This window comes from Yoonia maritima (assembly GCF_043641945.1).
Lineage (GTDB): Bacteria > Pseudomonadota > Alphaproteobacteria > Rhodobacterales > Rhodobacteraceae > Yoonia > Yoonia maritima_B.
In genome coordinates this window covers 221,491-279,161 of the sequence record NZ_JBHZRX010000004.1, presented here as the reverse complement: position 1 = coordinate 279,161, position 57,671 = coordinate 221,491, and the positions used below count along the sequence as shown (strand labels likewise).

Sequence of the window (57,671 nt, the reverse complement as noted above, 5' to 3'; positions counted from 1 at the left end):
CTCGCGTATTTGTGCAAGCTGCCTCGTTCTTTCAGTTATGGCTTGCGGCGAAACCAGTGGCGATGACAGCGAGCCCGAAGCAACGACCTTTGCCGAACTGAATGCGGAGGCAACTGCAATGTCATCCCAATATTTGGATGATGAAGGTGGGGTCGCGCCTGGCGCTTCCCCAACAACGAGTGACCTTCCCGATTCCGGTAGTTCCGCATATGTTGGCTTTCTTCATGGGGACCTCGGCACAGGTGGGATCGTCTCCGAAGTTACTATGAATGTGAGTTTTGGAACTGACGAAGTAACCGGTACGGCATCAAATTTCATACATGAAACAGATGGCGCAATGGACGGTCAATTGACCGGGACTGGTAATATAGATCATTCAGGTTCGCCCACCTTTTCACCCTTGACCCTGACGCTGTCAGGACAGCTGACGCACGCGGGTACGGTAGTCGATAGCGACATTGCACTGGACGGTGACTTCTTTGCCCATAACGGTGACGATGTAGGCGCTATCGCAGGAATGGCAGAAGGAAATATTGGTGACACCGCCATTGAAAATGGCGTCTTTGCGGTGGAAAAATAACGGGATCGGTGCCACCAAGTCGCGGGTTCGTGCCATTTTAACCCGCTGGAAACCGGGTATTTACGGCGCACCATGATGCCCCGGCTGAAATCAAGGCGGTCACAGCGAAGCAGGAGATAAGTCTATCACTACTGTGTTTGTAATCGCATTTACTCAAGTTGGGGTGAACGAGTATGTCGTTCTAGTGCTTGTTCCGTACCCATCGGCTTGAGATCCTTCGTTTTGCCAGCATCAGAATAGGTTTGGACTACCTTGTAGCCGCGTTCTTCGGCATATCGCTGGATCGGCTCTGCTTGGTTTTCGGTTGAGTACCGCTGGTGCTCGGTCGACATACGAACGTATTGGGCTGCGTTCCGGCGTGTTTCTTCGTCCGATTTGTTTATTGGCCAACTCAATGACGTGGCCCTCCATATTCAAATTCGTAATTTTGCGCAGCTGTTCTGCGATTCCTTTCACGAACCTATCGGAAGGGAGACGGAAACATGTTTCATAAAAAGGGCAACAACTTTCATGGACGCAGCCAGGATCTGGTTTCGGCTGTAGAATATCGAGAGGTAGTTAGGTCTGCGCTAACCTATGAACTGGGTGGCGCGGGGCGGGCGGCGAAAGCAACGATAAAGTGGACAGGAGTAAGTGAAAGGACCGCAAAGAACTGGATAGCGGGTTCATACGGCCCAAGTGGTGAGCATTTGATCGGTTTGATGAAGCACTCGGATAGTGTGATGGACGTGGTTCTGGAATTAGCTGGACGCCATGAGACTTTGGCAATGCAGCGCGTAGAGATCGTGAGACGGGAACTCAGAGAGGTATTGAAGGTATTGGACCTGATCTGTGCTGCTGACGATGCTTCAAGTGAAACCTAGCGACAAACAAAGCATATTTCGGTTTGTATGCCCTGTATCAAGAAACCGAGTTTTCTCATTGATCGATTGAAAGGATTTGGGTTCTTCGAGCAGTCAGTGTTGGGCAAGGCCGAGAGGAATTTTCGGGCGCGAAGACGTATCATTTGGTTGAGATCTATTGAGAGTTGCCGTGGGTTGGGGGTTGCAGCACTTACTTGTTCGATGAGTTGCAGGTTATATGTCGGGAAATGGCAAGTTAGATGTCGTCGCTATCAGGAAGCCCCACAAAACAAGGGGGGGGCAGCAGCAAAAAGTGTCACCTTATGTGTCGTTCCAGAACTGTTGTCTTTGCGGGCATAGTTATGCCAAAACCCCCAGTTTTGTTTGCCACGAAACGGGATTAGTTTTGCCATAGGCATCTAATGTACTGAATTATAAAGGTTTTGGCCGAATGTGAAATTTTGGCCAAAACAGACCAGAAAGCGTGAACTGGCGGCGCAAAAGACATAAGGCATCAAGAAGATTGCCGTGTCACTGCATCGCACACCGAGGCTACTGGGGTAAAGAGCTGCAAATTTTGTGGCGTCGATACACTATATAACCCCATCGGCTGGCTTCCCACCTGATTTCCAGATCTTGCGCGAGCCCTCTTTTGAGGCCGCGAAGATCCGGAAACTCTGGTGAGGCCAAACCAAACTCAACAAATGCCAGACCGATAGACAATGCTGCTGCTACAGCGTGTCTGGCAAGATTGCCTTTTGAAAGGAGGGAATGGGCTTCTTGAGCTGCCGACTGGCGCAGCACTTTTCGGGATGACACCGATGACTTTCTATAGAGCTTTCTATTCCAAACAACCTTGTCGTAAACTGGTGCACGTCCGCCGATTTCTCCGGAATCATGGGACCGCTTTGGCTCTGGCTGCGCACAGGCTTGGTGGCCCGGCGGCCAGTGCCCGCGTGTTCCTACTCTGTGAAGCTGTACGGCACACGCGGCGGTTAACACGGGCTCAAAGCAGCCAACTTGTGGACTTTCACAAGTTGCTGACGCTGGAGCACGTCAGCTATCCGGATCGTATTGAGTACGGCCTCTTTGCTCAGATAAATCCCGCCTCAAGTTTTGTTGATGAGTGCTGCTTGCTGTCCGAGAAATTAGACTCGTTGCTTCGGAAAATCGCTGAAACCGATCCGGCGGGGGACGGCATTACCTCAGCCTTCCAGAAAATCTCGCAAGCTGCGTGATCCTCTAGGGCCGGCCCATGCAGGGTCGGCTGTCTTGAAGGGGCGGCCATCCCGGGTGCCCCAATGAACGACAATTAACTCAAGGGGTATCACGACGATGCACGTGCTTTACAACAAACAGAACATGGATGATCTGGCAGCCGAGGCCGTAGGCTTGGGCAGGCAGGTCGCCGAGCGGGCCAAGGCGCTTCACCTTGGCGACACCGCAAAGGATGTTGCTTTCGTGTCGCGCTGCTTTGCGCGCCTGAAAGATCGCCAACCCTTCGATGAAGGGGATGAAGGTGGTTTCGACGCCGTCATGGATATTTTGGAGCGCAGTATTGCTTCGGAATTCCTGGGCAGTGAAGAGCAGTATGAGGAAGCCGGCTACGATGACTTCGGCCCTCGCGGTGAAACCCGTGATACACCAGTCTATTCCGACCGCGGAAATGAACTTATCGAGCTGCAATACCTGTTTCAGGATTTTCTCAACTGCCGCGACGGTGTACTCGACCATGTCGCCGCACACCGCTGTTTGCTTGATATCATGGGCAGCTAAATGAAAGAAGAACACCCCGAGCAGAGACGGATGAACGATTGATGGTGCGGCTCTTATCATTTGCGCTCAATGCCCATGAACATCTGGAATTGATCAAAGGCCTTTCGACGGATGATGAGCCGGATATCTGGCAAAAAAGCCTGAGCGGAGAGCTTGATGTCTGGGTGGCTCTGGGGCTGCCGAGCGAGAAGGTGATGCGACAATCCTGTGGTAAGGCCGACAAGGTGATCGTCTATCCCTATGGCGGCCGGACGGCCGAGGTATGGTGGGACAAGGTCAAGAACAGCACCACTCGGTTTGATAATCTTCAGGTGGTGAGATTTCCCGAGGCAGACACAGCTGCATTGGCCAAGCTGGCAAGCCGCGCGATGAAAATTCAGGTCAATGTCTAGGATGGCGAAGTGATGGTCAGCGCTGAAGAGGGAATTGTCTACGTGACCCCGACAGAATGGAAGGGTGCCGTGTAACCTTTGGTGCCTGTCTCAAAGACGGTTCAAAGGAACACAGGTACGCCGCCGCGCCTTCAGCCCGTCGGTGATAAAATCTTTCGATGAGGTGTAATGATGCCTGCCAAAAGGCGCAGCGATCGCTGTGCGCGGCAGTTCACCTCAAATTGGTTTTGGGCAGCGGTCGGGAACCCTGAGATATTCCAGGCCCCGACATCTGCATAACATAACAGGATGGTTTGGTTTATAGGCTGTCCTCCTTTGGGGGTGGCTTGGGTTTCGGAAGCTGCCATGGTCAGCTTTCTGGGACGGATGTGAGCGCGTGTAGAGGGTCTCGGAGCTCAAATTCAGGCGGCTTGCGCCTGTCGATCATCGCGTGTGAGATTGATCAAATCTCGCAGCGCGCTGCTTTTCAGCGATGATCTTTGAATGTCTTGCATTGCTCAGCCGATGTGGCCGATGGAACCTAATACCTCCTTTCTGCATGCAAGAGGTTTTCCCCGCGACGGCTGCGAAATGCTGCACATCTATCTTGATCAACAGATGAATACGTTCGCCGCAGGACGGAAACCGGTTTTTCAAAGTCGGGTGATTGTGAGCGACAAGGGGGCCTGGGCAGATGAGACGGGTGCACTCTCGCCATGGTCGATGGCAGTTAAGCCGGAGAGCTTGGTAACGGACAACGGTCCGGCTTTCAAATCGGAAGCGTTTACAAATTGCTGCCTCGACCTGCGCATCCAGGCATTGCGGACACATGCGGGTGTTCCCGGAATGCGCGGCACAGGGGAGCGGATTTTCGGCACTTTGAGTACTGACTTGATGCCCCGCCTGGTCGGACGCACATTCTCCAACTCAATCGAACGCGGCGACTATAAGTCGGAAGGCAGGGCTTGCCTGGATGCCGAGGATGTTGCTTTTGTTTTGGTTCGCTGGGTTGTCGATATCTACCATAATTCACCACACAGCAGTCTTGGTGGCCGCACGCCATTGGAGCAGTGGACCGAGGACATGGAAGACGGCAACTTCCCACTGAGCGCTTTGCCGGATCGCAACGCCAAACGACTGGCCTTTGGCAAGCGTTTTGAGCGCAAGGTTTCGCAAGAAGGTGTTGTGCTCATGGGGGGCCGTTACCAGAGCCCCGAGCTTGCGATGTACTTCATGGGAGTGCAGCCGAAGCTGGTGAACATCCGCTGGGACCCGGAAGATATTGGCGCAATCAGCGTCTATCTTGATGGGGCATGGCATGTCGTGCCGTCAGCACATGACCGCTTCGAGGGGATGCATTTTCATGATTGGGTGAAAGTCCGCCGGGCGCTGCGTGCCAAGTCCGCGTCGCGCAAAGCATGGAACCAGGAAGTTGTGTTCAACGCAGTTGATCAGATTGAAGGCTTGGTCAAGGATCGTGCACTGGCGTTCAAGGTCATTGATACGACGATCAGCGACAAGCAGTTTGAGAAGATTGAGGCAGACCTCTTTTCGTCGTTCCGCATGGATGACACGCAGCGGCTGGTCGACGAAGGTGAAGGGCCTGGGCACGTGATTACGCCGCGTGCGCCGGACGCAGATATGGCTCCCAAGGGGGGGGAATGCACCTGTGAAATCCGCCGTGGTGAAATCCTCGCCTGATGTGGTGCAAGATGTGGATAAGGCAGGCACCTCCGACACGATGCGCAAGCCTGGGCCTGCTGTGGCGAAGTTCGGTCTGCCGCCCAAACGCCAGGGTTGATGTCCGCTGATTACTTTCGAGAAGGCCCCCATTGTCCCAGACAATGGGGGCCTTTTTTGTAGCGCCGAATGCCGCGGTTCAACAATGCGAAAAATGATCCTTCACGAAGTCCGAGGTCTGGCTGTTTGTAAAAATTTTACGTTAAAGGCGCACACGATTTCACCCGTAGAGAGGGCGGGGAGCAGTCATTTGCTGCACCCGCACAATGAAGTGTATAACGTCGGGATTCCGGACGCCCGCCAAAGGTCTTAAAAAGCGCTGCGGAATCTACTAAGGGAGCAATGCGCTTTCGGAAACGCCATCTCAATCTCGGAAAAGCACGCGGAAGGAAGAATTACTTCGCCGATTGCTTGGAGACCGTCGATTTGCTCGCGAAAGGACGCTTAGTCGAATCTTCGATAGTAACGTTGATCAGGCGCGCGCGGTTCGCAGCCAGTCGGCACTATCCTTCAACTGCTTCTCGATGATCGCACGGAAACCTTCCCCTTTGTCGGTTGAAAACGGATTGGGTCCCGGCGCGCTTGTTTCCAGAATGACTGGGCCCTCATAGCCGATATCGCTGAGAGCAGCGATCTGGGCCAAGAAATCCGTATGGCCGCGCCCAATACCTTCGCGATTGCTGTCGGCTGCATGATAGAGGCCCAGCTTGTCGCCCGCACGGCGGAGGGCCGCTGCGGGGTCACGTTCTTCAATGTTCATGTGATAGGCGTCGGGGAGCAGTTTCAGATTGTCGGCACCGACCTCAGCGAGAAAGGCGAGCCCTTCGGCCACCGTGCGGATCTGGTGAGTCTCGTAGCGGTTCAAAATCTCGAACACGACATTCTGGCCCTGCGCTGCGGCCAATTCACAGATCGCGCGGGTCGATGTGATGAGATGGGCATCCTCTTCGGCCTGAGTGGATATCGGAGCGATGCGGGTCACCTGCCCATGACATGAGATCAGCGGCCCTCCCAACGCAGCGGCGAAATCGACAAGCCTGCGATAGTAGTCGTGCGCCTTATCCCGAACGGCAGCGTCGGGATGCGAGATATCCGCATCCCCCGGGGTGAGCGAGAAGACTTCGAGCCCATGATCTCCCAGCACCGCCAGCACCTCTTGCGGGTCGAGCGATATATCGCCGAAAAGTTCGACCCCGTCGAGGTCCGCACGTTTGATCCGCGCCGCCGTATCCGCAAGAGGTTCGCCGCCAAAGATCCAAGTGCAGCAGCCGATTTTCATGCTGCAGTTCCCGTCATGTCTGCGGTGAGCGCCACAGTGCGACCCGCTTTGAGTGAGAGATTGGCTGCTTCGGCAAGGGCCAGAGCGTTTACGCCGTCCTGGACTGTGGCGGGCATGGCCGTGCCGTTGGTCAGTGCGTCAAGGAAAGCGGCCCATTCGGTTTCATAGGCGCGCATGTAGCGTTCAAGAAAAAACAGCTGCGGTTTGGCAAAACTTACTCCGGCAATGGTCGATTTGCTCACCGTCGTCTCAAGCTGGTTGCCGACCGAAAGCATCCCGTCAGAACCAAGCAGTTCAAGCCGTTGATCGTAGCCAAAGACGGCGCGGCGCGAATTGCGGATCGTGGCGATGCGTCCGTCTGCATAGTGCAGGATGACGACTGCGGTGTCGACGTCGCCCGCCTCTCCGATTGCGGGGTCGACGAGGCAGGAGCCGGTGGCAGTGACCTTTTCCGGCAGGCCGAACAGCCAGCAACACATGTCGAAGTCGTGGATCATCATGTCGCGGAACAGACCGCCCGACACCTTGATGTAGCTGACAGGCGGCGGCGCCGGATCGTAAGATGTCACGGCCAGCAGCTCGCCCTTGCCGATTTCACCGGCAACGAACGCCGCCTTGAGCGCGGCAAAGTTGGGATCGAACCGGCGGTTGAAGCCCATCATCACCGGCTTGCCCGAGGCTGCGACACCGGCGCGAACCTTGAGCGCACGTTGCAGATCCAGATCAATAGGCTTTTCGCAGAATACAGCCTTGCCTGCCGCGACACCACGTTCGATGAGGTCCGCATGGGTATTGGTGGAAGAGGCGATAAGGATGGCGTCGATACTTGCGTCAGCCAGAATTTCGTCCGCGGTTAGCACCTTGATGCCATGTTCTGCGGCAAGCGCATGCGCGGCATCCTCCATCACATCGGTGACGGCGACAAGTTGCGCCCGCGGGTCGGATTTGATCGAGGCGGCGTGGACCTTGCCGATGCGGCCAGCGCCAAAGAGAGCGACGTTAAGGGTCATGTTAGTCCTTTCGGGATGAGAGTTCACAGCGTGACGCGCTGGCCGCTGATGGCAGCGGCGTTGATGGCATGAATGACGGCCTCAAATGGTAGGGCGTCGGTAAAGGTGGGGGCGCTCTGCGGGCCGCCATTGATCCAGCGCAAAAACGCAGCGACTTCAATTGTTTTTACGTCGCCAAAGCCAAGCTGATGCCCCGCCGCCGGACAGAATGCGCCATAGGGTGTATGATCGGGACCGGTCAGGATTGTCCGGAACCCCTGTGTGGAAGGGGGCCCCACGGCCTGATAAAGTTGCAATTCATTCAGCCGCTCTTGCTGATAGGTAATCATGCCTTTTGTGCCGTGGACCTCCCAATCGAGGCGGTTCTTCCGTCCCCAAGCCGAGCGTGATGTGCAAAGTGTGCCTTGGGCACCGCTGGAAAAGCGCACGATAGCAGAAGCCGTGTCCTCGTTTTCGACCGCGGCGTGGCCGCTCCCGTCGGGCAGAGGGCGTGTTTTGTGGATGATCTGCGTATCAGCAACAAGGCTTTCCACCGGGCCCATAAGGTTATAGGCGAGCGAGACAAGATGACAGCCAAGGTCACCCAGAGCGCCAAGACCGGCCTTTGCATGCGTACAACGCCAACTCCAAGGCAGATCCGGATCGGCTTGATAATCCTCGTCTACCCAGCCACGGAAATGCACCGGGGTGCCGATTGCACCTTCTTCAATGAGACGCTGTGCATGGCGGAAGGCGGGGTTCTGGGTGTAGTTATAGCCGACCATCGTCTTGGTATCATGCGCGCGGGCTGCGGCTTCCATCTGTCGGGCCTGATCAAGGGTGATCGACATCGGCTTTTCGCAATGCACATGCTTTCCAGCCTCAATCGCGGCAAGGGCCATGTCAAAATGCAGGGCATTTGGGCTGGTGATTGCGACAATATCAACCTCGGGTGCGGTAACCAATGCGTGCCAATCTGTGGTCCCCGTGCGAAAGCCAAACTGCGCGGCCATGCTGCCCGCAACGTCCGCGTTTTGATCGCACAGAACGGCGAGATCCACTTTCGGCAGGTCCCCAAAAACAGCAGGAGCGGCGCGATAGGCCAGCGCATGCGCCTTGCCCATATAGCCAGTGCCTATTAGGCCTAACCCCAACGTATTCATTGCTGCCCCCTGATCTGGAATAGAAAACAGAAAATATATTCCATTATGTTCATCACTCGTCTAACATGCTCTGTCAAGAGGGAGTTCAATCTTGGAAGACCATATGCAAGCTGCGGAAGGGCCGCCGGAGAATATCTCGGAATTGCTGGCCCGGCTCGACCGGATGTCGGCAGCCATGCCGAAGCGACTGCGCCAATGCGCGGAATATCTGCGCGCCAACATTAACTTGGTTGCTGTTACGACGGTGGCGGATATGTCGTCAGCGGCGGGTGTCGCGCCATCGGCATTCATGAGATTTTGTCAGGCGCTTGGCTTTTCAGGGTATTCGGAGATGCAGGCCCTTTTCCGGTCGGAATACGCGCTGTCACGTCCTGACTATGCGGAACGGCTAAGCCACCTGCGTGCGCGTGGCGGGAATGGGAGTGCGCGCCTGCTTGCTGACTTTGTTGAGGCGGGTCATAAATCGCTGGTTTCATTGTTGAATATGACAGATATGGAAGTTTTGGCGCAGATGGTTGATCGTCTGGCTCAGGCGCGCACCGTACATCTTGTGGGGATGCGCAGGGCCTATGCTGTGGTCAGTTACATGGGGTATATGCTGCAAAAAATGGATATTCCCTGTGTCGTTCATAGCGGTGCGGCCGGCATCGAATTTACCGCATCCATGCAGCCGGGTGACCTTGTCTTTGCTGTTACCTTTGCTCCTTTCGCGCAAGAGACGCGCGGTATTGCCGAGGTTGCGCACCGGGCCGGCGTCCCTTTGCTTCTTCTGACCGACTCCGCGGATTGCCCGCTTGGCAAGATTGCCGAGGCGCAATTGATCACCCGTGAGGTCGATGTTGGTGCGTTCCGGGTCCCTACCGCTTCCATTACACTTGTCACTACAATCGCGATCGCCCTTGGTGGGGCGCGAGGTGACGCAGGGTAAAAAAATGTTGCCTTCCGGATAAAATGGAATATAAATTCCATTATCGGCACCGGGCGAATCGCCTTGTGCTGTGGAGGAGGCGCGGATCGGCTTGCCGTGATGCGGCAGCACCGGATTTTCCGGTGTCGGGCGAAGAGGATCGCCCATACGGTCAAGGGAGGACATATGACCAATTTCGTAAAAATAGCTGCTACGGCAGTCGCACTCGCGGTGGGAACACCGGCATTAGCTCAGGACATCATCGTAGTATCACACGGTCAGGCCAACGATCCGTTTTGGTCAGTCGTGAAAAACGGCGTTGACAAGGCGGCCGAGGACTCCGGCGCGACCGTTGATTATCGCGCGCCTGAAACGTTCGACATGGTCGCGATGAGCCAACTGATCGATGCCGCCGTGAACCAGGAGCCCGACGGTCTCGTGGTCTCCATCCCCGATGCTGACGCGCTTGGGCCATCAATTGAACGCGCCGTCGCTGCTGGCATTGCTGTGATCTCTATGAATTCCGGGTCCGATGTATCCAAAAGCCTTGGTGCGTTGTTGCACGTCGGTCAGGATGAATTCGATGCAGGCAAGGCTGCCGGGGAAAAGCTGGCCTCCATGGGCGGTACTGTTGGCATCTGTGTGAACCAGGAAGTCGGCAACGTTTCTCTCGATCAACGCTGTGAGGGCTTTTCTGAAGGGTTCGGCGGCTCGGTTAATGTGATCCCAACCCAGAACGACCCAGCCGAAGTTGAAGCCAAGGTTAAAGCGGCGCTGGAATCCAATCCGGACATCGACACGATCATGGGTCTTGGTGCCTCACTTGTAGGTGAACCTTCCATTGCTGCAGTAGAGGCAGTGGGCCGGACCGGCGACGTCAATGTTGCCACCTTCGATCTGTCCGCTGGTTTTCTTGAGGCCGTTGACGAGGGGCGCGCCGCGTTCGGCATTGACCAGCAGCAATTTCTGCAGGGCTATTTGCCCGTTATCTTCTTGGCGCTGAACGCCAACTACGGGCTGGTGCCGGGCGGCAATGTGCCATCGGGCCCCAACCTGATCACGCAGGAAAAGGCCGCTCAGGTTGTTGAGCTGTCTGCTCAGGGCATTCGCTAAGCGCGTCTGCCACCGGCAGTAAAACAGGCCGCGGTGCACTCCGCGTCGCGGCCCAAAAACATCAAAAATCCAGATAGCGGGAGGGGACCGGCCATGGCCAAAACAGCCCAGATCGACACTGACGAACGGCTTAAAAAAGAGTCTTTTGGCGCACGGCTCATGAAGCGCCCGGAGTTGGGCGCGATTGCCGGCGTGGTTCTTGTTACGATTTTCTTTTTGATTACCGCCGACAGCGCCATGTTCACGCTCTCAGGTATTATGAATTTCATGACACCTGCAGCCCAGCTTGGCATTCTGGCCATTGGCGCGGCGATGCTGATGATTGGCGGGGAGTTTGACCTCTCCATTGGATCGATGGTCGCCTTTGCCGGGTTTATTTTTGGCGCCTGTGTTGTTACTTTCGGGCTGCCTCTGCTCTTCGCGATCCCGATCACGTTTCTCTTTGCGGCCCTCGTCGGCGCGGTGAACGGCTCCATCGTGCTCAAGACCGGACTACCGTCGTTTATTGTGACGCTGGCGTTCCTGTTCATTCTGCGGGGCGTATCGCTTGTCGGACTGAAAATTGCCACCGGTGGTTCGACCCAACTGCGCGGCGTGCGCGACGCGGTTGAGAACGATTTACTGATGCCGTTGTTCTCGGGGGATGCCTTTACGGTGCTGTTTGCCTGGTTGGCCAAAATCGGCCTTGTCGAGACTTTTAAGAACGGAGCTCCCAAGGTGCCAGGCATACCGGTCGAGATTCTCTGGTTCATCGCTCTGGCTCTGGTAGCGACCTACATCCTGCTGCGCACGCCCTACGGCAACTGGATCTTCGCTGCTGGTGGAGATCGCGATGCTGCGTCGAATTCGGGTGTGCCTGTACGCCGCGTTAAAATCTCGCTCTTCATGCTTACCGCCTGCTGTGCCGCCCTTGTAGCCATTATCACCGTGATGGACTCGGGGTCCACTGACGCCCGCCGCGGCTTCATGAAGGAATTCGAGGCGATCATCGCAGCCGTCATCGGCGGATGCCTTCTGACCGGCGGATACGGATCGGCCATCGGCGCCTTCTTCGGGGCTATCATCTTTGGCATGGTTGTCATCGGCCTCAGCTACACCAACTTCGACCAGGACTGGTTCCAGGTCTTCCTGGGCGGCATGCTTCTGATCGCGGTACTGTTCAACAACTACATCCGCAAGCGCGTGACGGGGGAGCGTTGATATGACCAAACCTATCATCCACATGGAAAACATCGAAAAGCATTTCGGCAATATCATCGCACTGGCCGGCGTAAGCTTTGACGTGGTACCCGGCGAATGCCACTGCCTTCTGGGCGACAACGGCGCAGGCAAGTCGACCTTCATCAAGACGATGTCGGGCGTGCACAAGCCCACCAAGGGCTCAATCACGCTGGACGGCAAGCCGATGAACTTCGACAGCCCGCGAGATGCCATGGAAGCCGGGATTGCCACGGTGTTTCAGGATCTTGCCATGATCCCGCTGATGTCGGTCACACGCAATTTCTTCATGGGGCGCGAACCGACGACCGGACGCGGACTGTTCAAGCGAATGGACATCAAGACCGCCAACGAGATCTGCGTAGAATCGATGCGCGATATGGGCATCAACCTGCGCGGTCCCGATCAGGCTGTCGGCACCCTTTCGGGTGGTGAACGTCAAACCGTCGCCATCGCCCGCGCTGTGCATTTCGGTGCCAAAGTGCTGATCCTCGACGAGCCGACCTCGGCGCTTGGAGTGCGGCAGACCTCGAACGTGCTGGCGACGATCGACCGGGTGCGCAAGCAGGGCGTCGGGGTGGTGTTCATCACCCACAACGTGCGCCACTCGATGGCAGTGGGGGATCGTTTCACGGTGCTGAACCGGGGCAAGACCCTTGGCACAGCGGCGCGTGGAGAGATTACGGCAGAAGAGTTACAGGATCTGATGGCCGGTGGTCAGGAACTGGCGTCTCTGGAAGGCTCGCTCGGGGGGACCATCTGATGGCCAAGTCGCTTGATCTGATTACAATCGGCCGCTCTTCCGTCGACCTCTACGGTGCGCAGATCGGCGGCCGACTTGAGGATATGGGTTGCTTTCAGAAATATATTGGCGGTTCGCCCACCAATATCGCCGCCGGAACTGCTCGTCTGGGTCTTAAATCGGCTCTTATAACCCGCGTTGGGGACGAGCATATGGGCCGCTTTATCCGTGAGGAACTGGTGCGCGAAGGTGTCGATCCCGGCGGGATCGTCACTGACCCCGAACGCCTGACCGCGCTGGTCCTGCTGGGTATCCGCGATCAGGAACAGTTTCCGTTGATATTCTACCGCGAAAACTGTGCCGACATGGCACTATGCGAAGACGATATCGTCGAGGATTTCATCGCCGGCGCGCGGTCCATCGTGGTGACTGGCACCCATCTGAGCAACCCGCGAACCGAAGCCGCCGTCCTGAAGGCGCTGGATCTGGCGCGCAAACATGGCGCGCGCACGGCGCTGGACATCGATTACCGGCCCAACCTGTGGGGCCTTTCGGGACACGGTGACGGCGAAAACCGTTTCATCGCTTCCGAAGCGGTCACGGACAAGTTGCAAGCCACCCTGCACCATTTCGACCTGATCGTCGGCACCGAGGAAGAATTTCATATCGCAGGCGGCACCACCGACACCATCGCGGCCCTGCGCGCAGTGCGGGCCGTTTCGGATGCCACATTGGTCTGCAAACGCGGCGCTGCCGGGGCCGTGGCCTTCGAAGATGGGATCCCCGACAGTCTGGACGACGGCATCGCCGGTCAAGGTTTCCCGATCGAGGTGTTTAACGTGCTCGGTGCGGGCGACGGGTTCATGTCTGGTCTTCTCAAGGGCTGGTTGGACGATGAAGATTGGCCGACCGCCCTGAAATACGCCAACGCCTGCGGGGCCTTCGCCGTGTCACGCCACGGCTGCACACCAGCCTATCCGTCCTGGACCGAACTTCAGTTCTTTCTGGACCGTGGGGTAAAGGACAAGGCCCTGCGAAAGGATGGCGAATTGGAGCAGATCCACTGGGCGACCAACCGCAAGGGTGACTGGTCGACGATGCGGGTCTTTGCCTTCGACCACCGGATGCAGCTTGAGGGTCTGAAGGGCGCAACGCCCGCCAAGATCGGAGCGTTCAAGGAACTGTGCCTTGAGGCCTGCAATCAGGTGGCAGACGGCCGCCCCGGTTATGGCCTGCTGTGTGACAGCCGATTGGGGCGCGATGCGCTTTATAAGGCGGCGGGGCAAGGACTGTGGATCGGCCGCCCGGTCGAGTGGCCTGGCTCGCGCCCGCTGACGCTTGAGCCCGAAATCGGGCCCGATTTCGGCGGACTGTCGGAATGGCCGCTCGATCACGTGGTCAAATGCCTGTGCTTCTATCACCCCGATGATACGTCCGAGATGAAGGCAGACCAGGAAGCCGTTGTGATACGTTTGTTCCACGCGGCGCGGCGCAACCGGCTGGAATTCCTGCTTGAAGTGATCCCGTCCAAAGTCAAGGCGATTGATGATGACACCACCGCGACGATCATCCAGCGGTTCTACGATCTTGGTGTCTATCCCGACTGGTGGAAGCTGGAACCGATGACGACCGATGCCGCCTGGGCCAACGCTTGCGATGCCATCACCAGAAATGACCCCCACACTCGGGGCATCGTCGTTCTGGGGCTGGCGGCCGATGAGGAAACGTTGGCGGCCAGCTTCAAAGTCGCGGCGCGCCATCCGCTGGCCAAAGGCTTTGCCGTCGGGCGCACGATCTTTGGCGCAGCGTCAGAGCGGTACATGGCGGGTACCACGCCGGACGCCGAGATTGTGCGCGACATGGCCGACAAATACACGCGGCTGTGCAAGCTTTGGGACGACGCTCGCGCCGATGTAAAAAGGAACGCCGCATGACCAGAACCATCAGGCTGACCGCCGCGCAGGCGCTGGTCAAATATCTCTGCGTGCAGATGAACGAGGATGGTGTGCCCTTCCTCGGCGGTGTCTGGGCAATCTTCGGTCACGGCAACGTGGCTGGTATTGGCGAGGCGCTTTACGCCGAGAGGGACGCGATCCAGACCTATCGCGGACACAACGAGCAGACGATGTGTCACGCTGCCATCGCCTATTCCAAACAACAGGGGCGCCGCCGTGCCATGGCGGTGACCTCTTCGATCGGGCCGGGAGCCACGAACATGGTGACAGCCGCCGCGCTGGCCCATGTGAACCGTTTGCCACTTCTTCTGCTCCCAGGAGATGTGTTTGCAAACCGTGGTCCCGACCCGGTCCTTCAGCAGATTGAGAATTTCAACGACGGCACGATCAGCGCGAATGACTGCTTCAAGCCCGTCGTGCGCTATTTCGACCGGATTACCCGGCCAGAACAGATCCTGACAGCGCTGCCGCGTGCCTTTGCGACCATGACAGACCCGGCCGACTGTGGCCCGGTGTGCCTGTCGTTCTGTCAGGATGTGCAGGCAGAGGCTTACGAATATCCGGCAGCCTTCTTCGAACCGCGCATCTGGCACCAGCGCCGGATCGGTGCGGACGAGGGCGAACTTGGGCGGGTGACCGCGGCGATCCGGGCGGCAAAGGCTCCTGTGATCGTTGCAGGAGGCGGCGTGCATTACGCAGGGGCCACAGACGCTCTGCGAACCTTTGCCGAGACACACAGGATCCCGGTTGTTGAAAGCCAGGCAGGCAAGTCGGCGCTGGCCTGGGATCATCCGCTGAACTTTGGCCCGGTCGGCGTCACCGGATCGTCAAGCGCCAATGCGATCTGCGAGGCAGCGGATCTGGTTCTCGGTGTCGGCACCCGGTTTCAGGATTTCACGACCGGTTCGTGGAACTTGTTCCGGAACCCTGCGCGCAAACTGGTGAGCCTGAACGTCGCCGCCTATGACGCCATGAAGCACGGAGCGATGCCTCTGCAATGCGATGCCTTGCGTGGCCTGAAAGAGTTGTCCCAGGCACTGGGCGACTTCACCGCGACGGCCCCGGACGGCACGTTCAAGACTGCCTGGTTCGCGGCGGTCGATCCACTGACTGATGCGCCCACGGACGGCAATGCGCTGCCGACTGATCAGCAGGTCATCGGCGCGGTCCAGCGCGGCTCTGGTCCTGATACGGTGGTGATGTGCGCTGCCGGAACCATGCCAGGAGAGTTGCACAAACTATGGAAAGCGCCGCGCGCCGGCGGCTATCACATGGAATACGGGTTCAGCTGCATGGGCTACGAGGTCGCCGGTGCCATGGGCATCAAGATGGCCCAGCCGGACCGCGATGTCGTCTGCATGGTTGGCGACGGCAGCTATATGATGGCGAATTCCGAATTGGCCACTGCTGCCATGCTGGGCATCAACTTCACCATCGTGCTGACCGACAACCGGGGCTACGGCTGCATCAACCGGTTGCAAATGGGCACCGGCGGGGCCGAGTTCAACAACATGCTCGCGCATTCGCACCATGTCACCGCGTCTTCCATCGACTTTGCCGCCCATGCGGCGTCGCTGGGGGCCCAAAGCGTGCATGTGCAAAGCATCGCCGAACTTGAAGAGGCGCTGGTCACCGCGAAGAGCGCTAATGGCCCCTTTGTCGTGGTGATCGATACGGATCCCTATCCCAGCACGCCGGATGGCGGATACTGGTGGGACGTGGCCGTGCCTGAAGTCTCCGAGCGCGACGAGGTGCGACAGAAACGCAAAGCCTATGAGGCGCAGCTTCGCGCCCGCGTGATGGGCTGAGGCCCGTCACATTCCCATATACACCCCTATCACAGGACATGTTCCATGATCCGCTTCGGAACCAACCCCATCGCCTGGTCCAATGACGACGACCAGACCCTCGGCGCCCATATCACCCTGGAGCAGTGCCTGTCAGAGGCAGGCAAGATCGGCTTTGACGGCATCGAGAACGGCCACAAGATGCCGTGGAAAGCAGATGATCTGAAAGCCGTGCTTGCGCCCCACGGGCTGCAATTCATCTCGGCGTGGTATTCGCTCAACCTGCTGGCCCGGTCGGTCGAGGAGGAGATCGCGATGATCCAGCCGCATCTCGACAGGCTCAAGTCGATGGGCTGTACCGTCTGCATCGCCTGCGAAACCTCGAACGCCATCCACGGCAACGACTCTGCCCCGCTACACGACAGCCCCTCGCTGTCGCCCGAGCAGTGGGAGGAGTTTGGCACCAAGGTCGAGGCGGTCGCGGCCCATTGCGCGGCAGAGGGACTGCTAATGGTCTACCACCACCACATGGGCACCGTGGTCGAAACACCGGCCGAGATCGACCGCTTCATGGAGGTGACGGGGCCGGACACGAAGTTGCTGTTCGACGCGGGCCACTTCTACTTCGGCTCCAATGGTGCTGATCCTGCGCCCTACCTACGCAAATACATCGACCGCGTCGGACATTTCCACGCCAAGAATGTCCGACGCCCGATCAAGGCCGAGGTCCGTTCGCAGCATCTGAGCTTTCTCGAAGGAGTGCGGCGCGGTGTCTTTACCGTGCCTGGCGATCCGGAGGGGGCTGTGGACTTTGCCGATTGCCTCAAGGTGCTGGCCAAGAATGGCTATAACGGCTGGATTGTGATCGAGGCAGAGCAGGATCCGGACGTGCGTAGCCCATTTGAGTATCAGTCACTTGGCCTGAAGACTCTGAAAGCCCTCGCCAAGGATGCCGGCCTGATCGGCTGACATTTTGACCGCCAAAGCAAGGAACGAACCCATGCCAGACCTACTCAGACACCCCAACGGCACCAGTGGCAAAGTCCACGACATCACCGTCGACAGCGCCAGGGGGCCGAAAAGTCCGGATTGGGGGTATGTTGGTTTCGGCCTTTACCGTCTCGCTTCTGGTGAGACGGCGGCAGAGGCGACGGGTGACCGAGAGGTTATTCTGGTGTTGGTTGAAGGCATGGCTGAACTGTCAACCGGAGATCGAGACTTCGGCGAAATGGGCAACCGGATGAGCGTGTTTGAGAAGACGCCACCGCATTGCCTCTATATTCCAAACGGCAGCGACTGGCGGGCGGTCGCCACCACCGATTGCACGCTGGCGGTCTGTACGGCACCGGGGCATTCGGGCCACGAGGCGAAAAAGCTTGGCCCGGATGGCATCACCCTGACCGAACGCGGAAAAGGCACGAACACGCGCTACATCAACAACATCGCAATGGAAGACCGCGATGTGGCCGACAGCCTTCTGGTCACCGAAGTCTTCACGCCTTCAGGGCATTGGTCGTCCTACCCGCCCCACCGGCATGACGAGGACGACTTCCCCAACATGACCTACCTGGAAGAGACCTATTACCACCGGCTGAACCCTGATCAGGGCTATGGCCATCAGCGGGTCTGGACAGAAGACGGTGCGTTGGACGAAACCATGTCGGTCGCAAGTCACGATGTGACTCTGGTCCCCAAGGGGCACCATCCCTGCGGCGCGCCCTACGGCTACGAGATGTACTATCTCAACGTCATGGCCGGCCCGCGGAGAAACTGGCGCTTCAGGAACCACCCGGACCATGACTGGATCGCCAGGCGCGACGCATAGCGGTTGTCAGAAAGTTCAGTGGTGTTGTTTACGAGGTGATTTACAAAATTCAGGGCGTGGCAACGGTCGTGAACGAGAGGTCTGGTGTCAGGGCTTCGCAAGAACATACAGAGCAATTGATGTAGGCATATGCCGACAGCACCGCGCTTTCGCATGCTTGCAAGGACGCTGCTCATTTTCAGATATGTGTGCGGGGCAGCGATGGGCTCCAGCCTCCGGTAATGCGCTCTTCTCAGTCAAGGCATTTTGCTGAAGCTGATTGATCCGCCAGAGAGATGCCTTGGGTTCTGCTCCTGTCAGTCATGTCTCTTCGCGCAGCCTTTGGCGTGGGTTCTTGGGGTAAGCTTTGGTCCGTGGACAGCACGATCTTTGAAAAAAGATGCTGGTTCGCGGCAATTCTGTTTTGCCCATGGCATCGGCGCGTTTGCCCGATGTCAGCGACGCTCCTGGGCACGATATCACCGGCACTTCGTCCCTGCAGAACCGGAGAGCCAGCGCTCCGGCAGGCAATGGTTTGCGGGTCGGGTCGTCGGCTCAGCCTCTATTTGGAATGTTGCACACAATGGCAGCTAAGCGAAAGCTGCAGCGCGGCATCGAAGAGGGGCGGGGAAGTCCGCTATGGGCCGATCATGTAAGTGGTATGACATAGATTTCGATATTGCATAGTTTTTGAGAAATTCTTCCCAGAACGGCTTTCCATGCAAGCAAGTCAGAGCAGATAAGCGCAAAGGAGCACGTTGAATCACGATGAATGTCTACATCGCAAATTTCGGCCGACAGAACTACGAATGGCCGACCTGTCGGGAACGCGGAACAGTCGCGACCATCAACGCCATCGACGCCCAAAAATGTTGGGAGGCGAATGACCGGGAGGGCTACGTCTCCAGCCGCATGGCTAACGATACCACTGCGGCAGGAAAAAAGCCGACCAAGGCGACAGCCTCTCGTTGGTTCAACTTGATGACAACTGTCGCTGAGACCGTAGGCGATGTCTGGATTCATAAGGATGGAGACGAACTCTGGTGGACGACGTCTCGCAGTGAGGCACCTTCTTACGAAAGGAAAAGGGAACCCATCGAACGCGGGCGTGAGGTCGTAATTTGCCATAAGCCCTGCGAGCCTTGGTCGAACAAGTCAAAGAGAGGCCTTCCACTGAGGTGGAACGAGCTACACCCCAAAGCAAAAGACTTCTTGTCCACTGAGGCTACGCTACAGTCTCTAAGTCCTTTGTACCGAGACTACACATTTGCATTGATCGCGGGAGATGACTTAAGCCAGTGGCACGGCACTCCACTTTGGAAGAAACGAAGCGAAACCGCTAAGAAAGGATATGCCCCGATCAAGTATGGGACGCAGGCGGATAAGATTGCGTACCAGCGAGCTGCGGAGCTTTTCGAAGCAGCAGATGCTGCTGAACGCATGACTCGCACCGCCATTGCAACCGCAAATTCATCGAATGGTCAGACTGCGGAGCGTATTGTGAAGAAGAAGGACCTCGGGTTCCCGTCGGCAGCGGCTCTTCAAGACTATGTCACCGAGCTTATGGGGGCTCAGGAGTATTGCTGCGAACTGACGGGCCTTCCGTTCGAACTGGATGAAGTCAACGGCGATACAGCGATGTTCGCTTCCTTGGATCGCATCGACAGCAGCGGGCACTACGAGCCCGGCAATCTCCAAGTCGTCTGTCGTTTCGCAAACTTCTGGAAAGGCGCTTCTGATAACCAAGAGTTTCGACGTCTGATCGACGTTATTCGTTCATCTGTAAGCATTTGATTCGCGCGCATCAGAGCGAATGACTGCAATGCGGACTTGATCGCAGCATTTTCGAAGCGTCCTCAATGTCGGTAAATGGCCGACTTAGTCAACCAATGCAGTGTATCTTAGTCAAGCAATTGACAGCCGGGCCGCAACAATAGGTTCAATCCGCAGACGTTGCCCGTCGTCGGTCACCCAGACCAGGTCTTTTCCCTTCGATGAAATTGCATCGTGGCGAAAGATGTAAGCCACCGGATTGGAAGAAAGCGCCTTCAGAAGTACGTATATGACGTAGTCCGCACGGTGTTCAGGTGATAGCATTTTCGTGTATTCGTTTGGCGTCAGTTCGACGACGAGGTCTTTACCAGAGAGCCCTTTGACCTCGACTTTAAGGCGGGTGCCGTCTTCAGAGAACGCTTCAAGGTCCCAGCCGACGCCGTCCTTCTCGACTGATTCCACTCTATGAGAACCACCCTCGTCTGATTCATAGTAAGCAATCGCGTGGTTAATCGCAGCCTGTTCTACCTTGCGGCGCAACTCTGGGTCGGTCTGTCTTGGAACTTTGGCAGGCCGTCTGACGCGTTGTCCGCCTCGGTTTATGTATGCAACGACATCCCTATTGAAGGCTGCTCCTTTGCCATACCAGACTGGGCTTTGGCCCAAATTTCCAGGCTCCTTTGCCGTGGGAATAGTGTACGAACGCGCATCAATTGGCAGAAGTACGGCGTCGGCAGCGGGCGCTTCGATCTGATATCCTACCTCGAAATCTGACGAACGCTTCAGACGTCGATGCTCGGCATCCTTGTGGATGTGTGCGTTCCGATACCAGCCGACGATAACAGTCTTCTTCGTTCGTGGATTTCTCGCAATCCAGACAACCGTCACGCCATTCACTTCGGTATCGCCACGCTTCGCCCCCAGCCGTGAAATATTGATTTTGGCAGATCGGGGTACATAGCCATAGACCTTTCGCCTGATCGGCTCGAAGTTCCAAGATTCGTGGGCGATCTCGTTCGTCTTAAGAAAACCAAAATTGCCCTCAGCCTTGTCTCCCCGTGGCCCTTTGTAGTGCGTCATCCACGCATGGTTTATGTATATCAGTGCCTCTGTCGCCATTGTCCCTGCCGTCTCAAAATTTGCTCACTCTGATTTCCAGTTTTGGCTACGCCCTTGCGATAATCATCGGCTCCAAGCTCACGGAGAGGCCGTCCTGAAGCAGCTTGAGTGGGTAGGTCGAGTTTTACAACGCAATTCGGGGGTGCTCGGTCCTATTCAGTTTGATAGTTTCGATAATGAGATGTTCGGTGCAAGACCCTTTCCCCGATGCGATGATAAGTTGGTAGAAACTGCTTTCTAAAGATGTCATGTCGCGCCGTAATCAGGCCGTTCTCCACCTTAAGGGACGATGTTGCTGCCATCATGGCTGATTTCCTTGCTGCGCTCGAAATTCAATTGGATTGGCTTGCCTTCGTTACGCAAAGCCCCTGCAATTTGACGCTGCATGACGCCATGAATGGCCGCTATGGTGGAGCTGCACTGCAGCTACGGGCTGCCCCCTGACCGGCGACTACTGGCCGTTCGTGATGTAAAGCCAAAGGCAGGCACACTAACTTCCAGAAACGCAGGCTTGCGATACATCGACCGCTCGATTGGCGGGTTAAATCCGCCATGGATGTTTTGGTGGCATTTGGAGCGGCTGCTACAGAGCCAACCGACCTGCTCTCTTCTCACCAGTACACGTGGCGTGAAACGAAAATCAGTCCACGAAGACTTTTTTACTTCGCACCCCTGAAAACTGGCCAATGTTCTCGTTGAAGCCAGAATTCGCCTCGTTTGGCAGAAGGTTGGGTGGGTCTTGATGAGGGCGCACGGATTATTGGAATTCCAAAGTATGGGCTATCGGGGTTGGCAAAGCTCTACACGGCGGATGGAACACCATACGTGCGTCAAGACTGGGTGCAAAACTCGAAGGGTGTAAGGATCCGTTTGTTCAACAAGGCTGATTTAGAGAATTTTCGAGCACAATATATTTCCTTGAGAGAGATTGCGGACGATACACAGCTCGCCCTGAAACAAGTCAGGACAAAGCTTGATGACATGAACTTACACCTTTAACTTGGCCACTTAAGAGTGTTTTTTGACCACTCCCCACACATCAAATGACCACCGGCCTTGCTAGGGTCGGTGGTTTTTTTTAATTTTTTTAGTGGCTTGTCGGGTTTGTAACTTTCTTCAGTTCACAATGTCCGTGCCTTACAGCCAACTGTTCGGGCCGCGATCAGCGTCGACATGCCAACGCCCAGATCATCAGCTACCTGCTTACGCGTTAGCCCACTGGTCAGTGCAATCCGCACCGCATCTTGGCGGAATTCGTCCGTACGTTTCAGTCCCATAGTCAGTCTCCTTTGTTGCAGTAAATGCTATCAAAGGAGCGGCATCAAACCGCGACAGGTCCACAAATCTGACGCCAATGGATAAAATGGCTGCCTAAGGCCAAAGATTTAACCCCAAGGGTTCCGCACAAAACGGGATGGAATTTAAGGCCAAGGTCACTATTTATACCCTAAAGGATTCAACGACTGCCAATTCCAAGTGGACCGACACATGTCGTCGATATTGTGTATCGCCTCCCAATCTAGCAAACGATTGGCCTTCGAAACATCAGCAATACTTTTAGCAACATCGCCGTTTCGCCGTGCAGCCATATTTAGTGGGATAGGCCGACCAGATGCCCTCTCAAAAGCTTTTACCATCTCAAGTACAGTTGCACCGCGACCTGTTCCAACATTTATTGCTTCGCAAGCTTTATTCTTAGACGCAAAATGAACTGCAGATAGATGTGCCCGTGCTAAATCATCAACATGAATATAGTCACGTTCACCAGTCCCATCTCGGGTGTCATAGTCGCTGCCAAAAACATTTAATTTGTCTAATCGCCCGATAGCTACTTGAGAAATAAATGGAACCAAATTGTTTGGAGTAGAGAGTGGGTCTTCGCCTATCCTGCCAGAATCATGAGCACCTACTGGGTTAAAATAACGCAACAGTACGGCGCTAGCTTCTGACCATGAGGCAGTCCAATCTTTAATAATTTCTTCAACAAAATATTTTGTCCGACCATAGGGGTTGGTTGGCCGTAAAGGGTGCTGTTCATCATACGGCAGATAATCAGCTTCACCGTAAACTGTAGCTGATGATGAAAACACAATTTGCTTGCATCCGTGCCTTCTCATGCAACGCAATAACTCTACGCTACCAGTCACATTGTGAGTATAATAATCGAGAGGTTTATCATTAGATTCACCCACTGCCTTTAAGCCTGCAAAATGTATGACAGCATCAGGCTTAAAGGCATTAAAGGTATCATTCATAAGTGTAGAATTACAAATATCACCATTTCGAAAATCAAAATCTCTATTGGCCAACTGTTTGACGCGGCGGAGAGATTCCATTGAAGAGTTTGAAAAGTTATCCAAAACCAACACTTCGTTCTGCTCTTGGAGCAACTTAAGAAGAGTATGGCTTCCGATGTAGCCTGCACCACCAGTTAGTAAGACGCGCATCCAATAAACTCCTAACACATCATCCAATACTATTGTTTGTTAGCGGTATTAAGGTACAATTTACACCCCTGTCTAACGTCAGCGCCTATGGGTCCAAGTAACGGCATTTGGTAAGAGAGTGTTCTTGGCTCATCGTAACCACTGAGGAGTGGGAGATGAGACAGACAAATGGAACACGCAAAAGCCCTGGCGAGAAGATCGTCAAAGATATCAAACGCGCCACCCGCAAACATTATTCATCTGAAGAGAAGATCCGCATCTTGCTGGATGGCTTGCGCGGCGAGGACAGCATCGCTGAGTTATCCCCAAACGCAGGGCAAGATCGAGCGGTGGCATCAGACCTTGAAGAACCGCATCTTGCTGGAGAACTACTTCCTGCCGGGTGATCTCGAAGCCCAGATCAAAGCCTTCGTCGATCACTACAATCACCAGCGATATCACGAGAGCATCAACAACGTCACACCTGCCGACGTCTACTTCAGACGGGATAAAGCCATCCTACAACAAAGAGAAAGGATCAAACGAAAGACACTCGAAACCCGGCGCTTGCATCACCGCCAGCGCGCCGCATAATCAAACCAACCAGATGAGCCAAACTCTCTCTTAGTTTAAGCCGCACGTGGTGCCAAAAACCCTGATGACGGACAATTAAAAATGGGGGGATTACCCGTTAACATACTTGATGTCATCCTCAAGTTGAGTCATGTGTGCCGCGTGTTATAAGTATGAGCGCAGCTTGGGTGTCTAGGTATGGGAAATTCTGTGAGTAAAAAATCGAATTTAGGTAAAGTGTCAGGAACGAAAAGTTCAACTTCCAAAGACTCAAACCTAATGGCTACCGAACAAAAGATATCCACGCCCTCGCATAATCCTATGTTGACAATAATTGCATGTGTGCACGCAGCGGCCGAATCTGATGTAATAGATAGGACTCTTTATTCGTCTTTGTTCAAGGATGGGTATTCAGAAACCGAGATAGTGGTCGTGGATTCATCGCCTGACGCTGCCGCGAGGAAGGCCATTGAAGAAATAGTAACGTCATTTGGTGGTGTTTACGTCACTGATATAGATGCTACGACTAAGTATGGACTTGCGCGCGCACGAAACGTTGGTGCTGCAAAAGCCTCTGGAGAATATCTTCTATTTGTTGATGTCGACTTGATAGCGCCTAAAGATTTCATGAAATCCATCTATACTTTTATTCAGAGTGGCAGGCTAGCAAAAGCTGAAAATTACTTTTCTATCATTCCTGTCGTTTATCTGAAACCACTTCCATCTAGCTCAACCATTTCAGATCTAAGAAAATCGCGATTTCAAGACCTTATTCATTCACCGCTCTCTGAGAGTGTTGATACTATTCAAGTGGTAAATTCTACGATTCTTATACGAAAAAGCTTTTTCACACTTCTAGGTGGTCAACATGAGGGTTTCCGAGGGTGGGGTATGGAGGATTGGCACTTCTTATGGAAGTTAATGTCATTTCCGCAGCCATTTCCGGGCGTGTCCAGCGCTACGGGTTTCCATAGGAAAACATCTGAATCGGTTAACACATTAAAAAGTTGGCGCGATGTTGCGTGGTTCATTGGAAATGAGGCGCTTGAAAACGGACTTTATCTTTTTCATGTGGATCACGAAAGAAGAGGTTGGCGTCCGTTTTATTCTAAAAATGAAAAACGTTTTGATTTGTTAGTCAAAAACGGTATTATTTTTGAAAAAAACGCAACGTTAAAAAGCGGAAAAAAATACAAAGTATATAGTGACGACCCTTCAGTTGCAAACGGCCTATTGTACCCACCGGAATCTGTAGTCACGGTTAGCAAGCCAACAGAAATAAATATACAAAACCGCTCATTTATTAACGGTGATGATACCGGTCGAACCGTTATTGGGGCAACTAACCCCGATAAGCTTTTTTATGAGACGTTTGATGGCTTAACGTCTCATAAAAAGGACTTCGATTTTGTGTACCCGACAGCTTCACCGGAAGTAATGTTTTACTTTTCTTACTTAGATGGCGATCTTGTTTCACCCGCTCCAATTGAGTCGTCATTTCAAGATCTAGTTTCAAAATTCTCTTCACTAGAAAGTGCAGAGATGAATGCAGAGATCTTTAGAAATTCGGGATGGCGTAAAGATAAAAGTCTTCCCTTGTTTATATTAACTGAAGATATAGCCGAGGTTATGGCAGGCAACAGTATAGGAACTTCGCTGTTTGGCATGCCACCTGCACAATTTAGGTCTCTAATGAATGCTTTGTTCCCCTTGATGGGGGAAGACAAAGCCGTAATGGTTTACGATAAGCTATCTATAGGTGAAAATTTTCAGTTTCCGGCTAAGAATGTTTTCAGTGTGAACGATCAAGCGTTGGAGTGCATGATCGAATCTGCCGATGTGATTATTACCCAGTCACCTAGATATGCACTGCAAGCAGCAATTGCCGGAAAACCCGTAATAACTACTGGCACTTTGTTCGAAACAATACTGCCTTCACTTCAGGTCAGTCAGAGCCTAGCTGAAATATTTGATTTCATCGAAAAACCTAGTGAAAGCATTCCTGTAATTTCACAAGTTGAGATTGAAAATGCGTTAATGTCCTCATGTTTATCCGTTGCGGATCGGGGAGATGCACCCACCGTTGCTAACTTGGTCGATAAAGACGGGAGCCCGCGCGTTTTGTTCGAACAAGTGGTACAGCCAGGATATCAAAAACGCTTTGTCTTTTCAGATCAGGTTGACAACCCATCAGTGTTTGCTTGGCTTTATCCTCACATAGATCAGACCTTAGGAAATAACATGCACCTGCAAGTTAGTAATGATTACTATGCACGTAGCGCAGTTAAGCCCAGATTGAAGGCGAAACAGACAAAGCATCGAGCGACACCGCCTAGTCAGGATTTTCAGCCTCGTTTTCCTTCGAGTCCTACTCAACGACAAAAAATGTATCGTCGAGTATCCAATGAATCAAAACTGAAACGCAAAATGGCAAAATTCAGACGCGCGCCACGTCAGTTTTTTGCAGACTCATCAAATCCTATTTTGCGCCCAGTTCGGTTTTTGTTTCCTAAGGGTTAATTGTTATGAAAGAAGCTCCAGATATGTTTGTTGATACAACGAAATCAAATACAGACACCCTAGTGGGATTTGATAGCAACGTAACCTTTGGGTTTACTACCATTGATCGAAGACCCGCTGCGTTTGAGGCCGTGCGCACACTCCGCCGGGACTTCCCAAAAACCAAAATTATTGTTGTAGATCAAAATTTGGCCGACGATGAGGCTAGAGAGTTTTATACTGATAATTCAGTGGATGTTCATTTTGTTGAATATGACTGTGGGCTATCAGCAGCCCGGAATCTTATGTTTGATACATGTGATACGTCTTACTTTTTTATGTTGGACGATGATGTTGTAGAAATTCCGTTTCAAGAAATGCTCCGTAGCTTTGAAATAATATCAAAAGATAACCGTGTGTTGGTAATTGGTGGCCGTTCTGGAAAAATATCAATCACGGAAGACGGAAAAAAAGTTAAGTCGATTAATCCTCCCTTCAACAACTTTATCTTTCGAAAGCCAAAGGCTAACTTGGCGGTGCTCTTTGATCCTGGCATCATCGAAGGTATAAAAACGCCTAGATATGATATAGACAGCACGTGTCGGATTACAGATGTTGTTGAAAACTTTGGGTTTTTCAATGTTCAGAAATATCGTGAACTTGCGCTGAAATGGGATGAAGATCTGAAGATTGGCGTTGAGCACTTAGATTTTTACTTTAATACACAAAATGCTGTTGCTGGTCGGGATGATGCCAAAATTCTCGCGAACCCTCGTATGGTTGCATATGACGTGGATGCAATAACCGATCAGACAATGGCGGCATATAGACAGAAACGATTTAGGCAAAACTTTCGCGGTTTATATTCAAGCAAGTGGGGCATTTCTACAGAAATACACCTTGGAAAATGGATGAACGTTTTTTGGCCGGATGGACACAACACCATAAAGTGGGGGGAACTTTCGAAATTTTCTGAATTGCAAAAATCTAGCTATGATAAAGCCGGGATTGAACTCCGAAAGCGTTATGAAAATTTTGACATAGGTTCAAAGCGAGTAACATTCATTGCGACTAGTATCGATAGGCTTGATGCTATGCAGGCTCTAGCTATTTCGATACGAGCAAGATTTAGTTCTTCGGTAGAGATAATATTCGGCATACAAGATACTCGTCTTCCCGAAAGCTTTGCTAATTTTGCAAAGCAATACGAAGTTAGCCTTGTGCCTATGGACGAAGATATCGGGCTATCCGCTGCTAGAAACCGTTTGGTTGCAAGCGTCGAAACTGAATATTTTGTTCTTTGTGATGACGATTTCATACTAGATCACGATTTTAGTCTTGGTAATGCAATAAGAGCACTGGATGAAGAGCATTCGCTATCGGGCGTGGGCGGGTTTTATAGGGATGTGATTTACACACCGGAAATGCGTCTAATGCGTAAAATGGAGCGCCACTTCACATTTCATGCTATATATGAGCCGCTTACTGGCACTTTGATCCGTATCCCCTTCTATCAGCTTCCTTACTCGTTATGTTTTGACATGGATCGCGGAGTTATGGATGCTGATATATTACAAAATTTAGCAGTGTTTCGAACCAGTGATTTCGGTCCTGAAAAGCTACATTGGGACGAAAGAATGAAGATTTCAGGCGAACACATGGACTTTTATGTCAAAAACCTACTTGTAGATAAAAAGAAGTTTGTTTTTGATCCAAGTTTGAGCGTGTTACACAACCGCGTCCAGAATTCCGCTTATCGCGCTAAACGTGCCCGTACAGATGGTATCGAACTGTTCCACAAAAAATGGAATATTCAGCATGAAATCGATAGTGAGCTGGGGGTGCGGTCTCCATTGAGAAAAGACACCACGTGGCGTCCGATCGAGAACAAATAAGACATGTCTTTCAAAGCTATTGATAGCCTCAAAGGAACTTTGATAGGTCACCGTGTTCGGCGTAGTAACTACTACGCTCCGTTCTATCAAGCGAGTATGACACTACTGCGAAACTCGAACGTAGCTTATATCGAAAACTCGAAAGTTGGCTGCACAAAAATAAAAAAATGCTTACTCGAGCTAGACAATTGGCCGAAGCGTTGGGACGAAATGATTGAAAAGGAGGTACATATTCACAATAAAGAGCTGACCAATATGGTTGGACCTAAAAAACTAACCGGCATAGGGCTTTATACCGTACTGAACGACCCTTCATTTTACCGGTTTGGCTTTGTGCGAAATCCATATGATCGGCTATTGTCTGCCTATAAGGATAAGATCCTAGCGCCCCAAAAATCTCCAGATAAGCGAAATTACGTCTCGGTTGCATGTAAAATAAAGGCCCATTCTACAGGTGAATCTGCTCGCTCGATAAATCTGGATAATACTCCTGTGTCATTCAGTGAATTCGTGGATTTTGTGGAAAAACAAAGAGCATATGACATGGATCGTCACTGGTTCCACCAATATCTTACTATGTGGCACCCTTACTGCAAATTCCATTTTATCGGACGTTTTGAACAGTTCTCATCGGATTTGGAGCAAGTGCTAATAAACTTAGGAGCTCCTGATCAGCTAGTTAAATCCGCACGGTCAAGAGATAATGCTTCATTCAGTTCCAAACAGAAGTATTATACAGGTGATGTGGCGGAAAAAGTCCATAAAGTTTTCAAAACAGACTTCGATACCTATGGATATGATAAAAATTCATGGAGTGATTATTGAGATTGCCCACAGGTGGATTTTACTACTGGTCCTGTCGCGCTTTCGTGCCTCCCCAAGTGCTCGTTTAAGCCACCTTACGTTCGAATGCGACTGGGCTTTTCCAGCCCAGTGCTGAGTGGCGGCGACGCGGATTGTAGAAGCCATTGATGTATTCGAAGATGGCCATCTCGGCCTTGCGCCGTGTTTCCCAAGGATGCCGCCAGATCAGTTCTGCCATGACGGTTTTGAAGAACGGTAATCCCCCCTAAAATTAGAGGTGTTCAATAGTAGAATTTTCTCGGCAAGATATCTGAGGAGATTTACGATGAAGAATGGACGATTTAGCGACGCGCAGATCATGGCGGTGTTGAAGCAGGTTGAAGGCGGTACACCCGTCTCCGAGCTTTGCCGCCAGCATGGCATGAGCAGCGCCAGCTTTTACAAATGGCGGGCCAAGTTTGGTGGGATGGATGCGTCTTTGATCGCTGAGATGAAGGACATGGCTGAACAGAACCGTCGGTTGAAGAAGATGTATGCCGAGATGAGCATGCAGAATGATTTGCTTTAGGAAGCCGTTGGAAAAAGCGTTAAGGCCGTCTCAGAGGCGAGAGATGGCCTTGAGTGCGGTCGCGCAAAATGGGGTCAGCATTGCGCTGGCCTGCCGTGCGTTCGAGATCAGCGAGACGTGCTACCGCTACAGCCCAATCTTGAGCGACGAGAACGAAGAGATCGCCGATTGGCTGGAACGGTTGACCGAGAATAAGCGCACTTGGGGCTTTGGCCTATGTTTTTTGTATCTGCGCAACGTCCAAGGCTATGGCTGGAACCACAAACGCGTCTACCGGATCTACTGCGAGCTGGAGCTGAACCTGCGGACCAAACCCAAGAAACGGCTGAAGCGTGATAAACCTGAGCCGCTGGCCGTGCCTGAGGCCCCAAACGACACATGGTCGATGGATTTTATGGCGGATCAACTGGCGGATGGTCGTTCGATCCGAACACTAAATGTGCTGGATGACTTCAATCCCGAAGGCCTGTGCATAGAGGTGGACTTTTCGCTGCCTGCTGAATGTGTCGTTCGCAGTTTGAACCAGATCATTGAGTAGCGCGGTCAGCCACAGGTAATTCGCGTCGACAACGGCCCAGAATATATCAGTGGGACGCTCATGACGTGGGCCGAGAAACGCAACATCCGGCTTGAACACATCCAGCCGGGCAAGCCGCAGCAGAACGCCTATATCGAACGTTTCAACCGAACCGTTCGTGGCGAGTAGCTGGGGCAATATATCTTTGAAACGATTGAGGAAGCACAAGACCAGGCAACGGAATGGCTATGGACTTACAACAACGAGCGGCCCAACATGGGCATCGGCGGCATCACACCCGCAATGAAACTGAAAACAGCCGCATGAATTCTACGGCTGGACCCCATTAAAAATGGGGGGATTACCAGATGTGCAGGCGCTCGTGGAAACGTCCAGGCCAGAGAAATTTGGACCCGACCATCAGGGGGGCTTCCATCCACTTTGCGACCGATGCCCGCGTACCTTCCGAAATTTCAAACCGAACTGGTTTTTGGGTTTTGCTTTGCAGTACGGACGCCCGCGCTTTGATCTGCCCTGACGCCATTACATCTGCGACTTTCATCCGGACGAGATCACAGTCGCGCAATTTACTGTCGATAGCCAGATTGAACAGGGCAAGGTCTCGATGGTTTTCCGCCAACTCGATCCGGTGTTTCAAAGTGGCCCGAGGGGTTTGACACTCTTGCTTGTGCATAACTGGTCATGGTGCTCCTTCTTCACTGCGATTGAAAAGCAATCGGCGACAACTGTCTGAATGATGTGGGTTGCGACCACCCTGTTCGGATCGGTCTATTTGGACCCTGCGGGCAGCTTGGACATCATGTTCCAGCAACCGCTTCAAATCCGGCAACATGCCAGTCTTCTTGGTCCGTATCGTTACCGATACAGGGAACAAAGGAAAAAATCAATTTCAGTGGACGGCAGCACTGGTTTTCCGCTCGATACCAACTGTGAATGCAGCCACACCCGCACATGAAAAAAGTACGGGATCAGCTTGGTAGTGACATCATTTATCGAAAGCAGCCGCCCATATCATGGGCGGCAATGTCGGCTCTGTCCGGCGGGGTCAACAGATCGACGCAACACACTGTGCGAACTCCTCTGCGGGCGTCTGGTACTGCAAGGTCTTTCGAGGCCAAATTCCCGCAATCCTGCAATGTTGTGAAAGGCGGCTTTCGCAATAGAGCCAGAAACTTCCAATAACTGCTTTGGTTTTGAATGGAGCTCGTGGCAGCGGAAAAATGAACCCTATCATACATCCCCCAAAAAGAGGGTTTGCATCAATTTAAGACTTTTCAAGTAACTATGGAATTCGTGCCTGTAGTTATAATGACGCAACGGGGGCTATTTATCTGCGACTATGTTTGTGGGTTGGACATACGGAAGGAGAATACGGTTTCGTCATCATTCGAGGTCACCGTCAGCGTCCCACCGTGTCCTTTCGCGATTTCCATAGCGATATACAGTCCAAGCCCGCGCCCCTCGCGGCTGGGACGATTGCTTGTGCGCTCGAATGGCATAAATATAGTTCGAAGTAGGTCTTCGGGAATGCGGTCACCGCTGTTGGCGACCGTAAGGACGAAGTCACCATCGACAAGTCGGGCTGCAACCTCGATGGGCTTCCCTGACGCACCGTGAGTGACTGCATTTCCTAACAGGTTGGAGTACAGCTGGGAGATGCGCGCGACGTCGCAGAACACCGGAGCTGACAGCTCAATGGTCGTCTTGATGCCTTGGTCCGGCGTTACAGTCTGAAGTTCGGCGGACACCTGCGACAAGGCTGCGCCCAAATCCTCGGCCTGACTTCGCTCAATGACGATCCCGCCACCGTTGCGCTTTCGTGCCTGATCGAGCAGGTTTTCGATCAATAGTGCCATGCGGCTGACTGAGGCGCGCATGAAACCAACAAGCTCAATCGTCGTGGCGTCTATATCACGGCGCTCTATCATCCGCAGTCCAGAGCTTAGCGCACTGACGGGGTTGCGCAGATCATGTGCCAGAATGGCGATAAATTGCTCCTGAACCTCAGCAAGGTCGCGTTCATGCGATAACTCTTCCTCGCTCTCAGCGAGAGCTTCAGCGGCATCCAAGACTTCTCCGATCATCTGAGAAAACAGACGGAACATTCCCAAGACCCGTTCATCGGAAAGCTTGTGAGGTTTGGGGTCAATGGCACAGAGCGTCCCAAAAAACGATCCGTCCGCGCGTCGTATCGGAACCGAGATATAGCCGCGGAACCCGTAGCGGGCGGGGCAGTGATGATTAACGTAGATCGGATCGCTGGCCACATCGTCGATCACGATTTCCTGGTCAAATTGCCTGACCTCGTGACAAAGCGTGCTTTCGATATCAAGCTCATCTCCCGGCGTTAATCCAAAAGAGATAGTGTCGACAGCCCTGCACGTCACCCAACGCGCTTCAGTCACGCGTGCCACGGCTGCAAATCCCATGCCAGTCGCAAGCACAATGGTCTCGAGCAGTGTAGGAATGACTGTGCTGCGCCCGATCGCGTCGATATCCTCCTGGAAATCGTGGGCCTTGTTAGAATCATTCATTCTACGATGTCTCGTATCATCAGAGGTTTCAGGGTCTTTCTCGACACCTACTTCATATCGTTCCCACTGTCATTCCCGTTAAAATACCATGCAAGTAAGGGAATGTTCGCTCAGTCTTCCGTAGTCGTTTACTTCAGCCTAGATATCCGCCCGAACTAAAATTATCTTGCTACCGGCAAAAACCACCGATTGTTGAACGGCTCAGCGCGACTTGTCGCAATCTCAAGCCGCGCTACGGTAAGGCTTCCCCTACTGTGCATTTACTGCCCGATGTGCCACTGTTGATATACGGAATGGGCAGTTATTTTTCGTTCATTTCTTTGCGATTCTATATTTAAGACATTGATTTAAATGCAAACATTTAGGAGCCTCCCATGTTTACCGGACGTATTCGCACAGATCTTCTCAACCGTGCCATCAACACGCCGCTGCGCACGATCATCGATCAAAACCTGCCCAACAGATTGGCCGAACGGCTTGCTGAAGTGCCGGGGCTGGCGCCAACAGACAGACCCGGCATCACCGACCGACCGCCCCAGCAAGAACAGGAACGTGCGGGTTTTATCGTCATCCGGCTGGCCGAGGTCGATAATATCACCGCTCTCGACGATGCCAAAACGCTGGCAGAGGTGGCTAAGACCATGCAGCTGGCAACCTTAGCGGCGATTATGGATGAATTTGATCTTGGGCAAGGACGTCGCCTTGTCACCGCCGTCAGCCCAACCGAACTACGCGAAATGGAGAGCGCCGCAAGGCAAAGCCCTTTCCCCCCGCTGCGCAGTCTTCTGAGCTATTGGGTTTTGGATGCGCGTCATCATGGCGGGCGCGAAGATGACATCGCCAAGCGGCTGCAAGCGGCACCCGGCGTGGCGCGGGCCTACCCCCAAGAAAACGGCAGCGACCCCGCGGTAAACCCCGGCAATGACCCCTATAATGCACAGCAAGGGTATCTTGATGCGGCCCCGACTGGAATTGATGCACGCTGGGCATGGACCCAACCGGCGGGATGCGGTGATGGGATGGGTGTTGTGGATGTCGAGCGAGGCTGGCGGTTGGCCCATGAAGACTATCTGGCCAAGGCGCCCACATTGCTGAATGGCGACAACCGCCCCGGCAGTGAAAACCACGGCACAGCAGTACTGGGTGAAATGATCGCTGAGGATAACACCGTCGGCGTTGTTGGTATCGCCAATGCAGCAACGGTCGTGCATGCCTCGTCCTATTATGACGCTGTGGCCAACACCTCATCTGACTATACAAACGCGATTGTCGCGGCGATCAACGGCGTGAATGCTGGTGATTGTATTATACTAGAAATCCAATCGACAGGCGCTGTCTTTGGCGCACCAGTCGAAATTTTTGACGATGCTTTTGACGCCACCCGGCTTGCCAGTGCATTGGGCCGGATCGTGTTTGAGGCCGCAGGCAACGGCACGGTTGATCTTGATGCGCTGATGGTGGGAGGGTTGAATATCCTCAACCCAGCTTCTGCTGATTTCCGCGACAGCGGCGCCATCATCTGTGGGGCTGCGGTGGATACGGTGCCGCACGAACGGGCGGGTTTTTCGTCGTTTGGGGCACGGGTGAACTGCTATGGCTGGGGGCAGAATGTGGTGACCACTGGCTATGGCACGCTGGACTCAGGTACGGGACCAGATGACCGCTATTCTAACTCTTTCAGCGGCACCAGCTCTGCCACACCGATTGTCACAGGCGCAGGCATGGTTGTGCAGGCGATGCATGAAAATGCCACAGGTGCGCGGTTGTCGCCGGCACAGATGCGACTGATTCTGTCCAACCCTGCGACGGGCACCGCACAGGGGGGCATGGTGGCAGGCAATATCGGCGTCATGCCAGATCTTCGCGCAATACTAGAGGGAGGCCTTGGCCTTTCTGCGGATGTTTACGCGCGTGACAACGTAGGTGACGACGGCAGCGTGCCATCCTCTGGCGGCGTCAGCGCCAGCCCTGATGTGATTGTGCGCCCAGTTCCAGTAGCTGACCCTCAAACGAGTTTTGGCGAAGGGTCCGGCACGGAGAATGACGCCTCGCTCGGGTTTCAGGTCGAGGCCGGACAGGACAATTTCATCTATGTCCGCATGCGCAACCGCGGCAGTCAGACCGCCAACAATGTAACCGCCCGCGTGTTCTGGAGCGAGGTATCAACCCTCGTCACCCCAAACATGTGGAACCTGATCGGGACAACGGCACCCGTCACCGTACCCGATGACGACAGCCTTGTGGTCACCGAAGGCGTAACATGGGCAGAGGCCGATATCCCCGGCACCGGCCATTACTGCTTTGTTGTACTGCTGGATCATCCCAATGATCCCGCCCCGGTACTGCCTGCCAGCTTTCCCAGCTTCAGCAACTTTATCCGTGACAACAACAACGTCGCTTGGCGCAATTTCAACGTGATCGATGACATCGACGACCCATCAGGCGATCCATCCGTACAGGATTTCTTGGTCGCCAATTTTCCTGATCAGGAACGCCGGGTCTTTGACTTTGTAATCAACCGTCGCCTGCCGCGCGAGGTTAAGGTCACGATGGACGTGCCCGCGCAGTTGGCCAAGCCCATCTGTGGAGAACTCGATCTGGAATGCAAATTCACCGAAAAGCGCCAGCGCGCTCAGATAGTGCTGCCAGCGGCAAAACGAATGGTCATTCCCAAGGTGGTGCTGGGGGCGAATGCGCAACTCAAATGCCGCTTCATAGTTGAAGGTCTGGCAAAAGCCGGACGCCCTGGCAACAGCCTGTCCATCGGACAATTCCACGAAGGCCAAGAACTTGGACGCGTCAGCTGGCAATGGGCAAAAAAACGCAACCCCAAGCCGCTCAGCTAACGTCTAGGTGAAACAACGTTTGACACAGGGCCGGGTGAATAGATCACATCCTTTTCAGCCGGTCCCGCACGATCCGTGCATACTGACGCGTTGAGATGTGCAGGCGCTCGTGGAAAGCCCAATGATGGACAATCCAATTGGCAGGACGCAGCAGGATGCACTCAGCAGGCCAGCAACCGAGCACTAACAATCAACATGCGGCTGGGGCCGGTAGAGGTCACAATGCTGCGATCGCAGCCCGCATTGCCGACATTCACCGCCACCACGCCGCATAATCAAACCAACCAGATGAGCCAAACTCTCTTTTAGGTAAAGCTGCTATTGGTGCCAAAAGCCCTGACCACGGACAGACGAAACGTCTTCGAACGCCGTTTTTCAGAATATCTATGGTCAGATTGTCCCAAAGGACACGCAAACCCCGATGGCCGTTGGCCTGAGCAAGCCTTTCGTGGGCGGAAACGCAAATGGGGCGGCCGGCGTGCATGAGGTTTCGCCGATTAGCTATAGTGCATTTCTGCTAGCATTGACTAAGGCGAACTGAACGAAACTGGGAGCAAATCGCGGGACATACTTGCGGAGTTCGCATGGCACTTTGGAGGGGTGCGAAGTGGTTTCGTATGGTTGGACTGTAATCCTTTAGCTCGTTTGATCAACGGATCTGCAATTTCTTTTTCCTATGAATTGACGTGCTCGGATCACTCGACTCACAGAGCTTTCGGACAGCATCAGCCAAATCTTACTTTTCCACGAATCTTCCCTACAGCATGATTCGTGCTCCCATTGTGGATTATTCGCGGGTGCGGTAGCGCAGAATCGTTTGAATAATTCACGAACTAGCGAGGCAAGTACGATTAGCTGTCAGTATTCGCTACAAAAGTGCAGTTTGTGTTATCTTCACTTGCTGATCGATCTAATGCTGAGTTAACCTTTGGTCAATTTATAGGCGGCTTGATCGTCAATTTTTTATTTGACGCAAACAGATTCAATTGCTGCCGTTGTTAGTATTTTTTTGGGGAAAGTAACTATGTCTAAAATTTTTGAAACTGATGGAACTGGTGTTGATTTTCTGGATGTTGATCTGAGCGGTGACTTTACACTTGAGTTTAATGTCTACATTTCACCCACATCTAGCCCTACTGACGAAAACCCGATCTTTGTCGGCTCGGACGAAAATGGCAACGAAATCGTCATCCATATGCAGGATGGTCGCCCAACGGTTTCGACCTCGAATAGGGGCGACATTCTTGTGTCCCCAAATGAATTGGCAGCCGGAGAATGGCATTCTATTGCTTTCGTGCGGGGGCCGGGAAATAACCGAATAAAGCTCTTCATTGACGGAATTAGCGAAGCGGGGTCTGGAACCGGTATTCTGGGTGATGTCTCATTCACCCATTTTGCAGAAAGTAATACCAGTGGTTTTTCAGGGCGTTTGGACGAAATTCGTATTTGGGACTCCGCGCTTTCGGCGACCGATATCTTGGCTAATGCGGGTCAGCCGCTTGATCTGTCTCAGGGGGTTCCGACTTCACTCCAGCGCTACTACAACTTTGACACGGACAATGATCATATCGTTGATCTGACCGGAAATGCTGAGCAAAATCATGACCTTCATCTTCCGGCCAACACTAGTATTATTGACGATCCTTCCGCTTCTGAGATCCAGGTAGGGGACGTTCAAGGATTTATTGATACGCAGATTGCGACAGGTCTGTTTTTGCCGACAGATATTGAATTTCTTCCAGATGGACGCATGCTCGTCCTACAGAAGAACGGTCACATCTATATCTACGAAGATCCCACAGTCGCTAATAGCCCGTCGGCGCTTTACATGGATATCAGTTCAATAACTCTCGAGGATCGCGAGGCGGGCCTGTTAAATATTGAGCTCGATCCGGACTTTGCCAACAACGGCTACTTTTATTTGATGTACACCAACACTGGTGATCCTAATGTAGAAGGATCAGCAAATACCCCCGCAGATGAACGGACAACTGTTTCGCGTTTTCAACACGTAGAAAACGGAGGTGGGGCGACGTCTCGTGGTGATATCAGTACCGAGCAAGTATTGTGGCGCGAGCATGACTTTTACAACTATGCTGACCATCAGGGCGGTGGAATGGCGATTGCCTATGAGCCCATTGGTCCAGATGATCCAAGCCCATACAAGCTCTATATCGCCGTCGGGGAAGAGTTTATCCCTGAGAATTCTCAGGATCTGACGCACGACGACGGCAAATTGCATAGGGTGAATCTGACTGACGGATCGATCCCGACTGACAACCCTTACTACGACCCTATTGCCGCAGCAAATTACACGCCTGGTGTTCATACTTTGTCTGCGATCTCAACCAGCGCTGAAAACCTCGCGCTTGATCCCGAAGGGGTGATCACAACGATCTACAGCTATGGGCTTAGGAACCCATGGCGCGCCGAATACGATGACGAGTCTCAGACATTGTTTATTGGCGAAGTTGGTGGTGGATTGCAGACGTCTTCCGAGGACATCCATGTCGCGGTAGCAGGTGCAAATATGGGCTGGCCAGGTTACGAAGGGTATCTTCTTGACGCCAGCGATCCTGGCAATCCGATCTGGGCTTATACGCACGTAGGTGGGCCAGGCCAGGATGACTTGGATTTGTACGGCAACCTAGGTGCAGCAATTGCTGGCGGTGTCGTCTACCGTGGAGACCAGTTTCCAGATGAGTTCGGAGGCGTCTATTTCTACGGTGACTGGGTGCGCAAATGGATTAGGTTCCTAGAACTTGACTATTCAGGAGGCGAGCCAGTTGTGGTGTCCGACAATCACTTTAAGAACGCTTCCGGTCAGGTTCTGAGCTTTAAAGAAGGCCCTGACGGCTCGCTCTACTACATTTCTACCTTCCAAACTGGAAACATGTTCACCTTTGAGGGATCTGTGAACCGTATCTTTTATAGCGGTTCAAATCTTGCCCCACAGGGGCAGGGCATCCTTCTTGAACCTGATGAGTTGGCAAGTACGACTTGGCCCCATACAGTTACTTTTGACACGGATGCGTTTGATCCGGATGGCGACGAACTCACTTACGCATGGTCATTTGGTGACGGTATTGACTTGGATGGTGACGGGATTGGTGACACAGCTACTTCAACCGAGCGTTCGCCGACCTATGTCTATAATGGCCCAGGCGACTACCGCGTTGAGCTAGTTGTGACAGATGAACACGGTGCCCAGACCGTATATGAGTCTCAGACTATTTCAGTCGGTAATGCACCTGTGGTTACGATTGACACACCGACCGATGGAATGACGTTCCGCGTAGGCGATGTCATCAGTATGACCGGTTCTGCCGTTGATGTCGAAGATGGTGTTATGTCGGGAACGGATGTCTTCTGGTCCATGTCATTGGTTCACAACGAACATGGTCACCCTGAATTCACGGCGATCGAGAATACGACGGACGGTTTCTCTTTCGAAGTCGCAGGGACAGGACATGACTATTTTACTAATGTCCGCTATCAGATTCTGCTTACAGCGATTGATAGTGATGGCATGACGACGACCGAGTCGATCTTCATCTATCCCGAAGAGTCGGTTACTACGTATGACAACCCCGATGTAGCGGGATATACGTTTGTTCTCGATGGGGTCACTTATTCCGGCGATTTGGTATTCGACAATATCATTGGTTTCAATCATGTAGTGACGGTTCCTGAAACCTACGTAGATGGCGGATACTACTGGAACTTCTCTCACTGGGAAGATGATGTTAATCTCACAACGTCCACGCGTGCTTTTGTGGTGCCAGAGACGGATACTACTTTGCGGCCAATTTACGTTCAGGGTGCTCCTACTCAGGATGTCAGTGCGAACCCGGACGTCATTGTGATTTCTGCCTCTGCCCTACCAGACGCGTCGGCTATTGAGCTTGGCAATATCTACGACAATGACAATCTCAACGCGTCTGATCCTGCCGGTTTGTTAGAGTTGCATGGTTTCAAGTGGAACGGCAATGCCAACGTCGATAATACCTTCAGTAGTGGATACCTTGGCTGGATTTGGGCTGATAATGGCGGCAAGTTCCGTGTCTATGATGACGGCCGCATCGAATTCCACGCGGACAATCAGTTTGACGACCTCGCTTCTGGCGAAAGTGTCACGACTTCAGTTTCTTATGTGATCTCGAACGGTTCTGAAAGCTCCACTGCTTTGATAAGCCTTACGATCACTGGTGAGGGCGATCCGAATTCGGCGCCTGCCGGTACGGGTATCGTGCTGGATACGGGCGAAGACAGCAGCACTACAGCGCCGTATACTGTGACCTTTGAATCTGATGTTACTGATGCTGAAGGCCATGCCATCACATACGCTTGGGACTTTGGTGACGGGAATACTGCGACCGGTGCCGCGCCAAGCCACACCTACACCGATGACGGTCTTTATACGGTCACGTTGACGGCTACGGATGAACTGGGCGCATCAACGACTTATACTTCGGTTGATATCGATGTTGGTAATGTTCCACCGGTTGCCGTTGATGACAGTGTTACTCTGTCGCAAGGTTTTGATCCGCAAGCGAGCCACCTGCACATCCTCGATAACGACTATGACCCTGATGGCATGCTTGACATGCAAATGGTCGAGATTGTCAGCGGACCAACCAACGGTACCATTGAGATCATGGACACCGAGCAAGAGCTTATCGACCGGGGACTTCCAACTGGCCACTATGGCCACGCAGAATACGTCCCAACCGATGCGAACTTTGTCGGCTCTGACAGCTTCACCTACCGGGTACGCGATAGCGAAGGCACATGGTCCAACGTCGCGACAGTCACGATTGATGTCGTGGACCCGAGTGTTATGAATGCTGCCAATGCCGATTTGATTGTGATTTCTGCCTCTGCCCTACCAGACGCGTCGGCTATTGAGCTTGGCAATATCTACGACAATGACAATCTCAACGCGTCTGATCCTGCCGGTTTGTTAGAGTTGCATGGTTTCAAGTGGAACGGCAATGCCAACGTCGATAATACCTTCAGTAGTGGATACCTTGGCTGGATTTGGGCTGATAATGGCGGCAAGTTCCGTGTCTATGATGACGGCCGCATCGAATTCCACGCGGACAATCAGTTTGACGACCTCGCTTCTGGCGAAAGTGTCACGACTTCAGTTTCTTATGTGATCTCGAACGGTTCTGAAAGCTCCACTGCTTTGATAAGCCTTACGATCACTGGTGAGGGCGATCCGAATTCGGCGCCTGCCGGTACGGGTATCGTGCTGGATACGGGCGAAGACAGCAGCACTACAGCGCCGTATACTGTGACCTTTGAATCTGATGTTACTGATGCTGAAGGCCATGCCATCACATACGCTTGGGACTTTGGTGACGGGAATACTGCGACCGGTGCCGCGCCAAGCCACACCTACACCGATGACGGTCTTTATACGGTCACGTTGACGGCTACGGATGAACTGGGCGCATCAACGACTTATACTTCGGTTGATATCGATGTTGGTAATGTTCCACCGGTTGCCGTTGATGACAGTGTTACTCTGTCGCAAGGTTTTGATCCGCAAGCGAGCCACCTGCACATCCTCGATAACGACTATGACCCTGATGGCATGCTTGACATGCAAATGGTCGAGATTGTCAGCGGACCAACCAACGGTACCATTGAGATCATGGACACCGAGCAAGAGCTTATCGACCGGGGACTTCCAACTGGCCACTATGGCCACGCAGAATACGTCCCAACCGATGCGAACTTTGTCGGCTCTGACAGCTTCACCTACCGGGTACGCGATAGCGAAGGCACATGGTCCAACGTCGCGACAGTCACGATCGATGTCGTGGAGCCAAGTATCGGCGGAACGCAGGCGCTGTCGCTGGATGGCACTGAGGGTGTTGATGTTCAAGACTTCTCTCTCGGCGAAGGAGGGAGCGACTTTACCATCGAAGGTTGGGTCATGTTCACGAGCGGTCCAATCAACAACGTGGATGGAATTGCGGGTAGCGGTACGAATTGGAGAAATGGCAATGACATTAACTTCTATAATGGATTTGCCCGTCTTTATGACAGTGACTATGGAGATCTCGTCACAGCGACAACTGCAGTCGAACTAAATACTCCGACCCATTTCGCGTTTGTCAGAGAGGACGGCATTGCGTCGCTCTACATTAACGGTGTTCTTGACGCTGAAGGCACGGTGGCTTGGACGGACGCTTTTGACATTCAGGAGATTGGTTGGGCCTTAAAAGGTGGCGATGCTGGATTGGAAGGGATCGTGGACGAGTTCCGTTTCTGGAGCGATGCAAGGACCGCAACCGAGATTGCCGACAACTATGATCAAGCTATCCAGACCCTTGATCCTGATCTGGTTGCGAATTATCACTTTGATGGTGACCTTGATGACGGAAACGGTGCAACACCGTTACCAGATATCCCGACTGGGGCAGAGTTCGTAGACACCTTCATGTTTGCTTAAGATATGAGTGTGAACGATTTGCCAGCCGACCAGACGGATGTTCGAGCGTCGGCCAATTGGCAGAACGTGCTATTGGTCGGGATGCTGGCGGGATCTGCATATCTGTTAGCAAATCTACTCGGTATGCCGTTTGGGCGGGACCAGGCTGTCTTTGCAGTTGCAGCAGAGACAGTCGCAAATGGCGGCGCTCTTTATCGTGATGTCTGGGATGTGAAGCCGCCTGGTGTTTTTTTACTATATATGCTGGGGCATTCAGTGTTTGGTGCAACGGAGTTGGGAATTCGGATCTTTGAAGTTTTTAGCATGCTGCTGTTTGGTGGCATTGCCTATTCCATTACCAAGAGAAATTTGCCGGTAGCTGCGGCCGTCATTTGTTTCACCATTGCAGTTCACAACCTTCTGCTAGGTGGTTACTGGAACACCGCGCAGACCGAAAGCTTCGGTGCAGTATTCGTTCTCGCCGGGATTTTGTTTGGTCTGAACAGGGCTGGGAGCCAATATAGGAAGCTGTTTCTATGGGCGTGTTGTTCTGCCTGTTTTGCATTCGCAGGAATGCTTAAACCGACGCTTGCCGCTGGTGCCGTCGTTTCGTTTCTTGCTGTTGTCGACTGGGAAATGCGGCGCGTAGGCTGGACAGGCGTCATTCTGCCGCTTCTTGCCTTTTTCGTCGGTGCTACTGCGGTCACGGGGCTGGTTGTCTGCTATTTGTGGCTATCTGGTGCGCTACCCGCTTTCCTAGAGACCATGCTTGTCTTCGTGCCACAGTATACCCAACTGGCGCACGAAAGAGACTTAGTTGACATAATAACTCGTACGCTAGTCGGGTATTTCGGTACATGGATCTTCGTATTGCCTGGCTTGGCGCTCCTTTTTTTATTGGGATGGAAAGACAAACCGCTGATGGGTGACAGTGTTCATTTGGTCATCCAGATCGCGGTTCTTCTGTTCGGTGTTGCGCTGCAAGGAAAGTTCTACCCCTACCACTTCATGTCAGCAGCACTTGTTGCTGCTGTGCCTGCAGGGTGGGGCTTCTGGCTTCTTCTACGCAAACTGCTTGCATATCGCATTGGAATTTTTGCCTTTTGTTGTCTCTTCGCGTTCCTGATGATTGGGAATTACAAGAGCCGTCTAATGTGGGGCGATAATATCCGGCGGATACAGGCTGTTATGGGGACCCCGGAGGAGCGCTTCGCGATCGAAACTGAAATGTATCGGGTCCATACTGTAGATTCGGCGGCCAATCGAGGCGCGGCAGAGTGGCTTGCACAGAATAAACCCTCGAACGACGCAACCTTGCTGGTATTTGGGTTTGAGCCAATCATCTACCATTATTCTGGACTCAAACACTTTACGCGCTACATTTACAGCGTGCCTCTCAAGGCACCTTGGAGCAAACAGGACGCTGAAAAAGAGCTCTTGGAGGCGTTCTCTGATCCACCGTGGGCCGTTGTCGTGCAATCCTCGGACCGCCTGCCTCAAATGACCGGCGACAGTCGCGACAGCCGCGCATTCATGGAATCAGAGATGCCGGAGCTACTGGCCGTGTTGGGTACTGATTATGACTTGGTGCGAACCTTTGGGCCGCTTGATGTTTTTGTTCTCAAAACGGATTCTTAGACCTATGGGAAACAAAAACCTTTGCCTCTCTTAATCATCAAATCACGCTACATGCATTTACAAACGACTTAGCCAATGACTGCCGTATGAGCGAATCTAGGAATAAAGTCGAAATTGTGGACCTTCCCTTCTCCTGAATGGATTACGTTTCTCGTCCACTCTGAGCGCACGGCCAACAAGCGCGGTGGAGATTTAGCAAGCATACGTAGCATTAAACTTCGCGCTTGGTACGCACGTATCGATAAGTCATTGTGAGTTTCGGCGCGGCACCACAGCTATCGATAGGCAAGCTAATTGCTAAGATGATATGCTAAGCATCGTGCTAAGACACTTTGACGCTCCATTGCTTGTATTGCAGATGCCACCGCAGTGGGAGTGCCGGGGGGGGCGGCGGAGCACATCCGTCAAGGGTGATACAGGAATTACGATCTACGACCTCGGAATTGCCGCACTGCTACCTGATATGAATACATACAGTTCATGCAGCCAATTTGGATTACACTAGCGTATAGAAGACGCCATAGGGCTGTCGATCGGCTTAATTTGTCTGAGGCTTGTCAAGGCTCAGCTTGCTCTCAATATCTCTCCTAGGGGTGCTTTTTGTACGGATCGATGGCTGGCCGTCAGCAACGAGCCTGAAGGAAAATCTTGAAGCTAGCGTGTAACCTGTTGCGACTAGCGGATGGAGTAGGGACTGAAGTCGCAAACGCCGCTTCGGGACGCAGCAAGTCTCATCGTTTGCCTGCCAGTTATGTGGCGCAACGATGGCCTTATTCTGGTTAGGCATTTGAAATTGATCAGAAACCTATAATAGTTTCTTTTTTAGCTTTAAAAATGCAACGAAATCAATGGACCCAAGTCTGCCTGCGCAACTGAGCTTCCTTTTTTGCTGCATAAACATTTTAATGCCAGAGAAAAAGTCAGCGTAACGCTGGCTCTGCCTTTTAGTGGCGGTGGGTGTTTGTTCATCTTAGCACGTCAGACCGCCGAAAAATTCGTTGTGCCTTTCGGCCGAGAGGCAGCGGTAAATGCCCGGCTTGGATCAGTTTCTGAGACATGCGTTAGATGCTTTCTCCTTTCAAGAAGCAGAGCTCTTTCAGCGAGACGTATTTTTTGCTGCACTTTGAAACAGATTTCTTGGATACGACCTGCCAAGGTTGACGTGTTTCTTTGGGTTAACGCGAGAGGGTGTCGATAAAACTTGAACTTATGAGCGAACGGACAGTTTTGGTGACAATCGTCAGACTTTCCGCAGCCTCACTAAGGCTGCAAAGGGTGACCTGTTGTTGCCCATAGCTTTTGCACAGCGGCAAAAGACACCCTGAATTCGTGAAGTTTCTGGCGTCACTTGGATTGGGCGGCACTGCAGGTAACCAATGCAAAGCAACTCAGATATTCCAAAGCGAAAATGCAAGGTCAGGCTGGGGCCTCCGTCAGGCTAGGGCGGTTTCGCATCAATTGCCGAGCGGCCGCGGTTGCAGCCTTTCGGTTCAGCTGATGCTCTCTGACTAGAACCACTTTGTCCGCGAAATGCGTAATTGGGAAAAGAAATTGACCTTTTAGATGTCGAAAATACCATTGCCCCCCTGAAAAGGATCGCAATCTTATAACATGTTGTGCATCCTATACGACTTTCAGCTAAATTTTAGAAAATCGGACATTCGCCGCGTTGCGCCTCGACATTTCCTTCGCGGACAATGCTGCCGTTTGTCGAACTGGGCCCAATGACCGCTTTAGGGATTTCTTTGGTATTCTGGCGTTTGGTGCCCGCCTTTCTGACGGCTACCTACCATTTTGATGTTGACTGGTCGCGTTTTCTGTTCGAATTGCTAGACTAGAAGCGAATTGGAGTTTGCGTGTCCCTTTTTCTTATCGTCGCACTGCCTTTTTTAGGCGCGCTTTTGCCCGGCATCATGAATTCAGCTGGGCGATCCGCCTGTGCTGGGGTGACATTCACCGTCACTTTGGCTGCTTTTGTAGGCTTGCTCACAAATCTACCGTCCGTTCTGGTTGGCGAGGTAGTAATGGCGCGTGTCGATTGGATGCCTGCCTTGGGCCTCAATTTCACGTTGATGCTTGACGGGCTGGGCTTTTTCTTTGCGCTGCTAATTTTGGGCATTGGCTTGTTGATTATTGCATATGCGCGAAATTATCTTAGCCGTAACGACAATATGGGCGAATTCTTCACGTACTTGCTCCTATTTCAAGGTGCGATGGTGGGCATCGTTCTTAGTAACAACATATTGCTTTTGCTAATTTTCTGGGAGCTGACGTCGCTGTCATCTTTCCTTTTGATCGGCTTTTGGAAACACCTGCCTGAAGGTCGCCAAGGCGCGCGCATGGCGCTAACTGTGACGGGCATGGGTGGTTTGTCGATGATCGCAGGCATGCTGATTGTTGGGCATATCGTCGGCAGCTATGATCTAAGCGTGATTTTGCAGAACCGTGATGTGATCCAAGCAGATGCGCTTTATGTGCCTGCGCTGATTTTGATCTTGCTGGGCTGTTTTGCGAAGTCTGCACAGTTTCCGTTTCATTTCTGGCTGCCCCACGCGATGGCCGCACCGACACCTGTGTCCGCCTATCTGCACTCCGCAACAATGGTGAAGGCTGGTATCTTCCTGATGGCGCGGATGTGGCCCGTTCTATCGGGCACACCTGAATGGTTTGTGATCGTGACAACGGCGGGCTTGGTGACGATGGTACTGGGCGCGGTTATCGCGCTATTCAAGCATGACCTGAAAGCTTTGCTCGCGTTCTCGACGGTCAGCCATTTGGGCTTGATCACCATGCTATTGGGCACTGGGACGGCATTTGGTGCAATGGCGGCCGTATTCCACATTCTGAACCACGCGACGTTCAAGGCGGCGTTATTCATGTCAGCAGGGATCATCGATCACGAGGCACATACCCGTGACATCCGACGTCTTGGTGGACTGCGCACATTGATGCCGGTCACCTTCGTCATTGCCTCACTTGCTGCCTTGTCTATGGCGGGTATCCCACTGTTGAACGGGTTCTTGTCCAAAGAAATGATGCTGGAAGAAACTTATGCTACGGTTCTGTTTGGCATGCCTTGGTTGGTCCCCGCGTTGGCGACATTCGGGTCGATCTTTTCGGCTGCGTATTGTTTCCGGCTGATCGGGCACGTTTTCTTTGGACCGGTGCGCGACGATTATCCTGCCAAGCCGCATGATCCACGCCCGGGTTTATGGTTGCCGCCTGCGATCCTTGTGGTGTTGGTTGTTGTCATCGGGTTGGCGCCTTTTGTCGCCGAGCCGTTTGTAAAGCTGGTCACCGCCTCGGTACTGGGCGACGCGGCCTCGGTCCCTTACGCACATTTCAAAATTTGGCACGGTCTAGTTCCAGCTCTTTACATGTCGATCATCGCGGTCGTCGGTGGCTTGGTCATGTTGCTCGTCTTCAATCCCACATTGCGCATCTGGGACCGCATGCCGCGCCCCGAAGCTAAAGCAATCTTTGATAAAATCGTTGAAGCGGTGGCAAAGTTGGCGCAAGCAGCGATCCTCCCGCTGCACAACGGCGCGTTCTCACGTTATGCCGCTATTGGCGCCGTGACGATCTTCGTCGCAGGATTTTTCGCTTGGACAACAGGCACTGTTGGCGCTCCGACACGCGCAGCGCAAGCCGCAGGGCCTGTCGCAATCGCAGGGTGGTTGATGTTGGTGGCCGCCACTATTGGGATGGTATTGCTGCATCGCAATCGCCTGCTGTCACTGATCTTGATTGGCATTGTGGGGCTTATGGTCTCGATCGGCTTTGTGTTCTTCAGCGCGCCGGACCTTGCGATGACACAATTCACCGTCGAGGTGGTGACAATTATTCTAATGCTTCTGGCGCTCAATTTCTTGCCCAATACCACGCCTGTCGAAAGCTCGGTTTTGCGCCGTACCCGCGACAGCGCCATTGCAATTATGGGTGGTTTGGCGACGTTCGCATTGGCGTACTATTATCTATTGCGCGACGCGACAGGCGTGCCGATCTCAGAATTCCACGTGGCGAATTCCTATAAGGGCGGCGGCGGTACTAACGTTGTGAACGTCATCCTTGTCGATTTCCGTGGCTTTGACACTTATGGTGAAATTATCGTTTTAGGGGTCGCCGCATTGCTGATCTATGCGCTGACCGAGACACTACTAAATGGACCAGTGCGTGCGCGACTCTTGAACCGCAAGCCCGACCAGCCCCGCGCTGGTGACACACATCCGATGATGATGGTTGTCTTAACCCGTGTGATCATGCCCGTCGTTTTGATGGTCGGATTCTACATCTTCCTGCGCGGTCATAATGAACCGGGTGGTGGCTTTATTGCCGGGCTTGTCGTTTCGATTGCTGTGGTGATGCAGTATATGGCGAGCGGCTTTTCCTGGACGTCAGCGCGCTTGCGCTACCCATACCACGGGGTGATTGGGGCCGGGGTGTTGATCGCAGGTTTCACCGGAATGGGCTCTTGGTTCTTCGGCAAGCCGTTCCTGACCTCAGATTTTACCTATGTCCGCATTCCGCCTTTTGAAAAGTTTGAACTGGCAACCGCTGCGCTGTTCGACCTAGGTGTGTTCCTTGCGGTCCTAGGGGCTGTAATGCTGTCACTCGAAAGCTTTTCACGTCTGGCACGTCGTGCCCATACGGAAGACAGCGAACATCCAATGGACATCAACCCGTCGCGTGATGACATTCATCTTGATACGCCTGACACTGCAAAGGAGGGCGTGTAAAATGGAACTCTTGGTTGCTTCGGCAATTGGTATTTTGACGGCAGGAGGGCTTTACCTCGTGCTGCGACTGCGAACATTTCCAGTTATCTTGGGGGTTTCGCTTTTAACCTATGCGGTGAACGTTTTCCTTTTCGCCTCTGGCCGCTTGACCGTTGGTGCGCCGCCGATCTTGCATGACGGCGCTACAAGCTATGCAGACCCCGTGCCGCAAGCCTTGGTCCTGACCGCCATCGTAATCTCGTTTGGCATGACGGCTGTCGTGGTGATGATCAGCTTGGGCGCTTTTCTAGGATCCAATGATGATCACGTGGATGATCAGGCCGAAGAGACCACGGGGACATCATCATGAACCATTGGCTCATTGCACCCGTCGTCCTTCCTGCGTTGCTTGCACCTTTCATTGTGCTGGCCGCCCGTTACCACATCGGCATTCAGCGTACCTTCTCAGTTGCAGGCGTGGTGGCCCTGATTGCGATCGCACTCGGGCTGACCGCACAGGTTTTTGACGGGTCCATCACCCTTTATCAACTTGGCGATTGGGCAGCACCGTTTGGCATTGTCTTGGTCGGGGACCGACTCTCTATCTTCATGGTGCTTTTGACGGCGGTGCTGGCGCTCTTTGTGCTTCTCTATGCAATCGGATCTGGCTGGGACAACCGCGGCGTACATTTTCATGCACTGTTCCAATTCCAACTTATGGGGATCATGGGGGCATTTCTAACGGGAGACCTCTTTAACCTATTTGTATTTTTTGAGGTGTTGTTGATTGCCTCGTACGGGTTGATGATTCATGCGGGCGGTGACGCCCGGCTACGCGCAGGGGTGCAATATGTGCTGTTTAACCTGATTGGATCAACGCTGTTTCTGTTTGCACTTGGGTCGATCTATGCCGAAACGGGCACGCTAAATATGGCAGACCTTGCCAATCGGGTGGCCTTGATTGGTGCGGATGACACCGTGGGTATTCGCGTCGCGGCCGTCCTGTTAATTTTGGTCTTTGCGATCAAAGCGGCCGTGGTCCCGCTGCATTTCTGGTTACCGTCGAGTTACTCAGAAGCGCCAGCGCCCGTCGCAGCACTGTTTGCGATTATGACAAAGGTAGGCGCCTACGCGACTATCCGGGTGTACACGATGATTTTCCCGCCTGATTTAGAGATCACAGCAGGACTGCAAGGTGCCTGGTTGTTACCCGCCGCGCTGCTGTCGGTGGCCCTTGGCATGGTTGGGGTTCTCGCTGCAAAGCGACTCGACCGCTTGGTGGCGTTTTCTGTTATTGGATCAATGGGCATGGTGATGGTCGCGATTTCGCTGTTCACACCCGAGGGTATCGCGGCGGCGCTCTATTACATTGTGCATTCGACACTGGCTGCTGCGGCGCTATTCTTGATCGTTGATTTGGTGCGCAGCGGACGGGCCAATTTGGACCTGACCGCGCAACAACCCGTTGCCGGGAACGCGCTTACGGCGGCGCTCTTTTTCGCTTGTGCAATTGCTGTGGCTGGTCTTCCGCCTCTTTCGGGCTTTCTTGGCAAGTTGTTGGTGCTTGATGCGGCTTTCGGCACGGATCAGGTCGTTTGGATTTGGGCGGTTGTGCTGGGATCAAGCTTGCTTAGCATCGTCGGATTTTCACGGGCTGGCAGCATTCTGTTCTGGAAAGCACAAAGCGTAGAGGCCGACGCCGAGGCGACGGAGTTGCCTTCTCCCGCCGCCTTGTCCTACGTAGCGGTAGGAGGACTTCTCGCGCTTTTGGTGGCGCATACCATTTTCGCCGGGCAAGTGCATTCCTATACGACCAAAATGGCAGCGCAGTTGTTTTCGCCACAGCCATATATCGCGGCTGTGCTGGATACGCCCGGTAAGCTAAGCACACCGCAGGAGGGCCATTGATTTGAAACGCGCATTCACTTGGCTTATTCCGCATCCGTTCATCACGCTTCTTCTTGTGATCGTCTGGATGCTTTTACAAAATGAAGTTTCGGCTGGGATGGTCGTTTTCGGTATCATCCTAGGGATCGTAATCTCACGTGGAACCGCGATCTGGTGGCCCAATACGCCAAAAAGATTTAGGTTGGACAAGATGGTGACCTACAGCGCCATAGTGATGTGGGATATTCTTGTTGCCAACATCGAGGTAGCGTGGATCGTTTTAACAGTTCCAAATTCAAAACTGAAACCCGCGTGGATCGCAATTCCGTTAGAATTGCGCCAACCCGAAGCAATAACAGTTTTGGCCGGAACGATCACGCTGACGCCTGGAACGGTGTCAGCAGACCTTTCTGACGAAGGGCATAGCCTATTGGTGCACGTGCTGCACACCGATGACCCAGACGCCGTGCGGGACGATATCGTAAATCGCTACCAACGCCGCCTTATGGAGATTTTCGTATGACGTCCGCACTTTGGCTTTTTGATATCGCGATGATTGTCACCTTTGCCACGCTCGGTCTTTCACAGATCCTGTCGATGGTGCGTCTGGTTATCGGGCCAACGCCCGGTGATCGAATTCTTGCGCTGGATACGATGGTCATCAATGGCATAGGCATCGTCATTGCGCTGGGGATTTACCAAGGCGTGCAAATCTATTTCGAAGTGTCGTTGTTGATTGCGATGTTGGGCTTTGTGTCAACAGTCGCACTGGCGCGCTTTATTTTGCGAGGGGACATCATCGAATGACCTTTGAGATTATCGGAACCTACGCCGTTGCATTGTGTTTGCTGATAGGTTCGTTTTTTACAATTGTGGGCGTTATCGGACTGTTGAAATTCGATAATGCGATGTCGCGACTGCATGCCCCGACCAAGGTCGGGACGGTGGGGATCGGGATGCTACTGATGGCCTCAATGGTTTACTCCTTCGTCCTAGGGCAAGCTTCGATGCATGAGTTGCTGATAATGGGGTTCCTGTTTGTGACGGCACCGATCTCTGCGAACTTCATCGCAAAGGTAAATATCCATCGCGGCGCCGGTGAAACACTACCTCTGCCGACGCAAGACGACACTTGGTCAACGCTTAATACGCCGCAAGAGGATCGCAATAACGACGCTGCAGACCAGTAAGGTGCCAAGCGATGTCGTGCTGTCAGATCGGGCATGCTAATCCACATTGGCCGTAGTATTGGAGCTTCACAGTCTTCGTTTCAAAAGTCCAATGCGATAGCTGACATGAGCTGCGACGCTTGTGCTTCCTGCTTTGATCACATCATCGCCAAATCCCCGTTTTTATAGGGGAATTGAATCAGCCAAAGGTCTTCAAATCAACAAAAATTTTCAACAGAATTAGCCCACTTAAGCCGTTATCGCGGAGCGTTTGAATGGCGGCATCGCTTTTCGCTAATTCACGATCCAAACGGCTCTTGTGTTTTGTCCAGTGGGCATTATGCCGAGGTCGGCATAAGACGCATAATGCCGAGGTTGGGATTATGCCGCGCCGATCCTCACTGACAGCTGCACAGTGGGAAGATCAGCGCGGCGTGTCGGCATAATTCAGAGCGCTTCCAAGAACGATAAGAGCTCGTCACCCGGCCGGTATCGTCCAGTCTTCTGATCAACCGGCTTTGTCAGAGCCATCGCCCGTTCTTTCAGTTCGATATCCGCACGGATGTAGACCTGTGTCGTCTCAATCGACTCATGGCCCAACCAAAGCGCGATGATTGTTCGATCCACTCCGCTCTGCAGAAGCTGCATTGCTGCCGTATGGCGAAGAACATGGGGCGTAACCCGCTTCAATCTGAACGTCGTATTGTCAGTGGAAGCGGTGGCCGCATGCTTCCGAACGATCCTTTCGACTGCATCGCGGCTTAAAGGCTTACCGCGGATCGTCGCGAACAGTGGATCGTTTGGCTCAGCGCCAATTTGAGCAAGCCACGCCTGCAACGCTTCCCGACTATCTGCACGGAGAGGGGTCGCGCGTTCTTTTCGGCCTTTGCCCATGCATCTGAGATGAGCTCCGGTTCCGAGCTCGACATCGCTGACGCGCAAGCCGATCAATTCCGATACTCGTAGGCCAGTTTGCAGCATTGTTAGGAGCAGAACCCGATCCCGCCGACCGAACCAGGTCGATTGGTCAGGCGCCTTCAGCAATAGCTCCATTTCGTCTCGGGTTAGGAAGTCCACGACGCGTTTCTCGTGCCGCTTAGATGGCATCGCCAGCACCTTCTGACAGTGATGCAGTAAATGAGGCTCACAGCCAGCGACGTATTTGAAGAACGAGCGGATGGCCGCAAGCCGGGTGTTCCTGCTTCGGGCGCTGTTGCCGCGTTCATCCTCACAGAACGTTAAGAACCGACCGACAATATCAGCATCGATATGAGCCACATGCAGGTCAGTCGGCGGTAGTTTGGTCTCTGCTGCCGCGTATTTCAACAAGAGCCTGAAGGTGTCGCGATAGCTGGCAATCGTGTTCGGGCTCGCCTGCATCTGGGTCAACAGCCGCTCCATGAAGAACCGCTGCACGTAGGCAGGCAAAGGATAGGTCGCGATCATGACATGCCCTCCAGAATCCGACGCTCGGCACGCAGTGCGGCTAGCTGCATCAACTCGGGCACTGCCTCAATGTACCAGAATGTATGCTTTGGCTCAGAATGGCCGAGGTATGTGCTGAGCTTATACATTTCGGCTTCGATGTCCCGACCATCCCGGAACCAATCCAAGATGGTATGAACGGCAAATGTATGCCGCAAGTCATGAATGCGTGGCCCGTGTCCATGCCTGTTGAAGGCTTGCGGTGACCGAAGCCCGATGTTCTTGCTGACCTGCGCGAAGTTGTAACGTGCACCACAATCTCCTGCGGGATTACCATCTTCCTTGACAAAGAACATGCTCGATTTTTGCCCTACCAAACGATCTCGAAGTTTCGCGTAGCTGGCCAGCCGACTGCTCGTATCACTGTTGATGGGAAGTTGTCGATCTTTACCACTTTTTGTGTTTCTGAGCGTGAGTAGGGCACGATCCAGATCGACGTCATGCATTTCCAAAGACAGAGCTTCGTTCACACGCATGCCCGTCACCGCGATCAAGCCGAACAGTGTCTGCCAAAGAGCACCGCGAAGACCGTAAGGTGAAGAAAGCCGACCAGCCTCTGAAACGATTTCCGCTATCTGGATCGGCGCGTAAATGTATGGCACCCGTCTTCGATAGCGCGCGGTGACAAGCTGGCCGGATGGAACCTCGGTCTGGTCATCGTGCTCTGCAAGCCAGAAGGCAAAGCTGCGCACCATACCAAGGCGATGAGCCCATGTGTTGTTGTCCGCACTGCCGTAGCTCGCCTTCCAATCGAGGAACAAGGGCGTCGAGATGCATTGGAACCCGTTCTTATCGCCAAACCTCGTGAAATTGCGCAAAACGCGCTCGTCAAATGAGAGATCAAACCCCATCGAACGTCGAAGGGCGAGGTATTCGTCAAGTCGTTGAGTAAGCGTCTTCATTGTGCGTCTCCCGAGACGGGCCAAGGCCGTGATATGGAGCGCAAGGCATCCACATCATGTTGCGCGTAAATCGTCGTTGTCAGCGGGGAACGGTGACGCAAAACGTCGCCGATCTCGGCCAGTGACGCTCCCTTTCGCAGCATATCAGTCGCGAGGCTGTGCCTGAGAATGTGGCTACCGACGTAGGCTTGTGGTGGACTGATACCGGTTGCGTCATAGGCGTCGCGCAATATCCAGCGCAGGATTTGCGCATCCTTGAACCGCTTGAATGGCGGTTTCACCGAGACGAATAGGGCACGGTCCGGGCCGAGACGTTCATTCTTGATGTAATCGACAATCGCCTCGCCAACTTCAGCCGACATGGGCATCCGATCATGCAACTGCCGTTTCCCACGGATCAGGATTTCACCGGCGCGCCAGTCGATGTCGCCCAGTACAATGGCCGTAACTTCCGGTGCCCGAAGACCCAGACGCGCAACTAGCATCAGCATCGCATAGTTACGCCGACCGGTTTTCTTGTGATCGCGCACGACCTCAATGAGGCGGTTTACCTCCTCTGGCTCAAGGTATCTCGGAATGCCTGTCGGTTTTGGTTGTTTTGCCTTCGGAACAGCACGGCTTAGATTGCGTTCCGTTTTGCCGCTCCAGAACAAGAACTGGAAGAGATTGCGCAGATGTGACGGGCCGGTTTTATCACGCGGCGCGTTTTGCGCCTCCCGCAAGCGAAGAATGAAGCCCGAGATGTCGTCGGGCATGATGCTGTTCAAATCGCCCAGATCGGGACCAAACTTCGCAGTCAGGAACCGGTCGTAGAACCGCAGACAGTGGTAGATGGTGTCCGTGGACAGGCCTCGTTGATCGCGGAGGTAGGTTTCGTATTCGCGTTTCAGTACTGCCCTTGGCGACATGTCGAGCGGTGGAACTGGACGCACAGGGGCAGATGCGTTCTCGATCAAATAGTCCCTGAACCGGTTCAGGCGGTACAGGCAGTGCTTCTTGTCCTTCGCCGAGGCAGCCTCGACGATCGGGGCTGCAAGTTTGTCCATGATTTCATCTGTAAGGTCAGCAGGACTGAGCTTCACCGACAATAGGGCTTCCCAAAGAGCTAAAGCATTCGACTTGTACTTGACGACTGAGCCCTTGCTATATCCCTCGTCTTGGATGCAGTCGCCGAAGAGCTCGGCATGGTTGATCAGGCTTGGCAGAGGTTGGTCTCCGCGAGATGGTTGAGATTTCATAAGCATTTCCTTCAGTTGCTTGAAGGTTGTGCTTATGGCAGATCAACAAGGCAGACGCTCATAGGCCCATGCCTAAACTACAGGATGCGGACAAAACGGACCTTAGCACATCTACTTTGGGCGCTCTATTTTGTAGTGCTGTACATCGACAAGACGCCCACGATAGTTCCCTCTTAGAGCATTAAACAAGAACACTGAATTGCGCTCAAATGCAGCGCACACCTTGAGTGTCTCCGCTTCCACGTTCAATGGTTTCCGCTTACTCACCTTGAAGTCACTCTTGATTGAAAACACGTTCCACGCCGTACCGCTTTTGAGCAAGTATTCGTCAAATGGATGATAAAGCCAACAATCTGTCCACTCACCCGCATCGGTCGGAAGGTCGCCTATAGTGTTGATACCAAAAGAGTTAACACTTCGATTGATATGAAACCGGAATGAGTGCCAAGACGGATAGAACGACACGTTTAGCTGATCAATGAAATCGGAAACATTTGAGCGGATCAGGGTCGCTTCATACGCTTGGTTCGCAGGTTCCCATGCTGAAACGTAAGCTGGGTGTTCGACAAACCCCTCGGACGCGCAGTCACTTGCGACCCGTTTCAATACATCAAAGAACAGAATCTTATTGGGCTTCATTTTCGTTCATCCATCGCCGCAATATACGCCAGTTTGCGATGTTGGTAAGGGCTCAGTCCGGACATTTTCTGCAATCTGCATTAACGTCTGCGAAGCGGACGAAGCCGCCGTTCGCTACGTTCGTGCCAAGTTCCGCTTTCAGGTGAGCGTCGGGTAGTACTTTTTTGCGCTCACTTTTCCGCAAGACGCGCTTCGAATATGTGAGCGTCTGATCTACGAGCCTCAGTCACTTTGCTCAGTGGGAATTGAAACCAAAGCTCTTGTCCGTCGTTTCTGTAGAAGCTGAAAACGAAAGCGCGCTCGTCTGCGGAATATCCACCACAGTAGTGTTTTGACTGAAACCAATCATCGGCTTCAATTTCGCTCCATTCGTCTTCGCTTTTGTCTTCGCGTATGATCTCATCGAGATGTGCAGCCAATTCCGCATCAACCGCTACGACGGAGTTCCAAAATGCCAGCTTGCTTTGCGCCAAGTCGCGCAGTTGCTGACTATCGGCCTCGGCAGCAATTTGTTTGTAAACTGCGCATAGATCCTGATCATTCCAAAGCATATAGACAAATTCCGTTGTCGTGGCTTCATCGCGTTTCCAGTTTCGCTGCAAATAATCAACGACTGCACGCTCTAAGCCGTCGATTGAACCAGCTCTCTTAAGGATAAATGCGAAACGATGACTTTGGGAGTCACCGACACTGGCCTGTTTAAAGACAGCCCAGACGAAACGTGCCAACTCTTTTGGTCCAATGAACAAATCTTTCAGGCTTACGACATCTACCCGCCGTTGCAACGCGGCAGAGAGATCCAATTCAAAGCCCAGCTCTTCCCACCAGCGCACATCGCCATTAGTGCAGGCCCGCTCCAAGTACATTCGCAGAACTTTTGCCGCCTCGTCCGCGATATCACGATCTGCGTCACGAACCGCATCGAGCAGACAATAGAGCGGCCTGTCGTCATCACGGGCTGGTCGCGCCTGACCTACAAGTCGCCCTTCCCAGAGGTAAAACACGTCTGAGTTTCGCAAAATCGCAGCTGCTTCCTCAGCAATACAAACAAAGCCTAATCTGCGCGTATCACCCGGACTGAGAACCTCTTCGCCCAGCAAAGGCCATGCATCATGCGCGACCATAGCTTCTGGTGCCAGCATGCACGGACATCCCCAACCGGGATGCGCTGCGCGAGTTTTTCCGCCTTCTGCCTCACTCAACATCTCAACATCAGCGACGAAGTGGGGCGCCATTTTTGCCAACGTTTCAGCCCGGTCTTTCATCCTTGCATTCCTTAAATGAACCCTTGATTCCCAAGTGAGTTTTTGGGTCCGTCATGGAATAGCAGACATTACGACAATGCGCAGCATCAGGAAAAAAGGGCTCTTCTGGGTCCTTCGCTGCGTTGGTCACCGATGATCGGTTCAGGAGTGCCCGCCGTTCGCTGCAACACGCCTGAACTGATACACTGCGGGACTCCGCAGTCATTGATCCAATCTCTTCCAATGGCCGGTTTTAGCGCTTAGCGACAGGTCCATATTCGAAGCACAAGGAGCGGTGATGTGTGGAGTGTAACAAAAGATGGCACTACGAAGCTTGACAGCTCTATCTTGGTTCCAAGGGCAGATTGATTTAGCAACTGATAGATGCGACACGCTTGGGTAATTTTCGGCAAACCGTATGAGGTATTGCCTGCTGGCTTTGTAGACGAAGAGCTTAAGGAGCTTTTT

41 protein-coding genes and 6 pseudogenes (2 of these 47 only partly in view) are annotated in these 57,671 nt (G+C 53.1%); 32 read left to right on the top strand and 15 right to left on the bottom strand.

Annotation, left to right across the window (positions count from 1 at the left end; translation table 11 throughout):
• Positions 1-580, top strand: partial view of a hypothetical protein gene (locus ACHUEV_RS10970; protein ID WP_394179769.1) — the 3' portion only. It extends 77 nt beyond the left edge of the window; only the last 580 of its 657 coding nucleotides appear in the window; its start codon lies beyond the left edge, outside the window; the stop codon is at positions 578-580.
• Between the two features lie 149 nt (positions 581-729).
• Here the strand turns inward: ACHUEV_RS10970 and ACHUEV_RS10965 are convergent, their stop codons facing one another.
• Positions 730-975, bottom strand: coding sequence for a recombinase family protein (locus ACHUEV_RS10965; RefSeq protein ID WP_394179768.1), 246 nt, complete (start codon positions 973-975; stop codon positions 730-732).
• Between the two features lie 87 nt (positions 976-1,062).
• Between ACHUEV_RS10965 and ACHUEV_RS10960 the strand changes: the two genes are divergently transcribed.
• From ACHUEV_RS10960 to ACHUEV_RS10940, 5 genes and pseudogenes are all read left to right on the top strand, one after another.
• Positions 1,063-1,443, top strand: coding sequence for a hypothetical protein (locus ACHUEV_RS10960; protein WP_394179766.1), 381 nt, complete (start codon positions 1,063-1,065; stop codon positions 1,441-1,443).
• A gap of 701 nt (positions 1,444-2,144) precedes the next feature.
• Entirely contained in the window at positions 2,145-2,660 is a 516-nt protein-coding gene (locus ACHUEV_RS10955) for a hypothetical protein (RefSeq protein ID WP_394179765.1), read from the top strand.
• Positions 2,661-2,757: 97 nt separating this feature from the next.
• On the top strand, positions 2,758-3,198 hold the full coding sequence (locus tag ACHUEV_RS10950; RefSeq protein WP_394179763.1) for a hypothetical protein: 441 nt from the start codon (positions 2,758-2,760) through the stop codon (positions 3,196-3,198).
• Between the two features lie 20 nt (positions 3,199-3,218).
• A pseudogene (locus ACHUEV_RS10945) lies at positions 3,219-3,665 on the top strand (YaeQ family protein); the annotation flags it as partial.
• Positions 3,666-4,073: 408 nt separating this feature from the next.
• Positions 4,074-5,270: a Mu transposase C-terminal domain-containing protein gene (locus ACHUEV_RS10940; protein ID WP_394179761.1), complete on the top strand. Its 1,197-nt coding sequence runs from the start codon at positions 4,074-4,076 to the stop codon at positions 5,268-5,270.
• Positions 5,271-5,781: 511 nt separating this feature from the next.
• Here the strand turns inward: ACHUEV_RS10940 and ACHUEV_RS10935 are convergent.
• Genes ACHUEV_RS10935 through ACHUEV_RS10925 form a run of 3 tightly spaced genes read right to left on the bottom strand, consistent with a single transcriptional unit; the run spans position 5,782 to position 8,740 of the window.
• Positions 5,782-6,588 (bottom strand): sugar phosphate isomerase/epimerase family protein, encoded by an 807-nt coding sequence (locus ACHUEV_RS10935; protein WP_394179759.1) that lies wholly within the window; start codon positions 6,586-6,588, stop codon positions 5,782-5,784.
• Positions 6,585-7,598, bottom strand: coding sequence for an inositol 2-dehydrogenase (gene iolG, locus ACHUEV_RS10930; protein ID WP_394179757.1), 1,014 nt, complete (start codon positions 7,596-7,598; stop codon positions 6,585-6,587). Before iolG ends, ACHUEV_RS10935 begins: the two co-directional genes overlap by 4 nt.
• Positions 7,599-7,621: 23 nt before the next feature.
• The gene (locus tag ACHUEV_RS10925) at positions 7,622-8,740 is read right to left on the bottom strand and encodes a Gfo/Idh/MocA family protein (RefSeq protein WP_394179755.1); all 1,119 of its coding nucleotides are present in this window, start codon (positions 8,738-8,740) and stop codon (positions 7,622-7,624) included.
• Positions 8,741-8,831: 91 nt separating this feature from the next.
• Here ACHUEV_RS10925 and ACHUEV_RS10920 point away from each other — a divergent pair, with 91 nt between their 5' ends.
• From ACHUEV_RS10920 to ACHUEV_RS10880, 9 genes are all read left to right on the top strand, one after another.
• On the top strand, positions 8,832-9,668 hold the full coding sequence (locus ACHUEV_RS10920; RefSeq protein WP_394179753.1) for a MurR/RpiR family transcriptional regulator: 837 nt from the start codon (positions 8,832-8,834) through the stop codon (positions 9,666-9,668).
• Between the two features lie 165 nt (positions 9,669-9,833).
• The gene (locus tag ACHUEV_RS10915; RefSeq protein ID WP_341233500.1) at positions 9,834-10,760 is read left to right on the top strand and encodes a sugar ABC transporter substrate-binding protein; all 927 of its coding nucleotides are present in this window, start codon (positions 9,834-9,836) and stop codon (positions 10,758-10,760) included.
• 93 nt (positions 10,761-10,853) lie between these two features.
• Positions 10,854-11,960, top strand: coding sequence for an ABC transporter permease (locus tag ACHUEV_RS10910; protein ID WP_394179751.1), 1,107 nt, complete (start codon positions 10,854-10,856; stop codon positions 11,958-11,960).
• 1 nt (position 11,961) lies between these two features.
• Positions 11,962-12,741, top strand: coding sequence for an ATP-binding cassette domain-containing protein (locus ACHUEV_RS10905; protein WP_341233502.1), 780 nt, complete (start codon positions 11,962-11,964; stop codon positions 12,739-12,741).
• Positions 12,741-14,654 carry a bifunctional 5-dehydro-2-deoxygluconokinase/5-dehydro-2-deoxyphosphogluconate aldolase gene (locus ACHUEV_RS10900; RefSeq protein ID WP_394179748.1) on the top strand — a complete coding sequence of 638 codons (1,914 nt, stop codon included), beginning with the start codon at positions 12,741-12,743 and terminating at the stop codon, positions 14,652-14,654. Before ACHUEV_RS10905 ends, ACHUEV_RS10900 begins: the two co-directional genes overlap by 1 nt.
• Positions 14,651-16,483 (top strand): 3D-(3,5/4)-trihydroxycyclohexane-1,2-dione acylhydrolase (decyclizing), encoded by a 1,833-nt coding sequence (gene iolD / locus ACHUEV_RS10895; protein ID WP_394179746.1) that lies wholly within the window; start codon positions 14,651-14,653, stop codon positions 16,481-16,483. The genes ACHUEV_RS10900 and iolD overlap by 4 nt, the downstream gene beginning before the upstream one ends.
• 45 nt (positions 16,484-16,528) lie before the next feature.
• Positions 16,529-17,431, top strand: a complete 903-nt coding sequence (iolE, locus tag ACHUEV_RS10890) for a myo-inosose-2 dehydratase (RefSeq protein ID WP_394179744.1) — start codon at positions 16,529-16,531, stop codon at positions 17,429-17,431.
• A gap of 31 nt (positions 17,432-17,462) precedes the next feature.
• On the top strand, positions 17,463-18,287 hold the full coding sequence (gene iolB / locus ACHUEV_RS10885; RefSeq protein ID WP_394179742.1) for a 5-deoxy-glucuronate isomerase: 825 nt from the start codon (positions 17,463-17,465) through the stop codon (positions 18,285-18,287).
• Between the two features lie 747 nt (positions 18,288-19,034).
• Positions 19,035-20,060, top strand: a complete 1,026-nt coding sequence (locus ACHUEV_RS10880) for a hypothetical protein (protein WP_394179740.1) — start codon at positions 19,035-19,037, stop codon at positions 20,058-20,060.
• Positions 20,061-20,171: 111 nt separating this feature from the next.
• Here ACHUEV_RS10880 and ACHUEV_RS10875 read toward each other — a convergent pair whose 3' ends face one another.
• Positions 20,172-21,158 carry a protein NO VEIN domain-containing protein gene (locus ACHUEV_RS10875; protein WP_394179738.1) on the bottom strand — a complete coding sequence of 329 codons (987 nt, stop codon included), beginning with the start codon at positions 21,156-21,158 and terminating at the stop codon, positions 20,172-20,174.
• Between the two features lie 303 nt (positions 21,159-21,461).
• Here ACHUEV_RS10875 and ACHUEV_RS10870 point away from each other — a divergent pair, with 303 nt between their 5' ends.
• Entirely contained in the window at positions 21,462-21,602 is a 141-nt protein-coding gene (locus ACHUEV_RS10870; RefSeq protein WP_394179736.1) for a hypothetical protein, read from the top strand.
• 719 nt (positions 21,603-22,321) lie between these two features.
• Here the strand turns inward: ACHUEV_RS10870 and ACHUEV_RS10865 are convergent.
• Positions 22,322-22,435 (bottom strand): annotated as a pseudogene (locus ACHUEV_RS10865) (transposase); the annotation flags it as partial.
• Between the two features lie 159 nt (positions 22,436-22,594).
• Positions 22,595-23,605, bottom strand: a complete 1,011-nt coding sequence (galE, locus tag ACHUEV_RS10860) for a UDP-glucose 4-epimerase GalE (protein WP_394179734.1) — start codon at positions 23,603-23,605, stop codon at positions 22,595-22,597.
• Positions 23,606-23,760: 155 nt separating this feature from the next.
• Here galE and ACHUEV_RS10855 point away from each other — a divergent pair, with 155 nt between their 5' ends.
• The 5 genes and pseudogenes from ACHUEV_RS10855 (at position 23,761) to ACHUEV_RS10835 (ending at position 29,376) form a co-directional block, all read left to right on the top strand.
• Positions 23,761-23,991 carry a hypothetical protein gene (locus ACHUEV_RS10855; RefSeq protein WP_394180201.1) on the top strand — a complete coding sequence of 77 codons (231 nt, stop codon included), beginning with the start codon at positions 23,761-23,763 and terminating at the stop codon, positions 23,989-23,991.
• Positions 23,906-24,178 (top strand): annotated as a pseudogene (locus tag ACHUEV_RS10850) (integrase core domain-containing protein); the annotation flags it as partial. The gene ACHUEV_RS10855 and the pseudogene ACHUEV_RS10850, both read left to right, overlap by 86 nt.
• 189 nt (positions 24,179-24,367) lie before the next feature.
• Positions 24,368-26,677, top strand: coding sequence for a glycosyltransferase (locus ACHUEV_RS10845; protein WP_394179732.1), 2,310 nt, complete (start codon positions 24,368-24,370; stop codon positions 26,675-26,677).
• 5 nt (positions 26,678-26,682) lie between these two features.
• The gene (locus tag ACHUEV_RS10840; RefSeq protein WP_394179730.1) at positions 26,683-28,551 is read left to right on the top strand and encodes a glycosyltransferase family 2 protein; all 1,869 of its coding nucleotides are present in this window, start codon (positions 26,683-26,685) and stop codon (positions 28,549-28,551) included.
• Between the two features lie 3 nt (positions 28,552-28,554).
• The gene (locus ACHUEV_RS10835; RefSeq protein ID WP_394179728.1) at positions 28,555-29,376 is read left to right on the top strand and encodes a sulfotransferase family protein; all 822 of its coding nucleotides are present in this window, start codon (positions 28,555-28,557) and stop codon (positions 29,374-29,376) included.
• 64 nt (positions 29,377-29,440) lie between these two features.
• On the opposite strand, the pseudogene ACHUEV_RS10830 reads toward ACHUEV_RS10835, so the two are convergent.
• Positions 29,441-29,608: pseudogene (locus ACHUEV_RS10830) on the bottom strand (IS3 family transposase); the annotation flags it as partial.
• 72 nt (positions 29,609-29,680) lie between these two features.
• On the opposite strand from ACHUEV_RS10830, the pseudogene ACHUEV_RS10825 reads away from it, so the two are divergent.
• Positions 29,681-30,767, top strand: a pseudogene (locus ACHUEV_RS10825) (IS3 family transposase).
• Positions 30,768-30,807: 40 nt separating this feature from the next.
• On the opposite strand, the pseudogene ACHUEV_RS10820 reads toward ACHUEV_RS10825, so the two are convergent.
• Together ACHUEV_RS10820 and ACHUEV_RS10815 are read right to left on the bottom strand one after the other, a co-directional pair.
• Positions 30,808-31,134, bottom strand: a pseudogene (locus ACHUEV_RS10820) (hypothetical protein); the annotation flags it as partial.
• 664 nt (positions 31,135-31,798) lie between these two features.
• Entirely contained in the window at positions 31,799-32,995 is a 1,197-nt protein-coding gene (locus ACHUEV_RS10815) for a GAF domain-containing sensor histidine kinase (protein WP_394179726.1), read from the bottom strand.
• 374 nt (positions 32,996-33,369) lie between these two features.
• Here ACHUEV_RS10815 and ACHUEV_RS10810 point away from each other — a divergent pair, with 374 nt between their 5' ends.
• From ACHUEV_RS10810 to mnhG, 9 genes are all read left to right on the top strand, one after another.
• Positions 33,370-35,841, top strand: coding sequence for a S8 family peptidase (locus ACHUEV_RS10810; protein WP_394179724.1), 2,472 nt, complete (start codon positions 33,370-33,372; stop codon positions 35,839-35,841).
• Positions 35,842-36,865: 1,024 nt separating this feature from the next.
• Positions 36,866-42,307 (top strand): PKD domain-containing protein, encoded by a 5,442-nt coding sequence (locus ACHUEV_RS10805; protein WP_394179722.1) that lies wholly within the window; start codon positions 36,866-36,868, stop codon positions 42,305-42,307.
• A 9-nt stretch (positions 42,308-42,316) separates the two neighbouring features.
• Complete coding sequence (locus tag ACHUEV_RS10800) at positions 42,317-43,924, top strand: ArnT family glycosyltransferase (protein ID WP_394179720.1); 1,608 nt, start codon at positions 42,317-42,319, stop codon at positions 43,922-43,924.
• A 1,856-nt stretch (positions 43,925-45,780) separates the two neighbouring features.
• On the top strand, positions 45,781-48,660 hold the full coding sequence (locus ACHUEV_RS10795; protein WP_394179718.1) for a monovalent cation/H+ antiporter subunit A: 2,880 nt from the start codon (positions 45,781-45,783) through the stop codon (positions 48,658-48,660).
• 1 nt (position 48,661) lies between these two features.
• Positions 48,662-49,009, top strand: coding sequence for a Na+/H+ antiporter subunit C (locus ACHUEV_RS10790; RefSeq protein ID WP_394179716.1), 348 nt, complete (start codon positions 48,662-48,664; stop codon positions 49,007-49,009).
• On the top strand, positions 49,006-50,547 hold the full coding sequence (locus ACHUEV_RS10785) for a monovalent cation/H+ antiporter subunit D (RefSeq protein ID WP_394179714.1): 1,542 nt from the start codon (positions 49,006-49,008) through the stop codon (positions 50,545-50,547). Before ACHUEV_RS10790 ends, ACHUEV_RS10785 begins: the two co-directional genes overlap by 4 nt.
• A 1-nt stretch (position 50,548) precedes the next feature.
• The gene (locus ACHUEV_RS10780) at positions 50,549-51,049 is read left to right on the top strand and encodes a Na+/H+ antiporter subunit E (RefSeq protein ID WP_394179712.1); all 501 of its coding nucleotides are present in this window, start codon (positions 50,549-50,551) and stop codon (positions 51,047-51,049) included.
• Positions 51,046-51,333, top strand: a complete 288-nt coding sequence (locus ACHUEV_RS10775) for a K+/H+ antiporter subunit F (protein WP_394179710.1) — start codon at positions 51,046-51,048, stop codon at positions 51,331-51,333. The genes ACHUEV_RS10780 and ACHUEV_RS10775 overlap by 4 nt, the downstream gene beginning before the upstream one ends.
• The gene (gene mnhG, locus ACHUEV_RS10770; protein ID WP_394179708.1) at positions 51,330-51,716 is read left to right on the top strand and encodes a monovalent cation/H(+) antiporter subunit G; all 387 of its coding nucleotides are present in this window, start codon (positions 51,330-51,332) and stop codon (positions 51,714-51,716) included. The genes ACHUEV_RS10775 and mnhG overlap by 4 nt, the downstream gene beginning before the upstream one ends.
• Before the next feature lie 426 nt (positions 51,717-52,142).
• On the opposite strand, the gene ACHUEV_RS10765 is transcribed toward mnhG, so the two are convergent.
• The 5 genes from ACHUEV_RS10765 to ACHUEV_RS10745 all read right to left on the bottom strand — a co-directional run bounded on the left by ACHUEV_RS10765 (position 52,143) and on the right by ACHUEV_RS10745 (position 57,224).
• Positions 52,143-53,141 (bottom strand): tyrosine-type recombinase/integrase, encoded by a 999-nt coding sequence (locus ACHUEV_RS10765; RefSeq protein WP_394179706.1) that lies wholly within the window; start codon positions 53,139-53,141, stop codon positions 52,143-52,145.
• Entirely contained in the window at positions 53,138-54,082 is a 945-nt protein-coding gene (locus ACHUEV_RS10760; RefSeq protein ID WP_394179704.1) for a tyrosine-type recombinase/integrase, read from the bottom strand. Before ACHUEV_RS10760 ends, ACHUEV_RS10765 begins: the two co-directional genes overlap by 4 nt.
• Complete coding sequence (locus tag ACHUEV_RS10755) at positions 54,079-55,320, bottom strand: tyrosine-type recombinase/integrase (RefSeq protein ID WP_394179702.1); 1,242 nt, start codon at positions 55,318-55,320, stop codon at positions 54,079-54,081. The genes ACHUEV_RS10760 and ACHUEV_RS10755 overlap by 4 nt, the downstream gene beginning before the upstream one ends.
• A 111-nt stretch (positions 55,321-55,431) precedes the next feature.
• Positions 55,432-55,959, bottom strand: a complete 528-nt coding sequence (locus ACHUEV_RS10750; RefSeq protein ID WP_394179700.1) for a hypothetical protein — start codon at positions 55,957-55,959, stop codon at positions 55,432-55,434.
• A 170-nt stretch (positions 55,960-56,129) separates the two neighbouring features.
• Entirely contained in the window at positions 56,130-57,224 is a 1,095-nt protein-coding gene (locus tag ACHUEV_RS10745; protein ID WP_394179698.1) for a hypothetical protein, read from the bottom strand.
• 363 nt (positions 57,225-57,587) lie between these two features.
• On the opposite strand from ACHUEV_RS10745, the gene ACHUEV_RS10740 reads away from it, so the two are divergent.
• Positions 57,588-57,671: the 5' end (the start) of a hypothetical protein gene (locus ACHUEV_RS10740; RefSeq protein WP_394179696.1), read on the top strand. It continues 363 nt past the right edge of the window; the window shows 84 of its 447 coding nt (coding positions 1-84); the start codon lies at positions 57,588-57,590; the stop codon falls past the right edge of the window.

What these genes read in the sequence shown, in the direction of transcription:
- ACHUEV_RS10960 (WP_394179766.1), top strand. Translation starts at nt 1,063, where the DNA reads ATGTTTCATAAAAAGGGCAACAACTTTCATGGACGCAGCCAGGATCTG.
- ACHUEV_RS10955 (WP_394179765.1), top strand. Translation starts at nt 2,145, where the DNA reads ATGCTGCTGCTACAGCGTGTCTGGCAAGATTGCCTTTTGAAAGGAGGG.
- ACHUEV_RS10950 (WP_394179763.1), top strand. Translation starts at nt 2,758, where the DNA reads ATGCACGTGCTTTACAACAAACAGAACATGGATGATCTGGCAGCCGAG.
- ACHUEV_RS10940 (WP_394179761.1), top strand. Translation starts at nt 4,074, where the DNA reads ATGTCTTGCATTGCTCAGCCGATGTGGCCGATGGAACCTAATACCTCC.
- ACHUEV_RS10935 (WP_394179759.1), bottom strand. Translation starts at nt 6,588, where the DNA reads ATGAAAATCGGCTGCTGCACTTGGATCTTTGGCGGCGAACCTCTTGCG.
- iolG (WP_394179757.1), bottom strand. Translation starts at nt 7,598, where the DNA reads ATGACCCTTAACGTCGCTCTCTTTGGCGCTGGCCGCATCGGCAAGGTC.
- ACHUEV_RS10925 (WP_394179755.1), bottom strand. Translation starts at nt 8,740, where the DNA reads ATGAATACGTTGGGGTTAGGCCTAATAGGCACTGGCTATATGGGCAAG.
- ACHUEV_RS10915 (WP_341233500.1), top strand. Translation starts at nt 9,834, where the DNA reads ATGACCAATTTCGTAAAAATAGCTGCTACGGCAGTCGCACTCGCGGTG.
- ACHUEV_RS10910 (WP_394179751.1), top strand. Translation starts at nt 10,854, where the DNA reads ATGGCCAAAACAGCCCAGATCGACACTGACGAACGGCTTAAAAAAGAG.
- ACHUEV_RS10905 (WP_341233502.1), top strand. Translation starts at nt 11,962, where the DNA reads ATGACCAAACCTATCATCCACATGGAAAACATCGAAAAGCATTTCGGC.
- ACHUEV_RS10900 (WP_394179748.1), top strand. Translation starts at nt 12,741, where the DNA reads ATGGCCAAGTCGCTTGATCTGATTACAATCGGCCGCTCTTCCGTCGAC.
- iolD (WP_394179746.1), top strand. Translation starts at nt 14,651, where the DNA reads ATGACCAGAACCATCAGGCTGACCGCCGCGCAGGCGCTGGTCAAATAT.
- iolE (WP_394179744.1), top strand. Translation starts at nt 16,529, where the DNA reads ATGATCCGCTTCGGAACCAACCCCATCGCCTGGTCCAATGACGACGAC.
- iolB (WP_394179742.1), top strand. Translation starts at nt 17,463, where the DNA reads ATGCCAGACCTACTCAGACACCCCAACGGCACCAGTGGCAAAGTCCAC.
- ACHUEV_RS10880 (WP_394179740.1), top strand. Translation starts at nt 19,035, where the DNA reads ATGAATGTCTACATCGCAAATTTCGGCCGACAGAACTACGAATGGCCG.
- ACHUEV_RS10875 (WP_394179738.1), bottom strand. Translation starts at nt 21,158, where the DNA reads ATGGCGACAGAGGCACTGATATACATAAACCATGCGTGGATGACGCAC.
- ACHUEV_RS10870 (WP_394179736.1), top strand. Translation starts at nt 21,462, where the DNA reads ATGGCTGATTTCCTTGCTGCGCTCGAAATTCAATTGGATTGGCTTGCC.
- galE (WP_394179734.1), bottom strand. Translation starts at nt 23,605, where the DNA reads ATGCGCGTCTTACTAACTGGTGGTGCAGGCTACATCGGAAGCCATACT.
- ACHUEV_RS10855 (WP_394180201.1), top strand. Translation starts at nt 23,761, where the DNA reads ATGAGACAGACAAATGGAACACGCAAAAGCCCTGGCGAGAAGATCGTC.
- ACHUEV_RS10840 (WP_394179730.1), top strand. Translation starts at nt 26,683, where the DNA reads ATGAAAGAAGCTCCAGATATGTTTGTTGATACAACGAAATCAAATACA.
- ACHUEV_RS10835 (WP_394179728.1), top strand. Translation starts at nt 28,555, where the DNA reads ATGTCTTTCAAAGCTATTGATAGCCTCAAAGGAACTTTGATAGGTCAC.
- ACHUEV_RS10815 (WP_394179726.1), bottom strand. Translation starts at nt 32,995, where the DNA reads ATGAATGATTCTAACAAGGCCCACGATTTCCAGGAGGATATCGACGCG.
- ACHUEV_RS10810 (WP_394179724.1), top strand. Translation starts at nt 33,370, where the DNA reads ATGTTTACCGGACGTATTCGCACAGATCTTCTCAACCGTGCCATCAAC.
- ACHUEV_RS10805 (WP_394179722.1), top strand. Translation starts at nt 36,866, where the DNA reads ATGTCTAAAATTTTTGAAACTGATGGAACTGGTGTTGATTTTCTGGAT.
- ACHUEV_RS10790 (WP_394179716.1), top strand. Translation starts at nt 48,662, where the DNA reads ATGGAACTCTTGGTTGCTTCGGCAATTGGTATTTTGACGGCAGGAGGG.
- ACHUEV_RS10785 (WP_394179714.1), top strand. Translation starts at nt 49,006, where the DNA reads ATGAACCATTGGCTCATTGCACCCGTCGTCCTTCCTGCGTTGCTTGCA.
- ACHUEV_RS10775 (WP_394179710.1), top strand. Translation starts at nt 51,046, where the DNA reads ATGACGTCCGCACTTTGGCTTTTTGATATCGCGATGATTGTCACCTTT.
- mnhG (WP_394179708.1), top strand. Translation starts at nt 51,330, where the DNA reads ATGACCTTTGAGATTATCGGAACCTACGCCGTTGCATTGTGTTTGCTG.
- ACHUEV_RS10765 (WP_394179706.1), bottom strand. Translation starts at nt 53,141, where the DNA reads ATGATCGCGACCTATCCTTTGCCTGCCTACGTGCAGCGGTTCTTCATG.
- ACHUEV_RS10760 (WP_394179704.1), bottom strand. Translation starts at nt 54,082, where the DNA reads ATGAAGACGCTTACTCAACGACTTGACGAATACCTCGCCCTTCGACGT.
- ACHUEV_RS10755 (WP_394179702.1), bottom strand. Translation starts at nt 55,320, where the DNA reads ATGAAATCTCAACCATCTCGCGGAGACCAACCTCTGCCAAGCCTGATC.
- ACHUEV_RS10750 (WP_394179700.1), bottom strand. Translation starts at nt 55,959, where the DNA reads ATGAAGCCCAATAAGATTCTGTTCTTTGATGTATTGAAACGGGTCGCA.
- ACHUEV_RS10745 (WP_394179698.1), bottom strand. Translation starts at nt 57,224, where the DNA reads ATGAAAGACCGGGCTGAAACGTTGGCAAAAATGGCGCCCCACTTCGTC.